This window comes from Cardinium endosymbiont cEper1 of Encarsia pergandiella, assembly GCF_000304455.1.
GTDB lineage: Bacteria > Bacteroidota > Bacteroidia > Cytophagales > Amoebophilaceae > Cardinium.
In genome coordinates, this window is record NC_018605.1 from 57672 (window position 1) to 115342 (window position 57671).

Consider the following 57671-nt stretch of genomic DNA (forward strand, 5'->3'; position numbering starts at 1 on the left):
ATGCCGCCTGAAACAAGGCTTGAAGCTGCATCACATAAATTTCTGGAAAGGTTATGGCCAACCTAGCACCACGATGGCCTAACATTGGATTTACTTCAGAAAGCAGCTCTATACGCTTTTCTACTTCAGAAAGGGGATAGTCTATTTGCAAGGCTAAGTCAGCCAGATCTTTTGGATGGCTAGGTAAAAACTCATGTAAAGGTGGATCTAATAATCTTATGGTAATGGGTAAGCCATCTAGGATTTGAAAAAGCGCCTTAAAATCTCTTTTTTGCATGGGCATCAATTTTGTTAGAAAGTCGATACGGGATGTTTTAGAAGGGGTTAAGATCATTTTTCTAAATAGGCACATCTTATCTGGATGAAAGAACATATGTTCTGTTCTACAAAGACCTATGCCTGCCATACCAAAAGATCGTCCTACGGCTCCATCTTGAACAGTTTCTGCATTGGCCCTTACCTCCATTCTTTTGAGCTTATCTACCAGCTGCATAAGGGTTATAAACTCAGGGAAAGGCTTCTGTCTAATAGTGGCTACTTTACCTTTTATCACTTGCCCGGTGGTACCATTAATGGTCAACCAACTACCCACTGGGATTTTTGTCTGGCCAATAAGCAGCCATTTATTTTGGCGATCTATGGTAATATCATGTGCACCGCATACACAAGGTTTGCCCATACCTCTGGCTACTACAGCAGCATGTGCGGTCATACCCCCTTTGGTGGTTAAAATGCCTGCCGCCATGGCCATACTACCTATATCATCAGGTGTAGTTTCTGACCTAACCAATAAGACACTTTCTGTTTTTGAAATGGCTGCTACTTCTTCTGGTGAAAAGACAATTACGCCAGAGGCAACACCTGGTGCAGCAGGAAGCCCTTGGGTTAATACTTCTATAGTTTGGCTCTCATCTAATGTAGGATGCAACAGCCGCTCTATGTGGTTACAATCTATCCTTTTCAATACTTCTTTTGCATCAATCTTACCTTCTTGCATCATATCAATGGCTATTTTAACAGCAGCTTTAGCACTACGCTTGCCATTTCTAGTCTGCAACAGCCATAGCTTACCTTGTTCAACGGTATATTCAATATCTTGCATCTCCCTAAAATGGTTTTCTAACTCAATCGCTAAGTTGCTGAGCTGACTAAAAATTAGGGGATATTTTTCTTCCAATGCATGGTCGGCTTCTTGAATGGACGGTATGCCTTGTTTAGTGATGGGCCAAGGGGTCGTTAGACCCGAAACCAACTCTTCGCCTTGGGCATTTATTAAATATTCACCAAATAAACTTCGTTCTCCTGTAGATGGATTTCTAGTAAATAAGACACCTGTTAGACTATCTGTACCCCTATTGCCAAATACCATAGCCTGAATGGTAACCGCTGTACCATCTTGATCATCTATATGATTTAACTTTCTATAAGTGACTGCTCTTGCGCCATTCCAAGATGCAAAAATGGCAGCTATAGTCTTTCTAAGCTGTTCAAAGACATCTTGTGGATAAGTAGTACCTGTATGGGTCCAAATTATTTTTTTATAGCTATCAATAACTGTATGCAACGCGTTAAGACTTAATCCTTCCTGATGACGCGGATTGTCTTGTTGTTTTATGCCATCTATTACGGCTGTAAATAGATGGTAGGGCATCCCCATAATGATATGTCCATACATTTCTATAAAACGGCGATAGCTATCATAGGCAAATCTAAAATCTTGGGTAGCATGACCTAATAATTCCACCGTTTCATCGTTTAGACCAAGGTTAAGCAATGTATCCATCATACCTGGCATAGAGATTTTAGCGCCAGAACGTAGCGCCAACAACAATGGAAAAGGACCGCCTCCAAAATGCTTGCCTGTTTCTTTTTCAAGTAGTTGGATCTCAGCTACCACTTGATCCCAAATGGGTTGGGAAATCGTTTGCCCCTTTGCATAATAGTCGCTACAACCATCGGTTATGATGGTAAAACCTGGTGGAATCGGAAAGCCTAAAGAGGACATCTGTGCCAAGCCATACCCTTTATTGCCCAATATAGATGGATGACCATAAGAATAATCTGTATCGTAACCAAAACGGTATACCCATTGTTCAATTTGCTTTTTATGCAACATGCTATATTAGTATTTTATAGATAAATTAGATTGCTATGTACTTCCTTATATAATCGCAGCCTAGCATGCTGTATAAGGCCGGCCTCTATTGATTTTAGACCATACATCCCCAGACTATTACATAAGCTTAAACAGCTGCTTTATTTTAAACAAATAGCTTGCTAAATCAATTATTTATTTACCCGACTGGGTCAGTAGATCTATTGTGTAATTTTCTTCGTTGTGCTTCAATGACCGCATCCTCAATTTTTTCAAATAACAATACAGGCGATGCTACTGGACTTCCTGATTTGACAAGATGGGCTACATCGACATCGTCCCACCCTGTTTCTTGTACCCCCAGCATATGCGCAATTTTTTCACTGGTTTTAGGTAAAAAAGGTTTGATCAACAGGCTTAGGGTAGCAATAAGCTGCAAGGCGACATACAATACAGTAGCCGCTTCCTCTGTATTAGACTTTACCAAATGCCACGGTCTCCTATCCGTTAGATATTTATTACCTAATGTAGCATAACCCATGCATAATTGGAGTGCTTCTTTAAACTTAAACTGCTCTATAGCCTTACCTACTGCTGTAAAAGAAGCCGTTAACGTAGCCAATACAGCGTGATCTGCCTCATTAAGGGCAATGCTAGGTGGCACCAATCCGCCAAAATATTGGTGTACCAGGCTTAAGGTTCTATGTACCAAATTACCGAGGTTGGCCACCAGTTCACGATTGTTTTTATCTTGGAAATCCTGCCAAGTAAAGTCGCTATCTTTGTTTTCTGGTGCAATGGAACAAAGTACATAACGCAATACATCTGCTTTACCGGGGAAATCTTCCAAATAATCATGCAGCCAAACTGCATGGTTGCGGGAAGTAGAAAATTTTTCTCCCTCTAGATTTAAAAATTCATTAGCTGCCACCTGTTGCGGCAAAATAAACCGGCCATGGGTTTTGAGCATAACAGGAAAAATAATACAATGAAATACAATATTATCCTTTCCAAGGAAATGAACCAGCTTCGTATCCGGATCTTTCCAAAAAGGCTCCCAATCGATCTGTTGTGCTTTAGCCCAAGTTTTGGTTGCGCTAATATACCCAATCGGTGCATCGAACCAAACATACAGTACCTTTCCTATGGCTTCGGGAAGTGGAACAGGGATGCCCCAAACTAAATCACGGGTGACGGCACGGGGTTGTAACCCTTGGTCTAGCCAGCTTTTACATTGACCATATACATTGGTTTTAAAATCTTTATGTTCTTCTAAAATCCATTTCTTAAGCCAACTTTCATACCTATGTAGGGGTAGATACCAATGTTTGGTTGATTTTAAAATAGGATTTGCACCACTAATAGCAGAAATAGGATCCACCAACTCTTCTGGACTAAGTGTGCTGCCACATGCTTCACATTGATCTCCATAGGCATTTGCATAATTGCATTTGGGACAACTACCTTTGATATAGCGGTCAGATAGAAATTGCTTACAAACAGGATCATAATATTGTTCCGTTTCATGTATTTCAAATATTCCTTTTTGGTGCAATTCTTTAAAAAAATCAGATGCTGTTGTATAATGGATAGGTGCAGAAGTTCTTCCAAAGACATCAAAGCTAATATGCAGTCCTTGCAATGCTTCCTTAATGAGTATATGGTATTTATCCACTATCTTTTGGGGGGTAGTCCCTTCTTGCTGACCACGAATTACTACAGGCACTCCATGTTCATCAGAACCAGTAACAAATACTACCGTAGCTTTTTTTTGCCTTAAATAACGCACGTAAATATCAGCAGGAAGATAGGCACCTGCCACATGGCCTAAGTGGATGGGCCCGTTTGCATAAGGCAATGCAGCGGTAACCGTATATCTTTTTGGGTTCTGTCGCATCTGTATTTAATTTTGTATAGTTCTGTCTCTTGTCTTCAAATTTGGATATGATGCGGCCATAAGTTTAGCAAAGTTCTCAAAAGTAGATGCTTGTTTTTTAGATCCGATTAATTGTCCTTTTTGAATGATTCTAATATTTTCTATTCCTGTAATGGTAATGTTAGCAGCATGAAAAATCTTAAATCCTAACATAGGTTTGATCCGTTTTTTAATGAATCTATGATCTTGTTCAACTCTATTATTCAAGTATTTATTTTGAAATATTTGAATCTTCTGATCTTGATCTATTGCTGTATTTAATGCATCAAGTGCAGATTTATTACTACCGCTTTTGTCAACTACCACTTTGTATGGAGTGTTATTATATCTGATAGCCTTACGAAAAAAAGAAATAGCTGCAGACTTGTCTCTACGTTCACTTAGAAGACAATCAACTGTATCTCCATAACGATCTACTGCTCTATATAAATAAATCCACTTACCATTTAGTTTGACGTAAGTTTCATCCATTCTCCAGCTACTACCAACTGGGCGTTTTCTTTTTCTTACTTCTTGATCTATGAGTGGAATGAACTTAATGACCCACCTTTGTAAAGTAGAATGAGCAATCTTTGCGCCTCTCATACGCATCATCTCTTCCAAGTATCTATAGCTTAAAGAAAAACGACATTTCATATACACAAATAGAAGGATTAACTCTGGTGATGAACAAAATCCTTTAAAATAGGGCAATAATCTCAGGGTAATACTAAACATTTTAGTCAATTTTTAACTAAAATTACTAAAATAACCGCTCCCTTAAAACAAACGCGACAGAACCGGGCTCACATCAGTAGATAGGCAGCGCTTTCTGAGGCACGTATGAAATCGGCAAGCCCTGTCTTCAATGGCAGTTCCTCAAAAAGGATGCGGTAGATGAGTCGCGTAATAGGCGCTTCTACACTATAAAGCTGCATAAGTTGGTGGATGACTTTAACCGTTTGTACCCCTTCGGAAACCTCTTTTGCTGTATGCAAAATGGCACTTAGCGTTTCACCTTTTGCCAAACGATAGCCAATTGTATAATTTCTACTAGCCGTACTGCCACAAGTAGCCACAAGATCCCCTAGACCAGCTGGTCCGAATAAAGCAGTTGTACCGATGCCCATACTGGTCATAATATAATGCATTTCTGAAATGGACATGGTAAGGAAAAAGGCATATGTGTTACATTGGTACCCCATGCCTTGTAGCATACCCGCACCGATGGCAAAAATATTTTTAAGCACACTACACATTTCTACACTAAGGAGATCATGGCTTGGATAGACACGAAACCAATTTTGGGTTAAAAGCTGCTTCCCTATAGATAAGACCTTTTCAGCACTACTGGCAATGACTGTAACCGCTGGATCTCTTTTAACTAAATCTCCAGACAAATTGGGGCCAGCCAAACAACCAATCTGTTGAACAGTTGTTTCTTGCATGATGACTTCACTCATAGTAGCCAGATGGCTTCTGGTTAATACACCATCATGTCGGGCCAAATCTAATCCTTTGGTGCCATGTATGCATATGTGGTCTGGTCTAAGGTGTACAGCAATTTCTTGCATTAAGCCACGAAATTTAACCGCGGGCACTATTGGAAAAATAACCGGACAAGCACGCAAAACGGTTACCAAATCATCTGTGACTACAATATTTGCCGCCAATGGTTGCGCTGCCATGGTGCGACTTATTTGTCCAGCAGCAGCACGTGCTGCTTTATGGGTATAAAGCCATACCTGATTTACATTAGCAGCAATTAAGTTTGCAACAGCCGTACCAAATTTCCCAGCCCCTAAAATGGCTACGTGATTACTAAGAGAAAATTGCTTGGAGTCCATAGCCAGTGAGTCTGTTGTGATAATAAAATAATGTTAAAAGGTCTTGAATAAGTAGGTTGCCTTCTTCTGCTACCACTATTGGTGGTAGGCCATGGTAGATGCCTAATCTAGCCAATCCATCTTGGACAATAGCATCCAATGAACCATTCTTTACAATAGGGGTAAAATCTATTTTTTTTTCTGTATAAAGCTGTTGTAACGCTTGATAGGTATGGCCAAATGTTACCATAAAATCGGCATACTGGATTACAATACGGGGCAGATCCATGGCAAACTTTTGGCTTTTTTGAGCCAGTTCATAGGCTACAAAGGCTACTAGATGGCTACTTAGGACGGTATTCATAGCGTAGTAGGTTGCTATGATTTTATCGCGCACCAATTTAACATAGTCATCTGACCGCTTTCTAGCAGCCGTTTTGATGGAAAGATCTAAAAACTGTTGATATAAATCTATTGCTTGGCCTTGATGGTCGTAACTACGTCCCTCTATATCTACCCTATTCCCCATTACATCTAGTGGTGTGCCTATATTAACGAATATTTCTGATCCTTTAAATAATATATTTTTACTGAACAACAGATTGGTACAACAATCATCTTGCGGACGCATAGAGGCACCCTCTTTAATTTGGACCGATTCACGTATCAATTGGCAGGCTTCTAAGACACAGTGGTAATTGAGTACTATAGGAAAAATAAAAACTTTTTTGGCACTTGCTCCTTTATTTTGGAAATTACGTTCCTGTGCCTCGAAAGGGGTGCCTAATAACCCTAATTTTAAATCGGATTCTATTGCACCTAAGCGGCTACGGGTTCCACCCGGATAAAATAGCGTGTGACAGCCCCATTCTAGTATGAGTGATGCATAATCTTTCTGTACTTGTAAGTAGGGTATGGTCTTTTTACGCCGATCTACCTTATAGGTACCTAGTTTATTAAAAATATAACGAAATCCTTTATTATTAAATAAATTCAATCCTGCTCCCCAGGTCAAAGGAGGTAGTCCCAATTGTTTCATAGCCAACCCCATCACCACAGAATCCCAATTGCTGACATGGGTAGGTACTAAAACAATAGTCCCTATTTGGGCCAACGCTCGAATGGTATCCGTTTGCCCCATCAAATGAAATTTCTCTTGCAACCTTTTGTATGGAAAGGTCCACCGTTTTGTTCCAAAGCCAAAAAAATGGGGCTTAAGTAGATAAACAAAGGTATGGTGCACACCTTTGGCTATACACTGATAATGACGGACACTAAAATAGCTACAAATTTCCCTTACATAACGTTCTATAACACTTTTTAAAAGCTTCTTTGCTTCCATTTTGTTTGCAATGGCAGCTGCCATTGCTTCCCAAAAAGAGCGATCATCTTTAGGGTCACAATGCCATGGATCTGATGCTATTCTGACTAACTCTCTAGAGGTTGCTTGCGCCAATATCTGATAAAGTACTACGTCCATTGGATAACGTGCATACAAAGATGTAAGACTTTTATCCACCACTTCCGTTAAAAAAGTTTTTTGATTTTTATGGAGTATGGTAATGGGCCAACGACTGGATTTAGGCTCAATAGCTACAAACTGATCTTGAGTATACATGCTATATCTTTTTAACAGAATAAGTCGTAATTTACCGCCTGATGGGCTGGACTAAAAGTATTACTTGATCGTTCCATGTGGCAAGATAATAAGATCAAAATGAATATTTATTATTTTTCAGAAGAAATTAGTTTTAGATTAAGACAGAAAAGAAAAATTTCTGCTTGGCTCCAAATGGTTATCCAACAAGAAGGCTACACCCTAATCCAGCTTAATTTTATTTTTTGTCCGGATAGCTATTTACATGCTAAAAATATCACTTATCTGGGCCATGATACTTTAACAGATGTGATCACATTCAACTATGCCACTGATGCAAAAACTGTTTTTGGAGATGTGTACATAAGCATTGAACGGGTCAGGGAAAACGCGAAAATGTATAAACGCCAAATGGCAGCCGAGCTGTATATGGTAATGGTCCATGGCCTATTGCACTTATTGTCTTATAATGATCAAAAACCAGAAGAAAAATTGATTATAAGAGAAAAAGAATTTTTTTACCTTGCACAATTATGGCCAAATTTGGCCTTGCAGCCCTCTATGCAAGCCACTATCTAAAGACATGGCATATTTTCTAATTTTTTCATTAAAATTTGAAAATAGCACTTAAAAAAACAAAAAATAATTTGTACATTTAAGTGTTAGATAAAAAAGAATCTATACAGACGAAAAACATTACAAATCCGATACCTATAACATAAGGCTTAGTAATCTTTTTGCCTTAAAATAGGAAAAAAAACCTATAATCTAGTACCTTTAAGTTTATTTTAAAGAGAATATTTGCTTAATATATTTTTATAAAATATTTCAATCTATATATATATGATCGACTATATAAATAAACCTAAAGCAGGTTTTTCATTTTTTCTAAATCAGGTTGTCCTACTATTTAGTATTCTATTTTTTGGTAGTAGTTGTTTTGAAGGTATTATTAAAGATAAAGGCAAAAAACCCTATGAATACAACAAAGCAATAGTTTTCGAGAGCTTAAAAAGCAACAATAATCGTTCCCTCGATCATCTGGATAAAGCAAGAGCCAAACTAGAAGCGAATTATGTTCAAAAACATTATGAAAATCAAAAAGAAAATATACAAAAAGCAGGAAAAGAGTGTATAACAACAGGATTCCAAGAGGCCAAAAGACAAGGAATTGATATGTCTTCTTTAGGTGAAGAAGACGAAGATCTACAAAAAGCGATAGAAGAATCTAAAAGAACAGCAGAACTCGAGGAACAAAAAAGAGACGCCTTATATATAAATAGCGTACTGGAAAGACTAAACGAATTACAACGCAACGGAATAAATATCCAACATATAGAATATATCCTAGAAATATATAGAATCTCATCAAATAAAGAAGACAAAATACATATAAAAAGAATGATAGACGATTATATAGATGTAGTAAAACAAGACGAAGGAATATTACCATCACTTGCTATGTTACAAGTAGTTACGAGAGCTTCAAGACCTTCTGTAATGTCCAAAAAAGAATTAATAAAAAAACTAAAAGAAAGGTTTGGAGATCCTGTTAATATGAGAGAGGATTGTTTAATATGTTGCTCTGATACTCCATCTGATTCAAAAGATCCATCAGATTTTTACACGTTACCTTGTTGCGGTAATAAGATAGTGGTTCACATAGCTTGCATAGCTAGGAGTGCTATAAAGAAGTATTATGATACAGCGGGAGACCCGACATGCAATCCTAAATATGAATGTGCTTTCTGTAGACAGTCCTTACTCTAAAGAATTTACATAACCTGAATTCAGGTTATGATACTTAAAGTAGAGATCAGACCTAAATAGATACTTGCTCACCTCCAGCTCTTCCATTTTATTTGTATCAAACGAAAAAAACTTTCTCCTGCCATGATTAAACCCATTTTAGACTTCCCTCGTACTCTATTGATAAAGGTGATAGGCAACTCTACTATATTGGCCCCATATTGATGGGCTAGAAATTTTATTTCTACTTGAAAACTATATCCTACAGAAGCTATGTTTAAAATCTGTTTGAGTAGGGTCCGCCGATAACAGATAAATCCTGCAGTTGTATCTTTAACAGGTATGCCTGTAATAGAACGAGCGAACCAGTTGGCCATGTAGGAAAATACTCTTCTAATCACTGGCCAATTGACCACACGCCCACCTGTAATGTACCGTGAGCCAATCACCATATCAATGGTAGGGTGAGCGCACATGGTTAAAAGTCGACGCAAATCAGTAGGCGCATGGGAAAAGTCCCCATCCATGCTGCAAATATAGTCATAAGGATAAGCCAGTGCCCAAGCAAATCCGGCCAAATAGGCACGACCTAACCCCTCTTTTTTAGATCGATTTAAAAGATGTAATGCATGCGGGTAATGGGATTGTAGTCCTGTGACAGTTTCAGCTGTACCATCAGGGGAGTGGTCATCTACAACTAGGACATGTAACCCTATGTTTAATCCAAAAATAGCTGCCAATAACTGTTCAATATTTTCTTGTTCATTGTAAGTGGGTATAACTACTACCGCACGAAGTAAGGCTGCCATTTATAAAATATTTGAACTATCTTTAGCTAGATTGGTCTAAAAAATAGTCATGCAATCGTTTCGCTTTTGATGGCCCAATTATGCCAGCTAAGGTCGATAAAGAACTGGATTGAATTGTTTTGGGGCTACCCAATTTTTCTAATAGTGCAGCTAATGTTTTGGGACCAATACCGGGAATAGCCTTCCATGTAGACTGGAATGTGCTTTTGCTACGTTGTTTTCTATGAAAGGTAATGGCAAAACGATGGGCTTCATTTCTAAGCTGCTGGAGCAGTTTCAGTGCAGGAGACTGTTTGTTCAAATATAAGGGAAAGGGATCATTGGGCAAGTAGAGTTCTTCCAATCGTTTGGCAATGCTGATAATGGCTACTTTGCCATATATACCTAATTCCTGTAACGCCAGAATAGCAGCATTAAGCTGCCCTTTTCCACCATCTATGACAATAAGATTGGGCAATACCGATGGCTCTTTTGGTTGATAACGGCGCTTGACGATTTCATACATAGAGGCAAAATCATTGGGCCCTACTACCGTTTTAATATGATAGTGCCGATAGTCTTTTTTAGAAGGTTTCCCATCCTTAAAGCAAACCATAGCCGCTACTGGATGGGCGCCTTGAATATTGGAATTGTCAAAACATTCTATCCAATAAGGTAGCTCTTTTAACTTTAAATCATCTTGTAATTTTACAAGTGTTAGATTGGGTTTTTCTTTAAAATTAGATTTTTGATATAAAAAGTCTTTTTTGCATAACAATGCATTTTGAAGTGCCAAATCTACCAGTTTGCGCTTGTCACCCATTTTCGGCATGCTGATGGCAAAAGGGCCCATGGTTAGATTCAGGGGCAAATTTACTAAAACTTCTGGGGCATTACTATGGCTGCAAGAACGGAGTGTACAGATGACCAAAGGCAATAGATCTTCCATTTCTTCTTCTAATTTTTTTGTTAGCACACGATGTTGGGTAAAAGAAATGGCGCCTTGCTTAATATGTAAGTAACCTACAAAAGCATAGGTATCATCTGAAAGAATAGCCACTACATCTAAGTCGCCCACTAGTGGATTGATCACTAAAGACTTTGCTTGGTATTGATCCAATACCATTAGTTTTTCCTTAAACCGTTGGGCTTGTTTATAATCAAGTAGGTCGGCAGCTGCGCGCATTTGTTCTTTAAACGCCTTCTTCACAGAAGCAAAATTGTTTTTAAGTAAGGCCTCTATTTGCTCTATTCCTTTTTGATAATCGGCTTCATCTTGAAAATTCTGGCAAGGCCCTTTGCAGTGGCCCAAATGGTAATCCAAACAAACTTTAAACTTATTTTTGGTTATATTTGCAAGGTTATAGTTGCAGGTACGAAAAGTAAATAACTTTTTAATGACCTCTAAGGTTTGTTTAATGGTGTAGGAGCTGGTAAAGGGGCCGTAGTATTTTCCCAAAGGAGGGACTGTTTTACGGGTGATCATCAGTTTAGGAAAGCGATCGTTTGTAATACATAAGTAAGGATACGTTTTTCCATCCTTTAGCAAAACATTATACCGTGGTTGTAGCGCTTTGATGAGGTTGTTTTCTAAAAGTAGCGCTTCATACTCGGAATTTAAAGCCGTATAGGCAATAGAGGCAATATGGCCAACCATCCGTTTTGTTTTTAAGTTATGTACCTTGCTAGCGGCAAAATAATCACCCACTCTTTTTTTTATATTTTTTGCTTTGCCTACATAAATAACTTCTTCTTTTTGGTTATAGAATAGATAAATACCCGGCAAGCTGGGTAAATGTTGTATATCATTTGGGGTATAGCGTGGCGTTTCCATACTCTAAAACTACAAAATCTTTTTATGGCTCTACAAAATTTAATTGGTCTATTAAAGCAGTCACACGTGCACCTTGCCCAACTGAATGATCGAGTATAAACTTTAAATGGGGTATTTTATATATTTTACCAGCCATCCTTTTGCCCAATAATCTTTTAATGGTATGCTTATGGTCATTTATCTTTTTTAACAACCTTTCCTGATCCTTATCCTTATTAAGGCAAAAGCTTAGGTAAACTTTTGCCAGACTCAAGTCGCCGCTTACGTTGACCGTTGTAACCGATATAAACACATGACCCAACCACCTCTTGGTTTCTGTTAAAAAGAGCATACCTATCTCTTTTTGCACCATCTTACCGATTTGCTCTACTCTAATTACAGTTTGTACCATCTTTTTGTTCAAGTAATGCAGTAACGATTTTTATAAAATCATCTACTCGTAGAGAAGCGCCCCCGATAAGGCCACCGGCTACATTGGGACAGTTAAATATTGCTTTGGCGTTTTGTGGATTACAGCTGCCACCATATAGAATCGGGACATTTTTACTGCCATATTGGTGCCATAAGATTTCTTTTATAAAGCTGTGCATTGCTTCAATCACTTCTAAACAGGCCACTTCTCCTGTACCAATGGCCCAAACAGGTTCGTATGCAATGGCTACTTTTTCTATTTCCTTAATGCCATCTAAACTTTCCTGTATCTGTTGTTGCACCACTGCTTTATGTCTGCGATTTCTACGCTCCTCCAAACTTTCTCCACAGCAAAGAAATGGTTGCATACCCTTTTCCAACACCCTTTTAACTTTTTTAGCCAAAAGTAGATGATCTTCTTTTTGGTAAATTCTTCGTTCACTATGGCCAATCAGCACGCCACCTACCCCTATATCCGCCAACATAGCCGCAGATACTTCTCCGGTAAAAGCACCTTCTGGTTCGTGGTGACAATTTTGGGCTGCTAACTGCATACAGGTTGAACCATTTAGCAACGCCCCTATAGCCGGTAAGTGCACAAAAGCAGGTGCAATAAATAAGGCCAATGAACCGCTATCTATGGCTTCTAATTGAGGCAACAAATATTCCATAAAAAAAGTAGCTTCTTGTATGGTTTTGTACATTTTCCAATTGCCTATAAGATATTTTTTATCCATTAGGTTAAATATAAAACTTGCTTTAGCGCCGCCACTGTTTTGGCTACATTGGGTAAAATTGCCTCTATTAATGTAGGCGCATAGGGCAATGGTACATCCAGACTATTTACTTTTTGAATGGGTGCATCTAGATAGTCAAAAGCATGCTTTTGTACCTGGTAAGCTATTTCAGAGGCAATAGAGGCCAGTGGCCAGGCTTCTTCTAAAACTACCAAGCGGTTGGTTTTTTTTACGGACTGAATAATAGTAGATAAGTCCAATGGGCGGATGGTACGTAAATCAATGAATTCTACCGATATACCTTGCCTTTTCATCACAGCTGTCGCTTCATGGGCTACTTTTATCATTTTACCAAAAGAGACCAAAGTTACATCGTTTCCCATTTCTATCAGATGGGCTTTACCGATTGGGAGCAAATAGGTTTCTGTAGGCAACGCTCCTAAGTCACCATACATTAACTCTGATTCCATGAATATAACCGGATCATCATCTCTAATGGCACTTTTAAGCAACCCTTTTGCATCATAAGGATTAGAAGGCACTACCACTTTTAGCCCTGGACAATTTGCATACCAATTTTCAAAATTTTGAGAATGTTGGACACTTAACATGCCAGCATTACCGGTTGGTCCTCTAAATACAATAGGCACATGGTATTGACCACCAGACATCGCATACATCTTAGCAGCCCCGTTGACAATCTGATCTATGGCTACTAAGGAAAAATTAAAAGTCATAAATTCTATAATGGGACGCAAGCCATTCATAGCTGCACCAATACCTAGTCCTGTAAAACCTAGTTCGCTAATAGGCGTATCTACAACCCTTGTGGGACCAAAATGTTCCAACATACCTTGGCTGACTTTATAGGCTCCATTATAGGAGGCTACTTCTTCACCCATTAAAAAAACCATTTCATCTCTTTGCATTTCTTCTATCATTGCTTCTCGCAATGCTTCTCTAAATTGTATGGTCCGCATCTCCTAGTATTTTATAAATCAAATCATTTTTATCAAAGATAGGACGTGTCTAGTAAAAAACAGTACATCTTTCATCTGTATCAAGGATTTCAATCTTTACTGATATAATCTTTTAGCCTACTTCTAATTTCTTGAGCAGATAGGTTATTTTCCATTGTGCCCTTTCTAGCTATGGATATTTGACCCGATTCTTCTGAAACGATTAAAACTAGCGCGTCTGTGATTTCACTAAGTCCAATAGCTGCTTTATGGCGCAATCCAAAACAAGCAGCGATATTTCCATTTTCAGTCACGGGTAAAATGCACCTTGCTGCTACGATCTTATTGCTATGAATAATAACCGCACCATCATGCAATGGACTTTCTTTGTTGAAAATCGCAATCAGTAATCGAGCAGAAACTACAGCGTTAATCAAATCTCCAGACTCTTCATAGTATCTAAGATCTCCATCTTTTGTAAAAACAATTAGCGCACCTGTGTTGCTTCCACCTAATGTTTGAACCGCTTTTACCACTGGTGTTACATCTACTTCCATCTTTTTATCCCTCCACCACGGAATCATTTGTGTGATCATGGCTTTGCTACCCAAAAGACTTTTTCCCATACTAAATAAAAAATGGCGAATCTCTCTTTGAAATAAAATAATCGGAACAATAGGGTTTGTAAATATGCTTAAAATAGATGCCAACAGTTTAATATGTAGCGTTTCAGCCATCCGGTAAAGGAGATGTACCATACATAAACCTAACATACTCTTTTCCGATACACTATCTTTAAAAAATGTATATACCCAGTAAATGAAGCAACCCACTAGTACTATTTCTATCATAAGGGTAAAACGGATTTCCCTGATTTCAAAATATAATGGGTTAAATAGCATGGGTTAAATATTTTTTGGATTCAAAGTAATTTACATAGAATAGATCTATAGAAATATACAAGCCAGTATGATGCGTAAGTTTTTTTTAATGAACTTTATGCTAAAAAGTAATTTTTTACTTTAAACACAAACTTAAAATATATAAAAAATATATAAAAAATATATTAATGATAAATTATTCGCCTAGCTTCCGGAAGCCTTTGAGGCCTCGTACATAGGTAGAAGTTTGGTTCTGTTACTTTTGTTTTACTGGATTGGTGACCGCTATTGGTTTCTAGCATCCAATCCCCAATACAACTTTTCACGCAATACATCAAAAATAGTTGTCTTGCTAAACTGAACCAGTTTTAATAAAAAGGGGGCTTTTTTAACCACAAGTTGTTCTTGCATAGTTATTGGGATAGTCCTTCCATCTATGGCTACCAGCATATCTTTATTATGGCGCCTCACTACGAAACTTAATAGGGCGGTATCAGGCACAACCAATGGCCGTAGGGCCAAATTATGCGGACTGATAGGCGTAATTACTAAGCTATTTGAACTAGTCAATACAATAGGGCCTGAGCAACTCAACGAATAGGCCGTAGAACCTGTAGGGGTAGCAATAATCAACCCATCTGCCCGATAAGTAGTAATAAATTGTCCATCTATATAGCCATCAATGGTTAGTAAATTGACCTTATCTCGTTTCACTAGTGCTACTTCATTTAATGCAAAAGCAATGGGCTCATTTGAGCGATATAAGGCCAAAAGTATCCGCTCTTCTAGGGTATAATCGCCTTGAAAGAAGGCTACTAATCCAGCAATGGCCTCTGCTTGCGTAGCCTTAGTTAAGAACCCCAAATTACCTGTATGGATACCCAATAAAGGAATGGCATGGTCTTTAAGATAATGGGTAGTTTCTAGAAAAGTGCCATCTCCCCCTAAACTTATGATTAATTCTAAATCTAATTGTAGATTTAACTGCTTTAAATCGAAAAGGGGTAGTTGGCTTACCGAAACCATAGATGTATGTAATAATTCACCTAAAGTGCTAGAAATCATTACCCGTTTTTGGTATATTTCTGCTAAAGTGACCAGTTGCTTTAAAAAATCTAGGCCAACTGGACAAATTTTTCTGCTATGTATGGCAATTGACATGAAGCTATTATACAAGATTTAACTGTTATCCAGAACAGCTAAAAATTTTAGCTATTCTTTTTCTCATCCCTATGCTGGTATAATAACGTATAAATCTTCTTTCTCGCGCTTCATATAATATTTTTCACGAGCAAGCTGCTCTAAAAAATCAGGATTAGAGGCAAGCTCTTTTTTGTCTTTTTTAATCTTTTGAATCTGGAAAGTGTAGTCAATCGCATCTGTTTGTAATTTATTCCAACGTTTGTACAAACTATATTGTACAAATATATTTTGATAATCAAAAAAAAACATCCATACTGTAAAAAATAGGATCGAAATAAAATAAAAATTTAACCATACTTTTTTAGTAGGGCGCATTGTATTTTGATAATTCATATTAACTACTACGGTTTAGACCAATGGTCCCATTATTTTTTAGTTTTCTTTGGCCCTATCTATAAGTTTTTGATCTAATACTTTAGTAGCGCGTGCACCTAATTGTTTCATTTTCTCTGCTCTAGATACCAAACTTCCCTTTCCATCATATAGTTTTTTAGTTGCTTCTAGGAAGTTTTTTTGTGTTAAATCCAATTGTCGACCTATATTTTTTATATCCTCTATAAAGGCAACAAATTTATCATATAAGGCACCACCTTGGGTGGCAATTTCTAAAGCATTTTGATTTTGATAGGCTTGCCTCCATAAGTTTGCAATGGTACGCAGCGTGGCTATTAAATTCGATGGTGATACAATAACAATATTGCGTTCATAGGCTTCATTAAATAGCATGACTTCTTCTTGAACCGCTAGTGCAAATGCTGGCTCAATGGGTATAAACATTAAAACAAAGTCTAACCCTTGAAGGTTGTAAAGTGATTGATAGCGCTTCTCGCTTAGTGTTTTAATATGGCGCCTAATAGAGTGAATGTGTTGTTTAAGATGAAAAGCTTGCTCTGAGCGATGCGCATTGTTAAAAAACTGTTCATAATGGTTTAAAGATACTTTTGCATCAATGACAATATTGCGACCTTCTGGTAGATTAATGATTACATCTGGCTGCAATCTTTGTCCATCTTCTGTAGTAATAGACGGTTGTATTACATATTCTCTATTTTTAACCAACCCAGATTGGGCAAGAATATTTTCCAAAATAAACTCACCCCATCCTCCTTGTAATTTTGTATTTCCTTTTAGTGCCTTGGTGAGTCCTTCTGCTTCTTGTGTGATTTTTAGATTCAGGTCATGGAGTTGTTTTAGCTCTGTCCGTAAAGCTACATTTCTTTCCAAACTTTCTTGGTTGTACTGCGTTACCTGTTGGGAAAAGCCTTTAATTTTTTCGCTAAGTGGTGTTAATAACTGTTCCATTTGGCGTTGACTATGCTCTGAAAATTTTTTACTTTTTTCTTCTAATAGTTCATGTGCTAAGTTTTTAAAATGGATGGTCAGCTGCCTTTGAAGTTGTTCTACAGATTGCCCTTGTTCGGCTATTTTTTCCTCTAAATAGTGGGTATGGGCGTGTGAAGCTCCTAATTCTTTAGTAATTTTCAGGTGTTTTTCTTGTAGTGTGTTAGATTGATATTGGCATTCTTCTAAATGCTTTTCCAGATTGGCAATTGTATTTTGTAAAGTTGAAATGGTTGCTTTGCTCAGAATCTTTGCTACCCACCATCCAATGGTTAAACCAATAAGCGCTGTGGTAATAAAGTAGATTAAGAACGGCATAGCGATCAAAAAATAGAAAAAAATAAAAGCATACTATAAAAAGTTGCAAAAAGCCCATTCTTAAAATTGACCAATAGTACCTAATCTAGAACTTTAGTGATTTGGGAATGGCTTTTTAACAAAACTTTTTCTAAAGTAGATTTTACTTTTGTAGCTTTTTTATATAAAAGTTATCGTTGTTTTATAACAGCTTTAAACTTTAATTTCAACCTCTACACCACTAGGTAGCTCCAGCTTGGTCAATGCATCTACTGCTTTTGAACTACTAGAGTAAATATCTATCAATCTTTTATGGGTACAAAGTTGAAATTGTTCACGCGACTTTTTATTGACATGTGGCGAACGCAATACCGTATACACTTCTTTTTTACCTGGAAGTGGAATAGGACCATTTACTACTGTTTTAGTAGCTTTCACAGCTTTAACGATGCTATCTGCTGATTTATCTAAGAGCACAGCATCGAATGATTTAAGTTTGATTCGAATTTTTTGATTCATATAATTGGTGCTTATGATGCTATACCGTTATGCCTTTTGCTTTATTAATAATGGATTCTGCTAAATTTTTAGGAACAGGTTCATAATGCGAAAAAGTTAATGAAGCGGATGCCCTACCTGAAGTAATGGTTCTCAGATCTGTAACATAACCAAATAGCTCTGCCAATGGTACGTCTGCTTTAACAATTTGTGTACCTCCTTTACTATCCATTCCTTTCATAATACCCCTTCTTCTATTAAGATCTCCGGTTACAGAACCTGTAAACTCATTAGGCGTAGCTACTTCTACAGACATGATAGGTTCTAAAATTACAGGAGAAGCTTTTTGTGCAGCGGCCCTAAATCCAGCTCTAGCGGCTAATTCAAAAGATAGCGCATCTGAATCTACATCATGATAAGAACCATGAAAAATTTTAACCCGCATAGATTCTACCGGATAGTTTGCCAATGGACCATTTTCCATAGCTGCTGCAAACCCTTTTTGAATAGCTGGAATAAATTCTTTAGGAATAACCCCCCCAATAATTTTATTTACAAATTCCAATCCAGGCGTAATGGAGGCTCCCTCAACTACCTCCCTAGGTCCTATCTCAAAAACGATATCTGCAAATTTACCTCTACCACCTGTTTGCTTTTTATAAACTTCTTTGTGCTCTACCGTAGCAGTAAGTGCTTCTTTGTAGGCCACTTGTGGGGCACCTTGGTTGATTTCAAGTTTAAATTCACGTTTAAGCCGATCAATAATAATTTCCAAGTGCAACTCACCCATCCCTTTCAAAATGGTTTGGCCTGTTTCACGATTGGTTTCCATCCGTAAAGTTGGATCCTCCTCCATTAGCTTGGCAATAGATAAGGTCAATTTATCCTGGTCTGCCTGTTTTTTAGGTTCAATAGAATAACCAATTACCGGCTCTGGAAAGGTGATCGCTTCCAATATAGCTTTATCTTTTTCATTTGTCAGGGTATCTCCTGTTTTAATTTCTTTAAAGCCTACTACTGCACAAATATCTCCTGCTTGTACCCCATTGATGGGATTTTGTTTATTGGCATGCATCTGCATCAGACGCGCAATCCGTTCTTTTTTGCCTGTTCTATTGTTTTGAACATAAGATCCTGCATCTAGGGTACCAGAATAGACCCGTAAAAAAGCAAGCCTACCTACAAAAGGATCCGTTGCGATTTTAAAAGCTAATGCCGTAAATGGCTCACTATTTTCTGGCTTTCTAAGCATTACTGCTTCTGTATCTGGATGGGTGCAGGCTACTGGTGGCAAATTTAGTGGAGAGGGAAGATAGGCACATGCTGCATCCAATAGTGCCTGAACCCCCTTATTTTTAAAGGCAGAACCACAGAGTACAGGGGAAAACGACAGATCAATAACGGCTTTTCGAATGGCTGCCTTTATTTCATCTGCTGTAATGGCATCTGGATGGTCAAAGAATTTTTCCATTAATTGCTCATCATAACTGGCTACACTTTCAATCAGCTTTTGACGCCATTCCTCAGCAGTCTCTATCAAATCATTAGGAATAGGTATAACCTGATAAGTCATACCCAAATCATGTTCATTCCAAACGATTGCTTCATTGGTAATCAAATCTACTACCCCTTTAAATGACGCTTCACTGCCAATCGGAATTTGCAAAGGAACAGGATTGGCGCCTAATTTTTCCTTAATTTCATTCAAAGCGTTAAAAAAGTTTGCACCGGCTCTATCCATTTTGTTTATAAAACAGATACGGGGTACCTTATATTTATCTGCTTGATGCCAAACCGTTTCAGACTGGGGCTCTACACCAGATACCGCACAAAATAAAGCAACAGCACCATCTAAAACACGCAAAGAACGCTCTACTTCTACTGTAAAATCTACGTGGCCAGGTGTGTCGATGATGTTTACCTTGTAAGTTTGGGTTTTATCAGTTGCTTTGCCCTGTATCGTAGGATATTTCCAAAATGTAGTCGTAGCAGCAGAGGTAATGGTAATGCCACGCTCTTGCTCCTGGGCCATCCAATCCATCACAGCCCCTCCATCATGTACTTCACCTATTTTATGGGTTAGTCCTGTGTAATATAAAATACGTTCTGTGGTAGTCGTCTTACCCGCATCAATATGGGCCATGATGCCTATGTTTCTTAAAAAAGTTAGCTCGCTTGCCATTTATCTCAGGTTAAAGTGTGAGTAGGCTCTACTGGAACTTGCCATTTTATGGGTATCTACCTTACGCTTGAAAGCAGCACCTTCTTCCTTAGCAGCTGCAATGATTTCATTGGTGAGTTTTTCTTTCATAGTCTTTTCTCCACGGGATCTTGCATAAGCAATCAACCATTTCATACCTAAAAACACTCTTCTATCTGGCCTTATTTCAACGGGAACTTGAAGCGTAGCCCCACCAACACGTCGACGTTTAACTTCTAAAGTGGGGGTTACATTTTGGAGCGCTTTGCGCCAAATTTCTAATCCTTCTTCTTTTGTTTTTTGAGAGACTGCATCAATGGTATCATAAAAAATACTAAAAGCAAGACTTTTTTTACCTCGTTCCATTAATCCGTTTACAAACCTAGTCACAAGCGGATCACCATACTTATAGTCGGGTGCTAATACTCTTTTCGTAGCTTGTTTTCTTCTCATATTATTTCTTTCACTGAAATTAATCTTTTTCTGGAGCTATTTAAATGTCACCCTGTTACTTTTTTTTTGGTTTTTTAGCGCCATACACAGATCTGCCTTGACACCTTCCACTTACACCTGAAGTATCCAACACACCACGAATAATAGAGTAGCTGACACCTGATAAATCTTTTACGCCCCCTCCTCTGATCAACACAATAGAGTGTTCTTGCAAGTTATGACCTTCCCCAGGAATGTACGTGTTCACTTCCTTACCCGTTGTGAGACGTACTCTAGCTACTTTTTTCATAGAAGAGTTAGGTTTTCTTGGCTTCATAGTATACACTTTGATACACACACCCCTGCGCTGCGGACATGATGCAAGTGCTGGGGACTTGAATGTAGAAGACGGTTTTTTTCTCCCTTTTTTTACGAGCTGTTGTATGGTTAACATGTACTATTTATAATTTTTGTTTTAAACCTAAAGGTGTGCAAATTTAAGAAAATTATAGGCCTATATCAAAATCTTAAACAGGCTAACAAATTGCCTATCAAAACTGACCAGCTGAATATACGTATTAATATTTACTATTGCTAATAAAAATAGAATACTTAATGCTCAGGCTGCTTGTATGGGTAAAATGTTTTGCCCTGCTGCATGCAGGGCAAATGATACTTCAGTAGGGGCTAAGAAAGGTCTGTCATACCTTACATGGCAAGGCAATGCTTTTTGAAAACCATTTATCTTTTAGTCGTAGGTTAAAATATACAATAAGTTTTTGTAAATTCAGTAGGCCAACTAAAATGTATTGATCTGTTCATAAGCCTTAGCATGGTATGATTAGTAAATCTACTATAGAAAAGCCCAGTAGACGCAGTAAGTAGTTTGCAGTGTTTAGGACAGTATTTGATTCTCGTAATTTTTGTTAATTTCTGGTATTTATGGATATGGTTTACCTCTATTTGCGCAATCAATTTAAAGCGTCTAGGAATGGGTTGAGGCAACTTATTTTAATACATATTTTAAGTTTTCTATTGCTTTTTTTGTTTGATACTGGCTGTTATATCTGCGGTTGTAAAGATTATTTTTTGTGGTTTTATAAACAATTAACCTTTCCTTCTCTCTATCCATTGTTGCTACAACGGCCATGGACCATTATTACCTACTCTTTTATCCATAAAGGTTTTATAGATTTGTTTTGGGATGTTTTTATACTATATATCTTTGCGCAAAGAATACCGGTCATTACACGTTCAAAACATATGTTCCGTCTTTATGGTTTGGGACAAATAGTAGGTGCGGTTGTGTTCGCTATATTATACCACTTTGCGCCACCTTTTAAGGGCATCGCTACTGATCTTATTGGTCCTTCAGCGGCCATTTATGCTATTATGGCTGCTGTTTGCGCATGCATGCCTAATTTAAGGTTGTATTGCTTCTTTTTCTCGTTGCCATTAAGATATATTGCATTTGCTTTACTGTTGATTGCGCTTTGTCATGTTCGCACGCAATATGCAGGTGCTTACTTAGCCCAGTTGGCTGGCGCGCTGGTAGGATATGTCTATGGGAAGCTTTGTAAAAATGATATGGATATGAACCAGTCCTTTTTTAATACACATACACATAGTGTACATAGAACCTATATGTCTGTTAAGGTTACCAAGCAGTAGCATAGCTCTCATAAGCATAGGAACCCCACTCAACCAAAGTTGACTTTTATATGTACCTCACTTTACCAGAATGTTTTTTAAAATTGTAAAAATAGTAAGTAAGCTATTTGGAATGGCTTGTATGGTGGAATTAGTAAGAGAAAAATTGGCCCTATTAATCTATACATTCCAGGATATCCTGAAAAAAAAGGCCAAGAAAGTAGGCTGGATCTTGTTGATTTTTTCCACAGCTTTTGTCTTATTTGGTTTAGGATTGCGTTTTTTATTACTTGGACTAGCCTGCTGGTTGAATCAAATCTTCGCGAGTAACTATCTTGGTTTCTTCATGGTGGCATTTTTTTGCTTTTTAATGGTGCTAGCTGTCTTGCTTATGTTGCGCAGCCATATTAATGACCAATCAGCTGATCAGGAAAAAATTACGGATCGGTAATGGATAGGCTATAGGTCTTATTTTGGTTTAATAATGGCCTATTGATTTTAATCGGGTCCGTATCGCTCCATTTATGTCGCATTTTTCTGTGATAGAAACGATAGGCTATGCATATGGAAAGTATCTCAGGATTGTTGCCGCTTTATTGTGTATTTTTGTTTGTATTCATATGATTTGCCGTCAGATCAGTATGATCTGCTTTATCATGGACATATGTATAGCATCAATAGACCCTAGGAAGACTGCTATCTGGGTAGCTTTCATGGTTATGGTTTATTTTGCTTTGGGGGGTGTTCGTTCTGTTACGAATACCGATGTGCTGCAAGGTATAACCTGTATCGCTATTATTTTTTTTATTGTTAAGCTTATGTTTTTAAAAACAGATCAATCTATTCTAGAAATAGTATCCTGTTTGTATAAAAAAAGTTTACATTGAATATTCTATTCCATTCTGCTATTAAGCGGTGGGAATTTTTGCTGTACCTTCCAGCTTGTGCTTTTTGGACTTATGAACCTGTATTTATTCAGAGAATGTATATGTGTTCTGGTCCTTTTCAAGTCAAAAAAGTTTTTTTATACAGTAGTTTAATTGGTTTTTTTATAGTACTTTTTTTGTCCTTGATTGGATTATGCGTTTTTGTAGCAAATCCAAACTTACCGGTAACAGAAGTTTGGCAGTATATAGTAACTAGTATGCCATCTTATTTATCTGGATTAGTTGTCATTGGTGTATTAGGTATGGCTATGTCTACAGCTGATTCTTATTTACATCTTTGTGCTGTAGTAGTTGGGCATGATTTGATGGAAAGTATGCCAAAGACAAAGCCTATTTCTGATAGGCTTAAGATTAGGGTGGCTAAATCTACGATAATAATGGTCAGTCTATTGGTTATGGTATTAACTGAGTATAGTAATCATATGTGTATCTGTTTTGGTTATTTTTGGGATAAAATGTATGGCCATATTCTGCTTTTTTGTCAGTTCTCAGTATGCCCCCTTTTTCTCTTAGCGGTTTTTGGTTTTCGTGGTAGTTCCCATACTGCTTTTGTAGGTATAGTTATATTTTTATTGTTTTATTTGATGGGGGTAAACTTGGGCTTTGTGGCAAGAACGGTTATTGTGCTAACGAGTTCAATAGCTAGTGTCTTAAGAGGGTGGGTTGGGCTAAATGCGCAACAGAAACGACTGGTAGCGCTTACTGGCCTATTTAGGAAGTTTAAAAAAAAGGTTCATATAGAATAGTCTGTACCTATAATCGACTAAAAAGTTAGAACAAAATTTTTATCATGAAATATGATTTTTAGCATAGTTGATCAAATGAAAGATCCATACAAAATCAATTATAAACAATAGACAAGACAGGATCTATGTAAAAAAATGAAATAGAACCAGATTTTATTGCTATATAGTAATTAATATATAGATATAGTTTAGTAGATTTGTGTCTATTAAATGTTATCATCTAACAAAATAGATAAACATTAGCACAATGAACGATTGGTGTAATATACCTTTAATGCCATTCCTATCGTTTTATACCATTGGCCATTTACTATGAAAAATTATATGACGTATCTACCTTTTAGGTATAAATTTAGTGGTCTGTTTCTATTGATTTTTACTTATTTAGGAAATAATTTTTACTTGTTTGCTACTGATCAAGCGCATAAACCCCAATCTTTAATTGAGCAAAAAAAAGAAGCAATAGTTCGGCTTTATGAACGGAAGCGTTATGCTAAAGCCAATGCGCAGATCGAATTGCTTTTACCTATGTTAAAAAGTAGAAGAGACCGTGCAAAATTTGAATGGTATCAAGCTTATGGTAATTTTTATACAAAGAAATATTTGATTGGTTCCAATCAGTTTCATTTGTTTGTAAAGCAGTATCCTACTTTGCCACAGGTAGAAGAAGCGCTTTTTATGAAAGGATATAGCTTGGCTTGTGAAGATGTAGACATACGTCTGGACCAAACTGTTACTTATGATGCGATAGCTTCATTGGAGCAATATTTAGCGGTTTATCCAACTGGCCTCTATCGAAGCAAAGCTTTGGATGTATTGCAAACTTTGCATGCCCGTCTTATGAAAAAGAGTTTCCAAGCTGCTGCGCTATATGTTCAGTTGGGCTACTATAATGCAGCTATTGTAGCGCTTAAAAACTTTCAAAAGGTCTATTCAGATGCTTCTTGTAAAGAGCAAGTAGTTCGGCTCCTAATAAAGTGTTATAAACAATTAGGTATGCAACAACCATGTAACCCAGAAAAAAAGTAACCAATTAGAGCTAGTTATCCTTTTGTGCAGGCGCCTATCTGAATGATTAAAAAAGATAATGCAGCAAGTAGCATTTTAATGAATAAAGAACTTGTTTTTAACCAATCATATTTACCACTATGAGCTTAAATAAAAAAGTATATGTAACCCCTAAGGACATCCATAAGTTAATTGCCCCTACTGGCAATATTTATGAAAGTACTGTTATCATTACCAAGCGTGCCAAACAGATTGCTATGAATAGGAAGAGTGAATTAGATCTTAAATTAGAAGAGTTTATGTCTATTTCAGAGGAAAAAGATAGCATAGATGCCCAGCGACAATATGAGATTACCCAGCATTATGAAAAGCTTCCTAAGCCTGTGATAGAGGCCACTTCAGAATTTTTAGAAGGTGATATTGCTTTTCACTATATTCATGTATAACTAGCGTACCATTTTGGTCACGTTTTATGGCCCATATTGACCCAATCAATGATAGCGGGTGGTTTATGGCCCGATTATATACTAAAAAGTGTCTACACTCCACTTTTGTCCATATTCTCTTGGCTATATTCTATTTGTTTGCTGGGTGTCGCATGGAACAACAATTCAGTGTGCAATCCCTTGATTCATCCAATTTATTTCCTACTTTTCCTCCTTACTTTTCTATACAGGCTGTTTTGCATTTTATCCATCTACACCATTCCTTTCGTGGACGTATGGTTTGCTGTGTAGCCTATGATCGAGAAATTTATTTTATTGTAAAGGGTCCCTTGGGCATAGATATTATGCGTGGCCTTATCAATAAAAAAGGTGTGATTGTTGTAGATCGCTTGCGTCATCTAGTCTACCAATGGGATTATAACAACCAGTCTGATCATTTCTATTGTAATTATTCATTTATTCAGTCATTGCTTTTGGGTACACTTGGTCGATCTATTGATGACAATATATCTATACCAAACCTATTGCCTGCTCCTTTAGCCTATATTTACGATGAATGTACCAATAGGGTTATAGGCACTGAATTAATTGATAGACAAGAGAAGTATTGGTTCAAAGTTTTATACCAACATAAAATAATTGAGAATAGGACTTTTTTTTCTGGGATTAAAATATTTTTTTCATTAAAAAATAGGCAACAGCCTAATAAAGATAGGGTAACTTTACGCAAACTGCATTTTAAACGGCTTAAAAAACCTAGTATTCGTTTAAAGATACCTCGTAATTATCGTAAAATAGTAGTCTGTCCGCAGAGCTGGTAAATGTTCATTTCTTTCTTTTTAAGTGCGTAAATATTTTTTAAGTCACTTACTGCTGTATCGACTAATCTAACACAATAAAATAGGCTTAAAAGTAATTTGAATATATTTTAATATGATGATTTTCAGTGTAAAAAATTTTATAATTCTTTGTATACGTTAGGCATGCCTATACGTTATGTTAAAAAAACATTAGATTTGCTTATGGGGTAGAGAAAATATGGTCTAAACATGCTGATGCTATTTAGTCAAAATATCATTTATACCAAAAATTTCCTTTATTTTTTAGTACCCAATAACAGGTCCCCCATAAAATTTAAAAAATCCGTTTTATGCTATTAGATTTCGAAAAACCAATTGTTAAACTTGAAGAAAAGCTTGTCAAGATGCAAGAAGCAGCTAAAGCGCAAAATGCACCAGCGCTTATGGCCTCAATTGCTAAATTGGCCAATGATATCAAGGCATTACAAAAGAAAACTTTTCAAAATCTCACCAGATGGCAACGGGTTCAGTTGGCCCGTCATCCAGATAGACCTTATACACTTGATTACATCCAGCAGATTACAGAAAAATTTTTTGAACTACATGGAGATCGTTTTGTAGGAGATGATAAGGCAATCGTTGGTGGCTTTGGTACGATAAATGGGCAAACCATGATGTTCATTGGCCACCAAAAGGGAAGAACTACTAAGGAGCGACAATCCCGTAATTTTGGCATGGCCAATCCAGAAGGATACCGCAAAGCACTGCGTTTGATGCGTTTGGCAGAAAAATTTAAGAAACCTATTATTACCTTTATAGATACACCAGGTGCCTATCCCGGAGTGGAAGCAGAAGAACGTGGGCAAGCAGAAGCGATTGCTAGCAATATTCAAGCTATGTTTGGGTTACGTGTGCCTATTATATCGATTGTCATTGGGGAAGGTGCATCAGGTGGTGCCTTAGGCATTGCAATAGGTGACTATGTACTTATGTTAGAACATGCCTGGTATTCTGTGATTACACCTGAATCTTGTTCCTCTATTCTTTGGAAAAGTTGGGATTATAAAGAACAAGCTGCAGAAATGTTACAAGTAACGGCCAACGATATGTCTAATTTTCGTTTGATAGATGGACTGATTAAAGAACCAATAGGAGGCGCCCATAGAGATTTACCAACTGCAGCAGCGCTGATTAAAGAAAGTATTCTAGATCATTTAGAAAAACTGTCCAGTAAGTCTATTGAAAAATTAGTTCAAGAACGAACGGAGAAGTTTTGTGGAATGGGAAGAATAGGCTGAGCAACCCTCTTAAATCTTGCTTTCTAGAAGCTAGAAGTTGTATATAAAAAGTAATGGATATAAATCATATTTCCATGAATGATCTATTTAACCCATTGAGTAGTGCTATTCAGACTGATGCTCTATTTGATAGGGCATCATTTTATTACGAAAGTTGTGCTTCTACCAACGACCTCGCCCAAACATATCTACTACATGCAGCAGAAGGAACCGTTTTTATTGCAGATTATCAATATCAAGGCAGAGGACAACGTGGCAGTAAATGGACTTCAGAATCAGGTAAAAATATTCTTTTTTCTTTTATTATATATCCGGAATGGTTAACAATAGACGGGGTATTTGCCTTGAATGTTATTACTAGTTTAGCAATTTATGATGCACTAGTAGACCACTTGCCAAAGGGGATGGCTATAAAATGGCCCAATGATCTCTATTACTTAGATAAAAAATTAGGTGGTATATTAATTGAAACCAATATAGGAGATGGTCATAAAATAAAGGCAGCGGTCATTGGTATTGGATTAAACGTTAACCAACTGCATTTTGAGTCTGCTAACTTCACGTCCTTGGCTATACATAAAGGAAACAGCTTTGATAGAGCGCTATTGTTAACCCATATTATGGATGCTTTTGGTAGTTATTATGCTCATTTACAAAATGGAATAAATAATTTACTTTGGGAAAAGTATGTCAACAGACTCTACCGTAAAACAGGATTTCATATCTTTGCAACCAGAAATGGATGGATAGAAAGGTGTATATTATCTGTCAATAGGGCAGGGGAGTTGGTTGTAGCAGGACGCGACGGTACCCAATATTGTTATAAACCTAAAGAAATAGCTTTTATTTAGCTTCTATAGCTTGTAGAAGCTGTATCTTCCAACTTTAGTCCGCAATATATAAATAATATGCATAAACTGCAAAATGACCTTTCTGAGGCTATTTTTATGGTTCATAAGCCTTTGGGGTGGACTTCCTTTGATGTTGTAAAAAAAATTCGTTGTGCATTAAAAATAAAAAAAATAGGTCATGCGGGTACCTTAGATCCCCTAGCTACAGGGTTACTTTTGTTATGTAGTGGCAGGCAAACTAAAACAATTAGCACCCTTCAAGGGCTAGATAAGGTTTATACTGGTCAAATGGTGCTTGGTAAGACGACACCATCTATGGATTTAGAAACACCCTTTAATAGCTTGTCTAGTTATGATCATATCACTGAAGAGATGGTACACGCTGCTGCTGCTACTTTTGTTGGGGCCATAACACAAATACCTCCTATCTATTCAGCGATTAAAATAGGTGGCAAAAGAGCCTATAAAATGGCTAGACAAGGAGAAGCAGCGCTCTTGCTCCCCCGTTCTATTACCATCCATGCTTTCTTGTTGACAGCCTTTAATCTACCATTTGTCGATTTCAAATTGGTTTGCAGTAAAGGGACCTATGTACGAAGCCTTATCCATGATTTGGGACAAAAATTAGGCGTTGGAGCTTATCTCCATGCGTTATGCCGAACCCAAATAGGCAACTATTGCTTAGAGCAAGCCTATAGCCTAGAAGAATTGTTACAACCCGACTCTCTTTCTGTTTAGCGCATAGGACTTATATAAAACAATAGAGCGCCAAGATAATAGGTTTTGTTGCGGCTTATGCAGGAAGCCATTGGCTTAGCAGAATGCTCGAATAGATAACTGTTTTTTAGGTTGTAGTAGTTGAGATTTAATCTGACAGTCAGTAAAAATTTAGAATGTATTCATGTCAGTTAAGTTTAGGTTGTCAGGTATTCTTTTAAGATACGCGATTTGATTATTTTTTTCAAGTACTAATTTTTTACTATCCTGCCAAGTTTGCATCGGAGTTTTTCCGTAACAATATTTTCCAGAATGAGGTCGCTCATGATTGTAGTGATGCAACCAGTAATCTAAATCTTCTTGCAAATCATCTAGATTGCTATAGATTTTTTTACGCATGGCTGTATCAAAAAATTCCTGTTTCATAGTTTTATTAAAACGCTCACAAAATCCATTGGTTTGCGGTGAATAGGCTTTAGTAACCGTATGCTCTATACCTTCAATGCTTAAAAATAACTCAAAAGCATGATGCTCTATTTTGCCTTTATACTCAGTGCCACGATCTGTTAGAATGCGCAAGAGGGGTATGCTTTGTTCTTGATACCAAGGCAGTACTCTATCATTTAACATATCAGCAGCTGTCAAAGCTGTTTTATCAGTATAGAGTTTTGCATTAGCTACTCGAGAATAGCTATCTATAAATACCTGGGTATAAACCTTACCTATCCCTTTAAAGTTACCAACATAATAAGTATCTTGACAGCCTAAATAACCAGGGTGTTCTGTATCTATTTCTCCAAATGCTTCTTGTTCATTCTTACGTTTTTCTAATGCGGCTAGCTGGGATTCAGTTAAAACAAGACCATCTTGAGCCATTTTGGCTTCTAATGCTTTAAGACGTTTTTTTATATTATTTAAATCATTACGTAACCAGATAGACCTGACACCGCCTGGAGAGACCAGTATACCTTGCTGATTTAACTCATTGGATACCCTAAGTTGACCATAGGCTGGATAATCTATCGCCATATCTACTACTGCTTTTTCTATACTAGGATCTACTCTATTAGCCATGATCGGCTTCCTGCGGCTTATCTCATGTAACGCCTCTTGACCGCCTGTTTCATACAAGGATTTAAAGCGGTAATAGCTATCTCTACTATAACCCATGCTTTTACACGCTGATGAGATATTACCCAACGTTTTGGCTAGATCTAATAAACCTAGTTTAGGTTTAATTATTTTTTGATGTAACTTCATAATAATAGTCGATATTTATATCATCACAATTTAACAATTGTCAGAGTATATCTCAACTACTACAATTAATACAGTATTTCCAAAAACCAAAATCCAGTTATGCATTGTTCATCTTATTCGTAATTCCTTACGTTATGTATCCTATAAGGATATGAAGTCCGTCGCATCGGATCTTAAACTTATTTATCGGGCTATTTCTATTGATCAAGAGGAAGAAGAGCTTCTTATTTTTAGTGAAAAATGGGATAAAAAGTATCCAGCCATTAGTCGTTCATGGCATAAAAATTGGAGTAATATTATAACTATTTTCGACTATCCTGATGAAATACGAAAAATTATTTATACCACTAATGCGATAGAATCACTTAATAGTGTGATTAGAAAATCGATCAATAATCGTAAATTTTTTCCTAATGACCAATCTGCATTAAAAGTGGTATATTTAGCTATACAAAAAGCATCACAAAAGTGGACTATGGCTCTACATGATTGGAGAGCCGCTATCAATCGATTCGCTATAGAATTTGAAGGAAGAGTTTCTTAAAAAATGGCACTTACACAAAATCGTTTACAGGCTCAGCTTACGATTCGGATGTGCGGTTATAAACTGAGACCAGCTTTTGGGCTTAGTAGTAGAAGATAGACGTTGTTGGCTATGGCATAAAGCTACTGCCAGTGCATCTGAAGCATCTAAAGAAGTAGACGGAATAGATAGATTAAGAAGATAGCCCACCATAGCAGCCACTTGTTCCTTAGACGCATTGCCGTTTCCTGTAACCGCCTGTTTCACCTTACGTGGCGCATATTCTGTAATAGGCATTTCACAAGCTAAGGCTGCTGCAATTGCTACCCCTTGTGCCCTTCCTAACTTAAGCATAGATTGTACATTTGATCCATAAAAAATCGATTCAATCGCTACTGTATCTGGCGTATGTTTTTGCAACAATGCTACCATATGTAAATAGATATGACGCATCCGTAACATATGTCCTTTGTACTTTTGTAATTCTAAAATACCATAGTCTATTAGTTTTATAGCGCTACCTATTGCTGATTCTTGAATAATACCAAAGCCCATAATCACACTTCCAGGATCTAGTCCTATAATAATTCTTCCACCCATAGGTTATTTATTTCAAGTATATATAGAAAAACTTAGCTTGATAACTGCAGGCGCTCTACGATATTTTTCTAAAATTTTTATGGCAGAGCGCAAAACAACGTTTTATCTATACAAATAACAGGATTACTTCTGATGTAGCAGTCAATACTTGATTGTATAGACAGTAAAAATCATATCCTATACTTGTCGTTTAAGTTTAGTGTGTAGGATACACTTTTAATGTACGCAATTTACATTATTTATTTCTAAACCAGAACACAACCTGTTAAGGGATTCAGGGAGTAAGTCCTGTATCTACTCGATAACCCTGAAATCTACTCGATAACCCAATTTAGTCTACTATAGATCAGAAGAGTCAGAGGAATCAGAGGAATCAGATAAAGTACTATCATTATCAGCACAAGAATCATACTTATTTATGTTATTACCTGCTTCAGTAGCATTTATAAGAGCATTACAAGCATAAATAGAGGAATCCATAATAGTATGATCGTCAGGATTAAGAAAAGAAGCATAACTAATAGCAGAAGCAACAGCAAGAGCCAAAGAAATAACATTAGAAATAGCAGCCTTAGCAGCATCAGAAGCAGAACGAACGTTACAAAGAAGACTAGAATTCGCAGAAATATCTAAACTAGAACAAGGAGGATTATCTAGCAAAGACTTAAAATTAAAGATAGAAGTATGAGCACTAGTAAAATGTAGATTAAGCTTTTCAAGAACAGTAATAGCAACATTAATGGAATCTTCACTAGTATTAGACATTATATTAGAAAGATTCAAATCATGTGGATTGATATAAGACTATAGTGGACCGAAAAAATCGGACAGAAAATTAGATACTTTGTTTCGTATTGTACTAGTTTTATTGTTTCACAAACGAGTTTATAAAATGGGAAGAAAAAAGGTTAGAAAGTTTAGTTCAGTAGAGAAGACTAAAATAGTCTTAGATTTATTAAAAGAAGAATTGACGTTAGTAGAGTTATCGTCCAAGTATGGAGTAACTAGCAAAACACTTCAAAATTGGAAACATCAGTTTATGGAGCATGCTTATTTAGCTTTTGATCCATCCAAAGTTGTTAGTGCATACAAAGATGAAATAGCTCATTTAAAGGATGAAAATGATTCCTTAGCCAAGACATTAAGTAAAACTACAGTTGAGCGGGACTGGGCAGTGGGAAAGCTAAAGAGCTTGGACTTATTAAGTAAAAAAGGTCTTGTCGAATCCAAGCTTACTCATTTACTTAAGGCAAGACAATGTAAATTATTATCGATTAATCGTTCTTTTTTATATTATAAATCTAGTATAGAAGATAGTTTTAATAAGGAGCTTATCAATAAAATAGCTGATATTTATATCGATCATCCAGAATACGGATACCGTTATATATATAACCAGTTATTAGAAGATGGTTTGTCTATAGGAAAAAATCGTGTGCTACATTATATGCGTAGAATGGGCTTATGTGCTGTTTATCCGCGTAAAAAAGTTTTTACTTCTTTTAAGTCTTCTAAATATAAAGCACATGGTTATTTACTAGATAAGTATTGGTTTTCCTCTGGTCAGACCAGGCGTCTTTATGTACCTAAATCAAATCAGGTTTGGAGCGGGGATATAACTTATATTAAAACTAATAATGGATTTATCTATTTTGCAGCTATAATAGACTGGCATAGTAAGGCTATATTGAGCTATAAAGTATCTAACAGTATGGATACAACACTTGTAACAGATATTTTAGAAGAAGCTCTTAGCAAATATCCTGCTCCAGAGTACTTTAATAGCGATCATGGAAGTCAATATACCAGTCATGGTCACATACAATTGTTAAAAAAGTATGGTATTAAAATATCAATGAATGGGCAAGGTAGAAGTATTGATAATGTAGTTATAGAGCGTTTTTTTAGAACAATAAAATATAACTGCTTGTTTATAAATGACTTTAAAAATATTAAAGAGATTAAACAGGGCATTAACGATTACATGCATAAATATAATTACAACAGATTTCATTCTAGTATTAAATATCAAAAACCTATGAACGTCTATCTTACACATGTAAAAAATCAATACGCTAAAGCAGAAATAACACGGAAACAAAATTTATAAAACTTTGTCCGATTTTTTCGGTCCACTATATTATAATATAAAACTTTATTGGGTTACATTAATTGTTTTCATAGTTTTTTATTATCACTTAAAATAAGAAGTTATAATTTTTTTTTAAAACTAATAAATCGTATAAAATACTAAAAATCAGAAAAAAAACAATTTTATAAAAATATTCTTTGCTTCAGAATATTAGCCTAGCGTGTATTTGCGCATGATTTTGCCTAGTACCCTAACAAGACCATAGGTTTATCAAAAAACGGCTCAAACCTATGTTAGGATTTAAGAGTTTTCATGCTGCTAACATTACCATTACAGGAATAGAAAATATTAGAATCATTCAAAAAGGACAATTAATCGGATCTAAAAAACAGGTATCTACTTTTGAGAACTTTGCTAAACTTATGGCCGCATAATATCCAAAATTCAAGACAAGGGAGACAACTATACAAAATTAAATACAGATGCGACAGAACCGACAAACGCGACAGAACCTTAAATTAACTTTTCTTCCCACTGTAATTTTACAGCATTCCATATCCATATTTTAGGTAGTTCTAGGGTTGTGTCGTATGCTACATTGGCTTTGTATCGATCTTGTGCAACAGATAAATAGCTTTTTTCTAATATGGGCTCATTTGCATGGTTGATATAGTCAACTGTAAAATATTTTTGTTTTATCCAGGTAGGGATTCCCGTTATTAGTTCGTCTAATCGATAAATAGGTTCTCCATTTACAGCTACCAACTTCAAAGTATAAACTTTAATTTTTTCAAAGGAACTATGAAATATTTCTTTAAAAATGGTATTAGGTTGTGCGAAACAAAAAGTCAATGTTTTAGGGAGAACACCACCAAGACGACTAGAAAAATCATCTGTTTCAAAGAAAACAGTTCCCCCAAACTGGACCATTCTGTTTACGCGATGATCCTCTAAATTATAAAGGGGGATGGTTATATCCTGGAAGCAACCTTTTCTACATATGGTCAATAGAATATGGTCTCTAGTAGATTTATTTTGCTCCATATCAAAGTCTACTAAACTTGGACCTACCCTGTTTACCATCAATTGCCCAAATAATGTCACCAATTTTAAGTTTCCCTTCTGCAGGAGAGCCCTTTAGTATACAGCTTACTACTAGTATATTGTTTTTTGCCTTTTGAAATTTCTTGACGTATTCTTTTTGCCATTTTGATAGGAAACAGTCATATTTAACTGCATTATCCAATGAATAACTTTCAAGAAGAGAGCCTATATGTTTTCTAATAGGCGTCTTGTGCTCCCGCAAAAATGATAAAACATAGCGCAAGTAAGTTGGATGCAATCCCAACTTATGAGTATCTGAGGCATAACAGCTTAACGCAATCCCCTCTCCCTTTTCGTTAAATACTAGAGATCCAACTCCGCCATCATTGGTATACATGCTGATGGAAATAAGATGCTCTGGCATTCTTAACATTGTTATAAAGTTTGTATCTGATACCCTACCCCTTGAGATAGTCCTTTGTGTCTTTTTTTCTTTAGGAATTGCAACTGTAAAAACAGCTTCTCCTTCTCTAGGTTCTTGATCACTTATTTTCGCAGCAATGATTTCATTTGGAATAATTGCTGGATCTAGTTTTAGAATAGCAAAGTTTAACCAGGGATCAGAATAGCAAAGTTTTGCTTCAGCTTTTATACCATTAAAAAAACTAATGGTATATTCTGGTATTGCGGGTTCACCGATCATACCACTAGTTAAGACATAACCTTCCTGTTTATCAACTACTACACCATTTACTCCTCCCTCTAAAGGAATAGAATAGGCGGTTAAGACCGGCTTATAATCAATATAAACTACCGATTGCTTAGCCTGCTTTACAACAGCGGAATCTCTATTCGCTAATGCAATGAGTGGCTGGACACCTAAAACCAATAGGCTACATAAAAATATTCTCCATTTTTTCATTATAGTCTTAATTTAACGTTTCTATTTACGTGAACTTTGGATTAGAATTATTTTTTAATTTGATAATGAATTATAAAATATAGTTATGTTTATACCTTATATAATATAACACTGTAAAAGAATGATTTATATAAATAACTTTGATTACCAACTATTTAGGCTCTGTCGCATCTGTAGTAATTTTGTATAGTTGTATCCCTTGTCTTGAAATTTGGATATTATGCGGACATAAATTTAGCAAAGTTCTCAAAAGTAGATACCTGTTTTTTAGCTCCTATTAATTGTCCTTTTTGAATTATTCTGATATTTTCTATCCCTGTAATGGTAATGTTGGCCGAATGGAAATCTTAAACCCTAGCATGGGTTTTATCCGTTTTTTGATAAACCTATGGTCTTGTTCGACTCTATTATTTAAGTATTTATTTTGAAATATTTGAATTTTGTGATCTTCATCTAGTTCTGTATTTAATGCATCAAGTGCAGACTTGTTACTACCGATTTTGTCAACTACTACTTTGGATGGAGTGTTATTATATCTGATAGCCTTACGAAAAAAAGAAAGAGCTGAAGACTTGTCTCGCATTTGTCGCATCTGTTAAGATTTAGGCTAAAAAATAAATTTTTTGGCCTAAATTATATTTTGAATATTATAATTTTTTATACTGATAGTCAATTAAATAATTTTTTATTAAAAATTTACATCAAAAATAGATTTTTAAGATCTCTTGACGTATTTTACAAACGCGACAGAACCGAACAAAATGCTTTAAAATAAGGCAGTAATCTACGGGTAATAGTAAACATTTTAGGCAATTTTTGACTAAAATTAATAAAATAATTTACTCCTTAAAACAGACGAGACAGAACCCAGTTTATTGAACACTTCCGGTTTTTTCAGTCCACTATAGTATAATTTTTATGGATGGTTAAAGTAACCTTTCAATAATTCATAGCATTTTATATGTCCATTCTGTAATGCCAAATAAGCAGGTGTGCGATCAAATTTATTTTTCTTTGATAAAGCCCCTGCGCTTATTAGTTCTTGCACTACTTTAGTATGGCCATTTTGAGCAGCAAGGTGTAATGGTGTATTTTTATACCGATCCAATACATTAATGTCTGCCTTTGCTCCTATGATAGCCCTTACACAAACTGCACAACCATTTTGAGCAGCAATATGTAAAAGCGTTTTCCCTCCTTTTACTTTAATATTTACCCTTGCACCATGACGTATAAGCAATAAAACACAATCTATATGTTCATTTTTAACTGCAGCATATAAAGGGGTTTCATTAAACCGATTCGCTACATCTAGTTTAGCCTTGTTTTTAACAACTTTATTCAAAAGTGGTTGCTCCTGAAAATTTTTTTTGATCTTTTTAGTAATAACGTCCTGATTCTGATCGGCTTCAATCAATGCCTCTAGACAATCCAAATGACCATTAGCAGCTGCTAAATACAATGGACTTTCTTTAGCCTGATTGTAGACCCGAACCTTTCCACCTGCTTGTAGCAATTCTTTTAAACAAGCCAGATGTCCTCTTCTTGCAACTACATGCATAGGTGTAGCGCCTGATTTTTTTGGAGTATTTACTTTAGATTTTGCTTTGATAAGTGCTTGCAAAGTAATCAAGTCTCCTTCACTGGCAGCAATATGTAGCGGTATAATTCCCCACTCATTGGGAATGTTTACGGGTGCACCCGATTTTATGAGTTCTAAACTAGCATCTATATTTTGAAATGCCACAGATACATGCAAGGGTGTATTTTTAAATCTATCGACAGCAGAGCGCTTAGCACCCGCTTCTAAGAGTATTTTTAAACATTTTATATTGCTACTTTTAGTGGCCATATGTAATGGTGTAAAGCCTATATGGGTAGTAGCATGGGGATTTGCACCAGCTTTTAAGAACGTAGTCAAACATGCATCATGTCCATAGAAAGCACTTAGATGTAGAGGCGTTTTATTATGGAAATCTCCTACATTTATAGCTGCCCCTGCTTCAATAAGCTGATCGACACAAGTAATATGACCCAATCGAGCCGCCCAATGTAAAGGCGTTCGCTGCTTTTCACCTATTAACTGTACATATCTTTCATTAACAGCTATCAATGCTTGTAAACAATCACTTTTACCATAATAAGCTGCCAAATGTAAAGGCGTATTTCGTTCTTTATTACGAGCAGATGCATTGCCTCCTTCCTTTAATAATAGATTCAAACAATCTAAATGACCATTTAAAGCGGCAGCATGTAAGGGTGTATTGAGACCTTCTACTGCGTGGATATTTACTACTTTATAACACAATAGTTCTTTTAATACGGCAAGGTTGCCATGTTGCGCCGCGCAATAAAGGGGGGTAAGACCATCTCGGCTAATAGCATTTAAGTTGGCATGATTATGCACTAATAACCGAATCGCTTCTACACTACCACTTTGTGCAGCAGCATGTAAAGGCGTAAACTTACCTTGCTTAGTAAATACTTCTACCTTTGCACCTGCACGTATTAGGGCTTGAATAGATAAAGATGAACCTGATAAAGCAGCACAATGTAAAGGCGTAAGCTGGTCTTTATCAAATCCATTTACATATGCACCTTTTTGAATTAAGTAGTGTATACATTGGGATTTTCCCCCTTCTGCAGCAAGATGAAGTGGGGTTCTACCTCGGTAATCGGCAGACCGAATAGTGGCACCAACTGCAACCAACTCACGAATAATGGCCAAATGACCATTCTGAGCAGCAAAATAGAGTGGTGTCCTTCCTAGAGAATCTACTACATTGATGTTAGCACCGACATTAATAAGCTCTTGTACACAAAGCAAATGACCTTTGGCTGCAGCAATATGCAATGGAGTAATTTTATTTTTGTCCAACACTTGTATATTTTTACCATCAGCAATTAAAGAACGAAGACGGACTACATCTCCTTTAGCAGCTGCTAGATGCACCGCTATAGGCGCAACATGGCTTTGTATAGGTGGTGATTTAACAATATTTATTGTGTGATCAAGTGGTGGTATAACCACTTGCTGGTTGTGGGCATACATGGGATATGTGGAGTGAATATATAACCCAATAGAAATTAGCAATAGGAAGACTCTTTTATTAACCATATGATTTTTTCGTAAATAGCCAATTTATAGCTACAGTGTAAACTTTTAAGGAGGAAAAATTTGATAGAAAACTCAAGTAAAAAAATATCTATCATTTTATATCTTAACGCAACATAAAGCTTTTGTTTAGCCTTCAATAAAACAAACATTAGCCCTATCCATTTACCTATTACCTCATAGTTACGCTATGCATTAAGTGCCTCTAAACTAGGTAATTTTCTATCTGCTGCAATATAAGCTAGCAAAGCTCCTCCTCCTGTAGAAATATAAGAAACATGATTTTCATATCCTATTTGTTTAATAGCAGCAGCTGTGTCTCCACCACCTACTATGCTATAGGCACCCTGTTGCGTAGCTTTTGCAATCGCCTGAGCAATAGCTACTGTACCAGCCGCACATTTATCCCATTCAAATATCCCTATAGGACCAGCCCATAATATGGTCTTAGCTTGTAGGATCAATCCAGCAAAATGTGCTTGTGTAGATGGCCCAATATCTAATACATAGGTGCCATAGGGTATATCAGTAAGCGATAAGGTAGATACCATAGCTTTTACATCTATTTCAGGAGCAGTTATGGCATCGGTTGGCAACCACAGTTGACAGTGGCTATTCTGCATCAATAGATCAAACAACCTACTGGCAATCACCTCTGCTTGTCCATCGATACGGGAAAGATGTAGCGCCTGTTTTGCACGGAAAAAAGGGAGTGTAAGGCCTCCAGCAATCAATATATGGTCTACATAAGGTATTAAGCCTTCAATAGGCTGTGCTTTATCTACCAATTTATTCCCCCCCATAATGGCCATAACAGGAGATGATTCTTTTGAAAAAAGTTTATCAATAGTGGCTATTTCCTTTTGCAATAAATAGCCCGCATATCGTTCTTTAAAATAAGTAGGTAGTAAACTAGTAGAAACATGATTTCTATGGATGGTTCCAAAAGCGTCATTAATATAGACATCTGCCAATCCAGCCAATTCTTGGGCAAAATGTTTATCATTTAATATTTCTTCTGAATGAAAACGTACATTCTCAAGTAATAAAACGCTTCCTGGTTCTAGTGCTTCTATCCGGGTTTTTACCGCTTCGCCTACACAATAAGGTACAAAAGCAATGGGTACTTGCAATAAACTAGATAGTGTAGGTAAAAGCTTACTTAATGAATAACGTACATCATATCCATTTTTAGGTCTACCAAAATGGGTAAGTAAAATAGCTATTCCACCATCCTTTATTACTTTTTGAATGGTTGGTAAACTACTCCGAATACGTCGTTCATCCGTAATGATACCCTGATCCCTTATAGGTACATTAAAATCAACCCGTATAAGTACTTTTTTATTTTTAAAAGAAATGCATTGCATACCAACCATAAAAATATATAATGACCTGCGTAAAGATAATAGCACACAGCTAAATAAGAGTATGTTAAATACATATTACATACTATTCTGCGCCAATATATCATAGTCAAACCCACCGTTCCATTTGAATAGTCTACTTCCTACCTACCCCACCCTGCTCGATCTAAGCTACGATACTGAATGGCCTCTGCCAAATGTACCTCTGATATATTTGCACTACCGGCTAAATCGGCAATCGTTCTGGCTACTTTTAAAATCCTTTCGTATGCCCTTGCTGAAAGGCCCAGCTTTTCCATAGCCGCTTGTAACAGCTTTTGCCCAGCTACTGAAATAGGACAAAATAGCTTAGTCAGCTTAGCAGACATCCGTGCATTGGTATAGAGTTGTATATGATCTTGAAAACGCTTTTGTTGTATTTGTCTCGCCTGCACAACACGTTCGCGAATCAGATGACTTGCTTCATTTTTTTTTGAAGCAGTCAATGTTTCAAATAGTATAGGTACAACCTCTACATGAAGATCTATCCTATCCAACAGTGGTCCACTAACCTTATTGAGGTAACGTTGCACATGAACCGCACTACACATGCATGCTTTTTCAGGATGATTATAATAACCACAGGGACAAGGATTCATACTAGCAATAAGCATAAAGTTAGCTGGAAATTCAATGGAAAACTTAGCTCTTGAAATGACTACTTTACCATCTTCTAAAGGTTGACGCATAACTTCCAGTACGCTTCGCTTAAACTCTGGCAATTCATCTAAAAAGAGGACCCCATGATGGGCCAAAGAAATCTCGCCAGGTTGTGGGAAAGTACCTCCTCCTACCAATGATACATCACTAATTGTATGGTGTGGTGCCCGAAAGGGCCTTGTAGAGAGTAGTCCACTACTACTATCCATACGGCCTACTATCGAATAGACTTTAGTCGTCTCTAGTGTCTCAGCCAAGGTAAAAGGGGGTAAAATAGAGGGCAATCGTTTGGCCAACATGGTTTTACCTGCACCAGGAGGTCCGATCATAATAACATTATGTCCGCCAGCTGCTGCAATTTCAAAGGCCCTTTTAATGTTTTCCTGTCCTTGTACATCGGCAAAATCTACTGCATATGCATCTGATTGGGCTGCAAAGAGTTTACGTGTATCTACCTCTATAGGATGAATGGCACGTTCTCCAGACAAAAAGGCGATCGCTTCTGTAATATGGTTGACAGCAATGACCTCTATTTTACGTACAACAGCCGCTTCTGACCCATTCTTTTCTGGAACAATCATACCTTTAAATGCATGTTTATGAGCCTCAATGGCAATAGGCAATACCCCCTTGACGGGTCTAAGCGCTCCGTCTAAAGCCAATTCGCCCATAATAATATAAGCAGACAAACGAGATAAATTATATTGTTCTGAAGCATGTAAAATAGATAAAGCAATGGGTAGGTCATAAGAAGCGCCCTCCTTGCGTATATCCGCGGGAGCAAGGTTTACAATGACACGTTGCCGAGGCATCGTACATTTAATCTGCTTTAATACCGACTCTATCCGGTGTTGACTTTCCTTAATAGCACTATCTGGAAGCCCTACCATAAATAGGCTTGTACCATTCACAATGCTTACCTCTATGGATACAATAAAAGCGTTTACACCATATACTGCACTGCTGAAAGATCTAGTGATCATCTTAAAAAAAATTACTCAACAACAATAATAAGGTAGTAATTTTTTTTACCTTTTTGCACCAATAGATAACGATTATGCAACAAGATAAAATCGGGTTTTTGGTAAGGATCGGTTATCAATACTTTATTTACCTTTATTCCACCTGATTCGATCACGCGTCTTGCTTCTGATTTAGAGTCCATAATAAAATTTTCTGTAGCCACGGACAATAAAGAGACTATAGAGTCTATTGCACTTAATGCAATGCGTGTAATATGCACCTTAGGTATGGTTGTACAGACACGCAATATATCTTCTTCGCTTAAGGCATAGAGTGCATCTATTGAAGCGGTATGGTTAAAAAGAATATTACTACAAATTATGGCTTGCCTACAATCTGATTCTGAATGGACCATAGTGGTGACAATTTTAGCCAATGTTTGCTGTAAGAGCCTTGCTTCGGGTTTGGATTGATGTGTTAAAATAAGTGCTTCTACTTCTTCTTTTTTACCAAAAGAAAAAATTTTAATTAATTTTTCTACTTCATGATCTCCACTATTCAACAAAAATTGATATAGCTCATAAGGAGATGTTTGGGCTGGATCTAACCATATATTGGTGCCAGCATCTGTTTTGCCAAACTTAGTTCCATCCGAACGGGTAAGCAAAGGAGCCGTTATTGCAAAGGCATGACATTGAGATTTTTTACGAATAAGCTCAACGCCTGTAGTTAAATTACCCCATTGATCAGATCCACCCATTTGTAAGGTTACATTTTTATGTAGATGGAGATGGTAGAAATCATACCCTTGTAACAATTGATAAGCAAATTCGGTATAAGAAATACCGGTCTCTATGCGTTTTTTTACACTATCTTTAGCCATCATATAGCCAACAGGTATATGTTTTCCTATGTCACGTAGAAATCCTAGGAAAGAAAAGTCTTTAAACCAATCAAAATTATTTAACAAAATAGCTTTGTTGGGACCACTAGAAAAATCTAAAAATTTTTCTAATTGTTTGGCAATAGATGCCTCGTTGTGGCGCAATACTTCTTCTGTTAAAAACACGCGCTCTTGGCTACGCCCAGAAGGATCGCCAATCATACCGGTAGCACCGCCTACTAATGCAATAGGCTTATGTCCCGCTTCTTGAAAGTGCTTTAACAACATAATAGGAACCAAATTACCCAAATGTAAAGAAGGCGCAGAAGGATCGAACCCAACGTATCCTGTAGCCATACCTTCGTTGAGATGTGCTGCTGTACCTGGAACCATATCATGAATCATACCACGCCAGTATAAGCTGACAATAAAATCTTTCATAGCATCAAAAAATAAAAGAGCAAAATAGGTAATATTATAAAGAATGACAATAAAATAGCAGTGCCATCAGATCGTACACTACACCGTACAAAGCATGAGTCAAATAGAATCATAGAGACACATTTATAGAAGATGTTTATTTTTAAATGATAGATCAGATAAACAAAGGAAAATATATATAAATAATATATATAAATTGGGTTGTATCGTGAAATTTTATTTTTAGGTTGATAATTTTGCATAAGCTAACAAAAATTAACTTATTGGTATATGGTTAAATACATAAAATCCATTTCCTATGATCTGTAATAATCTTATAACAATTTTTGTCCGTTTTTCGATAGTTTCTATTTTATGGACCTGCTTATATGCTGGATCTTGTAAAAACAAAACGGCTGCTAACCACACTGACTGTATAGTCAATAAGCATGAACAAAAAGCCCACAGGACTTCTAATGGCTTAACAACAAATCCAAAACAGGATGGAGCTACCTCGGAAAGCAAGGTGGATACACCACCAGGGTTTACCCTAAAAGATATTACCATAAAAGCTGGAACGGAGCAATCTATACTACTAGGCGTAACTGGAGACACAGAAGGCTATACCATTAAATCTGTTTCAGTAAGACAAAATAGATCCTATTATACAGATAAATTTGGCGTCAAATCACTTAAAGACCAGTCTATACCGCCTACTGGTTTATCGATTACCTTAACTACTGACCCAAACTTAAAAACGGGGGCTTATAGATTCAGAATAAAAATAGGGGAAATAGGAAAAGGAAGCAGAACAACAGAACAATGGGTAGAATGTACGATTCATGTTATTGAAGATAACGTAAAGAATGAACCACAAAATGGATCATGTAGTGGCGGACCAGCGGTACAACTATCGAATAATGAAACACTACTAAAAAATACTTCTAAAAACCATTCAACGCAAACGGATACCCCATCTACTCAACTCAGTTTTACTCAAAAAAATATAGTTATACAAACTGGAAACAAAGAACCTATAGTGTTACAAGTAAATGGTAATACAGAAGGACATATTATTGATTCTATTTCAATCAAAAAAAATATAAATAAAAATAAGCAGTATATACAGAAACCTATAGCAAGCTCTGGTTCGATTAATATAGGGACGCTATCTTTCTTAAATCCTGATGTGCATGTATTAAAGATGACCATAAGCGGAGGGGCAAAAAACAGTGACAAACAATCGATCAAATGCACTGTTGATGTTAAACCTTGACTGTATGAGCCTGAAAATTTTATTTTACAGTTTTATGGTAATAACCGCTAGGGTCTCATATGCTTGTTTTTTTATTTAAAGGCATGTGGCTGCAACGCTTTTTTAATAAGTTCTTCGAGGCTAAGTGGGGTCAGTGTCTCTGCCCGTACCGTTGCAATGGCCTTTTCTGCAACTTTTTGGGTAAGCCCTAATTTAGTTAAAGCCATTATGGCATCTTGATCTACTTTGCTTTCGATTGGTTGTGGTACCAAGGTATCTTGGATATCATGCAACTTTTGGGCTTTATCCGAGAGTTCTAGTATCAATCGTTGCGCAGCTTTTGCGCCAACGCCTTTAATGGAGATAAGCAAACGTTCATCTTTACGTAAAATAGCTTTATGTAAAGCAGCTGGATTGAGCGAAGATAAGATGGTCAGGGCAATCCTAGGACCAATGCTACCAACAGAGATAAGCTGTAACCACCATGATTTTTCTTCTAATGTATAAAAACCATATAAGGTAGCCGCTTCATTTTTTACTTGCATAACCGTCAACAAGCTACAATTATCTAAAGTCTTTATTTGATCAAAAGTATATAAAGAAATATGCAAGCCATACCCTACTCCCCCTACATTTAAAATGACATAAGTGGGCTCCTTATATAATAATTGTCCTATAAGTTGTGCAATCATAGATGTAAGACTAGAAGATTACTTCGACCTAGCACTTAATTATGTCTTAGTAGTACAAAAAAATCATAGATCGATGCAATACCATTACGACCTATTTTTTTTCTTATTATTGGCTTCAATAGCCGAAGCAATCCTAGACTGAAAAGAAAGTTTAGCACCTTGCTTTGCATTTTGTTGTCTACCCATCAATTTTTCTTTGATACCATCTGTATCCACCCAGTGATTTATAAGTTTTTGCTGTAACAAGTTCATCACATTAAAGATGCAATAGTAAAAACTTAATCCAGCAGGACATGTATTTAGGATAACCATAAAAACAAAAGGCATTGTATAGGATAGTACCTTCATAGGTCCCTCTTTTGGACCACTTTGGTTGCTAAAAATGCTTGATAGCGCCATTAATAATGTAAACAAACTCACATGATTGCCATAGAATGGTATGGTAAAAGGAAGCGTCATAATGCTATCATAAGTTGATAAATCATTTGCCCACCAAAAAGAGGCTTGCCGCAGCGAAATGGCATGAGGGAAAAAATTAAACATAGCCACCAGAATAGGCATTTGAAGCAGAGCAGGTATACAACCACTTAAAGGATTAATACCTAATTCCCTACAAAAAGCAGCTTGCTGAATCCGTTCTTGTTGTAGATCATGTTTATATTTTTCTTTTATCTTATCTAATTCCGGCTTTAGAAGTTTCATTTTAGCCATAGAGATAAAAGAACTATAAGCAAGAGGGGCCAATAACAACTTAATGATAAAAACCAATAAGAAAATAATTAATCCATAATTGGAAAAATATTTTTCCAGGAAAGAAAAGAGTGGAATAATCAGCCCTTTATTGACCCATTTGACAATAGCCCACCCCAAAGGTATATTTTGCTCAAATCCTTTTGTAACCTTTTTCAGAATTTTATAATCATTGGGTCCAAAGAAGAACACGAATTGGCCACGCGCTTTATCTTTGTCTGACAAGGACAGAGATAAAGCAACAGACTTCGTAACATTTGAAGAGACCGATGGTTGCATACAAAGGTCTCCTAGCTTAAAAGCATCACCAGCCACAATGGCAGATGAGAAAAAACGTTGCTTCACACTCACCCATTTGATGGGTACTCCTATATGCTTTTTTTCAACTTCTGTTGACGATTCTTTGAGCTTATCAAAAGTCTGATCCTGTAAATAATACTGCACGGTACTTCTAGCAGTATCTGCTTTTGCATCCGTTTCTAAACTTTTCATAACTATATCCCAACAAAAATTAGCCTGCGTATTTGCATTAAGTTCCATGCCCACAGCATGCCAATCATAGTTGATTTGATAGCTGGCACCAGAAAAAGTAAACGATTGTTCCAAATATTGAGAGGAATTTAATACCAATCGAAAAACTATTGTAGCTTGTTCAGCTTCTTTAAGCTTATAAACAGGGCTGGACTGGGTTTGAAAATATAAATCTTTAGTATCTACACGTAGATTTTGATAGGGAAAAGAAATGCCCATATGACTGCTCTGTTCATCCAATAAGACCAACTTTTTGCCACTTGTATCCTTATACTGCTTTAGTACAACCCTTTTTATAGTACCACCTTTTGTGCTCAATACTACTTTAAGCAACTCATTTTCAACTGTGATATCTTTTTCTTCTCCCTGAAGTGCCACCGCAAAAGGAGTAGAAGCCAGCTGACTAACTCCATTTGTTCTATTCAACGGAAGCATTGTCTGATCTGTAGCAGCAGCAGCAGGAGATGCAACGGGGCGCATTTCCGATTTAGGGTTAAAGAAATAAAAATAAATCAGTAAACCTGTTGACATCAACAACAATCGAACAATTTTATTTCTATCTAGCACCATATACAACAAATAAAGCAAAGAAAAATCTATATGCATCATCAGCCATAAATATACAGCTGACCTCATGATACTTTTTAAAAAAGTAGAAAGACAAATATAGTTATTATTAACCAAAATATTGCTACAGTGGGTATAGATAATACCTGTATTGTTACAGTAAACATAGATAATAAGCGTTCTTTACCCCTATCATGATCAAATCAGACCACTTCCATCCCTTATCATATAGAGGAAACAAAAAATACAAAGGAAGGAAAAAATAACGCCACATTAGGTATGTTTTTTGAAAAAATACAATATAATTAGGACATTATGATGGAGGTATATTATAATTTTGGCCATACCTTATAGATTAAATCTAGTTTTATTTTTGATATTAGTTAGTTAAACATACTACTATCTATTGATTGTTAGCGTTTTTATATAAAAGTTAATTTTTATAAAATTAAATATTGACTTGATTTAATATTTTTTATAGTGATCATGAAGCGCCTTTTAGAGAAAGAATTGGCAAAATTTACCAGTGCATGCTTTCCTACTTGGCAAAAGCACAACTAATATGACGTTACCAATTATTTATTTTAATTTTAATTTGAAAGAGCATGAATATAGAAAAGATCTCATTAGGAGAAGATTTCCCAAATGATTTGCATGTCATCATTGAAATTCCAATGCATCATGATCCTGTAAAGTATGAAATGGATAAGTCTTCGGGTGCTTTATTTGTAGATAGATTTATGGCAACGCCAATGTATTATCCTTGTAACTATGGCTTTGTACCCCATACCGCTTCCGGAGATGGGGATCCCATTGATGTGCTCGTAGCAGCCAACTATCCGATTATATCCGGAGCAGTCATTAAAGCCAGACCTATTGGTGTATTATTGATGGAAGATGAATCTGGTTTAGATGAAAAAATTATTGCATTACCCATCAAAAAAATAGCTCCTGAATTTGCGCATGTTGACCACATTGGACAGTTAAACACCCTCTTAAAAGGGCGTATGATACACTTTTTTAGCCATTATAAGGACTTAGATACGGGAAAATGGGTGAAGGTCAAGGGATTCGAAGGAAGGGAAAAAGCGATAGAACTTCTAATAGAAGCTGCGCAAAGGATTAAAGCCTAATCCATTGGGTAATATCTTTCTTTTTGAAAATTATGAACCAAATAGGTGATGTGCCAAATGGCTCGAATGGTACAGCGTACAAAGCGATAGTATCTTCCAAAGGGTCTATGGAGCAAATGTATGAGGAATGGTTTTTAGACTATGCTTCTTATGTGATTCTGGAACGTGCGGTGCCCGCCATAGAAGATGGCCTTAAGCCTGTACAGCGTAGGATTCTACACGCCATGCAACTTATTGATGATGGCCGTTACAATAAAGTAGCCAATATTGTAGGACAAACCATGCAATACCATCCCCATGGTGATGCTTCCATTACAGAAGCCATTGTAGCAATAGGTCAAAAAGAATTATTGATAGATACACAAGGGAATTGGGGCGACCCTCGGACAGGAGATAGTGCTGCAGCTGCCCGCTATATAGAAGCCCGTCTTGCGCCATTCGGAAAGGACATTTTGTATAGTCCAGAGATTACAATCTGGCAACTCGCTTACGATGGTAGAAAAAAAGAGCCCCGTACTTTACCTGTTAAATTTCCTTTATTGCTTGCGCAAGGTGTAGAGGGCATTGCGGTAGGATTGGCTACTAAAATTTTACCCCATAATTTTATAGAGCTGATAGAGGCTTCTATAGATCTGCTGCAAGGTAAACCCATTTGCTTATTTCCAGATTTTCCAACAGGTGGGTTGGTAGATTGTACAGATTACAATGGGGGTAAAAAAGGAGGGAAAGTTCGCATACGTGCCACTGTTGTAGTCCGAGATCAGAAAACATTGGCCATCAGCCAAATCGCTTACGGTACTACTACGACTAGTGTAATTGATTCCATTCTAAAAGCATATGAAAAAGGTAAAATAAAAATTAAAAATGTGGTTGACAATACCGCAGACCATATTGAAATTCTAATTCATCTATTACCTGGTCAACAGGCAGCAACGGTTATAGATGCACTCTATCTTTTTACAGATTGTGAGGTAAGTTATGCGCCTAATGCTTGTGTCATTCAAGACGAAAAACCTGTTTTTGTAACCGTGTCTGATCTTTTGGCCTATACTGTAGCCCGTACAACGCATTTGTTGGAACAAGAATTACTTTTAGAAGCGCAATCATTAAGCGAAAAATTGTTTTTTGCCAGTTTAGAAAAAATCTTTATAGAAAACCGTATCTATAGAAAGATAGAGGGATGTGCAACCTGGGAGGCCATACTTACCACTATAGCAGGCCAGCTTAAACCTTATGAATTGAATCGGCCGATTGTAGAAAAAGATTTGGTCCGTTTAACAGAGATTAAAATCAAACGCATCTCACAATATGATAGTCTTCGTGCACAGGAAAGCTTAACCCAACTTCAAACCCAGTTAGCTACCACCATGGCCCACTTACAAAACTTAAAGGATTACACCATAACCTGGTATAGCCACTTACTTCAAAAATATGGAAAAGGCCGAGCGCGCAAAACCATTTTAACCAGCTTTGACTCTATTGCACCCCATGAGGTAGTAGTAAAGGATTACAAACTGTATGTAAATCGCAAAGAAGGTTTTATAGGTTATGGGCTTAAAGGAGAAGAATTTGTAGAAGCTTGTTCTGATATAGATGATGTGATTGTAATATGTAAAAATGGTCAATATGTGATCACTAAGGTAACAGATAAGCTATTTATAGGCAAAAATATTATACATGTATCCATTTATGAAAAAAAAGATACAAAACGTTGTTACAATTTAATTTATATAGATGGTGCAACGGGTATTGCTTTTGCCAAACGATTTCAAGTATTGGCCATCACACGTGACAAAACCTACAATGTAACTTTAGGCACAGCCGGTTCTAGAGTAGTCTATGTAAGTGATGATCCCAATGGAGCAGCAGAAACCGTTACCATTATCCTTTCTCCTATAAGTAGAACCACTAAAAAGAAATTTGAATTTAATTTTTCCGATTTAGCGATAAAGGGACGTACCGCAAAAGGGAATATCTTGACCAAACATACGATTTATAAGGTACAACGCAAAGGACAAATTCGCTCTACACTAGCCAAAGTAGCACTTTGGTACGATGGCGCTACAGGTCAGATAGCGCCTAATGGCAGCGGAAAATTACTGGGTATGTTGGGACCAACGGATAAAATACTTTTGGTTTTTAAATCAGGTGACTATATGGTTACTACTTATCCAATTTCCTTTCAACTAGCTCCTGATCAGGTGCTCCTTATAGAGCCTTTAAGGGATGGCCATTTGCTATCAGTGGTCTATTATAATACGATACAGAAAAATTATTTTGTGAAACGGTTTGTAATAGATAAGCGGGTTTTAGATAAAAAATATAATATATTTGTTTCAGAATTAGATATTTGTATTTTAAAACAGGTTACTTCTGCGGCAGCCCCTAAATTGCAATTGCATTATTGTGTAGACGCTACTGGTCATGAAAAGCGCTCGATCATGTACGATTTGGAAAAAGTTGCCGTTAAAAGCCCAAAATCAAAAGGAATATTGCTCTCTAAATATACGATTACACAAGTAGATGTATGGCATGAATAGTTTTTAATTTTCACTCAAATGCAGTAAATTTATATTGCTCCAATTTAGATGTAGATACCGGTATAATCGTTTAGTAGTTTCGGCATAAACTAATTTTATCTAAAATATTTTTAGAAACTATTTAAAGGATGTGATTTGCCTATTTTTAAGATATACATTGGAGTAGTTTTAAACTTTAAATAGCAATACAATGAAAAAGACGATACAAAAGATTACAAAACTGGTTGGATTATCCATAATATATTTGGCCACTCATGGCCCTGCTTTTGCTGCCCCCCTTCAAGCTAATGAAACACAGCAAGGTGGATTTTTCGATTTAAATGAAGAATTTCCACTACATTTTGGTGTAAAATTCTGGGGGAAAGCCGCCATAAAGCACATTAAAAAACGTTTTTGTTGGGGTTCTGAAAATGCAATTGGTCCTTTTATAGAGTGGAAGCCGTTGAATGGAATAGGCGTTCAAACAGGGGTGATGTACGCTCACAATCGTTTGGGCACAATAGGTATATGGGGGAAAAATTTAGTAAACGGTTGGTCTGGTAAGACTACGCCAATAAAAGACGCTCCCACCTGGAGGGTCATCGATTATGATGCCGTTAAATTCCATGCAATTAGTATTCCATTGTCTATTCGGTTTTATCCAGGAAGTGACCGACAATTTGTATTACATATAGGACCTCGTTTGATTATCCCTTTTAAGGCTAAGCAACTTTATTATGACAATTTTCGTATTTCTGATAGTGAATCAGATTTAAAAGGTAAATTGGACAAAATATTCGAAGCGCTTAAGTCAGATGAGCAAACAGCCAATGACCTTAAAATTGGCATCCATTACACTTGGGATTTCGGCTTTGCCTACAATACAAAGTCTGGATTTATAATAGGAATGAATGGACTAGGACTTATGTTGGGTTTTGATGGCACCAAGTTGTTATCTAACTAAGGAGATAGTATCATTTTTAGATAAATAAAAAATAGATATAGCCCATTGAGTCTTTTTAAAAAAAGACTCAATGGGCTATATGATCAAGACGATCTAACTCATAAAATCACTCAAGTAGTTGATAAATCGTCTTAAGAAATATTTATATGGTCCTTATGCTACCAAATAGAGTTGTCTAAGTTAAATAGTAGCACGTTGCTTTCACCTTATTTTTTTAGTGCAAATTTTCTAGGTCTTTTTACTAAATTACTTAGACAAATTTTTGACCTATAGTCTTGCTTTAATAATTAGATAGATTTAATCGAGCCATAATTCACTAGATATAAATAAGTTTCAGTAGGAATAGAAAGCATATATATCAAATGATTAAGGCAAAAAAAGTACAAGCCTTTGGGCGACTTGTTGCGTGGTGGATAGGATGGGTAAGCCACCATCTAACTTTTGCTACAACCCCTCATGCAAATCTAGGCCAGAAAAATGATTTTTTGGACAAAAACCAGTCATCCATTTTTCATATTGGTATAGTAACTTGGGCCAAGTGTACTAAAAAAGTCATTCAAGCACATTGGGCAGTTGGCAGCGAAATAGCGATTGGTCCTGTTGTAGAATGGAATCCCCTAAATGGAATAGGCCTTCAAACCGGATTGTTTTATAGCTACAATTCTTTTTATACAGTAGATTTTTTACTGGATCGTAAACAGGAATGCAATCCAGATATATTTGCTTTTGGGCACCGTTGTATCAAAGTATTATCGGCTGCCTTATCGCGTCCATATCAAGGCTATACACTGCACATTGCTTGCGGTAATATAGAATTTCACGCAATAAGTATACCTCTGTTTTTACGATTGTATCCAGAAAAAAGTCGCAGATGGATATGCTACGGAGGACCTCGTTTAATATGTATGCTTCCTATTATAAAAAAAGCAGAATATTGTCCTATTCATGTTGATACTTCTCAGATCAAGGATATATTGTATAACAGATTAGAACAATGTCCTGGTTTAGGTGAAGAAGATAATCTACTCTATTCTATAGAAGAGATAATTCAGGATGTGTTATCGCAGTTACATGCTTCTATTCTTACCATTCATCCCAATAACGCAGGCCCTCAACCAATTAGGAATCAGCAGGTTAATTGGAATTTAGTCTGGGATTTTGGCATTGAATTTAGAGGAAAATCTGGGTTGATACTAGGTATCAATGGCCTAGGCGTTGTGTTGGGTTACGAATTTTTAAAGTAATCGGTTCTAATTTTTTTATATAAACTTTTTCAATTTGTTTACCTATATAAAAAACAGTTTTGAAAATAAAAAAAAATATATATTTGTAGTCTACTCATACCCATTAGATAAGTTATGCCATTAGAAGCACCATACCTTTCAGGCCTGTTACTATTTAAGCCTGATGTATTTTACGATGAAAGGGGCTATTTTTTTGAATCTTACCATCAAGAAAAATACAAAGCAATAGGCTTAGAGGCTGCTTTTGTACAAGAGAATCAATCTTTATCTAAAAAAGGAACCGTTCGTGGCCTCCATTATCAATTGGCGCCTTATGGACAAGCCAAATTGGTACGGGTGGTAGAGGGTGTTATATGGGATGTAGTAGTAGACTTACGTAAAAAAATGGATACTTTTGGCAAATGGCAAGGTTTTTTACTTTCTTCAGAAAACAACCATCAGCTTTTTGTACCGGTAGGTTGTGCGCATGGCTTTATAGCTTTAAGCAATAAGGCTATAGTAGCTTATAAGTGCGATGGCTATTATTGCCCAAATGCAGAAAAAGGCATTCATTTTAATGATCCCACATTAAATATTCCTTGGGAAGATTATGGGAAACCGGAAATTATTTCAGCAAAAGATGCCGCTTTACCCCTATTCCAAGAAGCAACCTATACCTTTTAGCAAACTATTGGCCTACATAGACTATGTAATCTGGGTTAAATCTGGATATAAATTAGTACCATTAGTACATGAACCTTGAGATAGATTTGGCTCATTTGTATGATCGAATGCTTTCTTTTCTTGCTTTTTTTGCTTTTTTTGAATGACTTTTTTCAAATATTTTATTTCATATTCTCGTATTGCAATGCTTATAGAAATAATTTTAATTACGCTTTCTGTATCAAAAAGAAAGGTTTGATCTAAAGATATTGCATGCTTTGTTTGCTCTAAAATGGCTTTTTTATGTTCTGATTTTTTTAGCTTTTCTTCAAGAAAATCTAACTGTTTTCCATTTATTTTCAACAAAAATATTTTTTTTGGTTTTAGACACCTAAGTTCTGCTAAACAAAGTGTGAGATATTGATACTTACATGTTGGATGCTTTAATGCATCTTTTAAATCATTTGGATTGCATATAGGTTTTAAACCTATATTAGCATTAGATGAAGTACCAAAAGTTGGGACATTACCAAACTGATGACTCTCGTATGGAGGAGGCGGCGAATCAGGAGCAAAAGTAGTTGAGGAAAAGTTATATGAATCAGGCTGTTGACTATACTCAGAAGTAAAGCACTGATTATTAGATGAATAGATTTCTTCATCCCACCATTGACAAGGAGCGCTTGGATTTTGACTTCCTTCGTTTACTTCTTGTCGTAAAAGATTTATTTCTGCTTCTAGCACTTGTTCTGCTTCTACTAACTCTTGTATATTGTCCTCCTCTTCTTCCTCTTCTTCTTCCTTTTTTTCTTCTTGGCTAAGTGAACCTGAAAGACCTTTAACAGATGGCAGCGCATTAGATGTAGTTTCACCTGCTGTTACTTTTTCAGCCTGTAGGGCTGTGGGTTCTGTTACTATATTGATATTGGTTAGATTAGAGGGGTGGCGTTTACACCCAGTGGCTACAACTGTTATATAAAACATAACAGATAAATAGCATATGATAACTTTCTGTAATAAAATGTGCTGCATGATCATAACTTTGTAAAGTAATGGTAAAAAATATATACTTATTTTTATCTTTATTTTTAGTAGTATTGTATTAATGTTGAATAAACATATGCACCTTTATGCTGAATTAAGTTATTTGTTGTTTACAATAACAACGCCTTAAAAATAGAACTTTGCTATATAAGGCACATACATCAATAAAACCGTAGAAAATATTTGAAAAGCGTCGAGAACGCTTTTGGCATGCTGCTGTTTTTTTCAAAAATATATTTGTTTGTGTTATGTGATGTAATATGATGGCTATAATAAAATAACCAACGTAATTAATATAAAAAAAATATAAAAAATATGCTAAAGGAAAAATAAACGTAGTGCTGCTTGAATATACTATTGCTTTTAGGTATTTTTTATCATATAAAATAAATAATCAAATAACCCATACAAATGACTATATAAATTGATTATCAATACTAAATAATAATATGAATTTTAAACAAACTTTTTGGGACTAGGGACGTTTGATTAGCGATTTTGGTAGTATAAGATAAAGCAAGTAGAAGAAACAATAATGGCTGCTCCTAAGAAAGCACTTAAGGTGGGCCACTCTTGAAAAAAAAGATAGCCGAGTAAGATAGAAAGGACCCATTCTGTATACTTCATAGGTGCTAAGGAAGCTACTTTTGATTGCTGAAAAGCTTTTAATAAAAAATAAAGAATTAAATTACTACCAATGCCCAGTATACTTAAAAAACATAGTTCAAATAAGGTAGGTACTTTCCAATAGTAGCAAGCTACTGGTAACATACAACAAGAGGCGATCAAATTAGAGAAAAAAAGCATGGAAAGGATAGGCTCATATGCAATATATTTTTTATTTATAATGTCTAATGAGGCAAAAACAACAGTTGCGAGGATGCACGATAAAGCAGCACTATTATAGGTAGTAGGACGCAATATTAAGGCCATCCCTACACATGTGCATAAGGTAGCCATCCATATGGGCCAATCCACGACCTCTTTAAGAAAGATTCTTGCTAAGATAAGCACAAAAATAGGATTGGTAAATCCTATTACCGTTGCGCTACTGATGGTCATTTTGGTTAGGCTATAGGCATATAGCCCCATTCCAATCGATAAAAATAGACCACGAAAAATATGTAGGGGCAAGCGTTGTGTCTTGAAAGCGTCTTTCCCCTTATAGTACATAATAGGTAGTAATACCAAGCTACCCAATATAAACCGAAAGAAGCAAACTTGACAAGAAGATAGCTCTGTAATGAGCAATTTGGTTACCAAATCATTCAAACAACTTGCAAATATACTAAGCAACAACCAAAATAATGATTGTACGTAAGTGTTTTTCGAAAGGAACATTAATTGATTTCTTTTAAAAAATCTTCACTTGTTTCCTTTAGAAAACGTTCCGCATCTAGTGCAGCCATACAACCGGTTCCAGCAGCTGTGACAGCTTGTCTATAATAAGGGTCTTGAATATCTCCAGCCGCAAAAACGCCAGGAATATTGGTTTGCGTAGTGCCTGGTTTTGTTTGAATGTAACCTTGCTTATCTACCTCTATACAAGGTACAAAGGGCAAAGTATTGGGTTGATGGCCTATCGCAACAAATAAACCAGTAGCCTCTATAAGGATAATGGTCCTAGATAGGGTGTGCATAGTTTCTACTGCTTCTATAGATTCTTGGCCTATTATATCTTTAACTTCTGTATGAAATGAAACTTGAATATTGGATCTTTTAAAAATACGTTCTTGCATAATTTTACTAGCACGCATGTGGCCTTTACGCACTAATAAATGTACTTTTTGGCAAAGGTTCGCTAAATAAAGGGATTCTTCTGCAGCGGTATCTCCTCCACCAACTACTACAACCGTTTTACCTTTAAAAAAGAAACCGTCACAAATGGCACAGGCAGAGACACCTCTGCCATATAGCCGCTTTTCTGCAGGTAAACCCAACCATTTTGCAGATGCACCCGCAGCAATAATAACAGATTGAGCCAACACACTTGCACCGCTATCTAGTGTCAAACGGCGTGGATAGGTAGCAAAATCTACTTGGGTAATGGTACCCGTTTTAACTACAGTGCCAAATCGTTCTGCTTGGGCTTGAAAATCTTCCATCATAGCAGGACCGGCTATACCATTTCTATAGCCAGGATAATTCTCTACCTCTCCTGTGATCGTTAATTGACCACCTGGATTAGGGCCTTGATATAGAACCGGATGTAGGCCCGCCCGAGCAGCATAGATGGCAGCTGTATAACCCGCTGGACCGCCTCCAATAATAACCAGTTGTATAGGAGACATTTGTTGTGTATATGATATAGATTAAACAATATTTACGCCATCATCCTAGGTAGCACTTGAGTGTTTCACTACTAACTGCAGCCTTTAGCTTTTTAATACCTTTTTCTTTTACTTGGCGTACACGCTCTCGGGTTAGGCCAAAGCGAGCGCCTATTTCTTCTAGGGTCAGTATTTCTGTATTGTTTAGACCAAAATAATAGCAGAGTACATCACGTTCTCTAGGCGTAAGTACAGCCAATGAACGTTGGATTTCTTTACACAAAGAATCATTGATTAATTCACTATCTGGCTTTTTTTCTACATCGCTTTCCAATACATCTAATAAGCTGTTTTCTTCACCCTGTAGAAAGGGGGCATCTACAGAAATATGCCTTCCTGCAACTTTTAAAGCACCACGGACTTCTTCTGGATCAATTTCTAAAAATTCAGCCAATTCCTCAACCGTTGGTTCTCTTTCATACTTTTGCTCCAATCGAGAAAAAGTTCTAGAAATTTTACTAAGTGAGCTAATCCGATTCAATGGCAAACGTACAATTCTAGCCTGTTCAGCTAGTGCTTGCAATATAGATTGTCTAATCCACCAAACGGCATAAGAGATAAACTTAAATCCTCTCTTTTCGTCAAAACGCTGAGCAGATTTAATTAAACCAAGATTACCTTCATTAATCAAATCACTCAAAGATAATCCTTGATTTTGATACTGCTTAGCGACAGAAACTACAAATCGAAGATTGGCCTTAGTCAGTCTTTCAAAAGCTTCCCTATCCCCCATTCTAATTTTCTTGGAAAGCTCAACCTCTTCATCAGCACTAAGTAATGGAACCCTACCAATTTCCTGAAGGTATTTATCTAAGGACTGGCTTTCACGATTTGTAATTTGCTTACTTATCTTTAGTTGTCTCATAGTTTACTAAATTAAATAAAT

General features: G+C 36.4%; 52 protein-coding genes and 3 pseudogenes (1 of these 55 only partly in view). 21 read left to right on the forward strand and 34 right to left on the reverse strand.

Going from position 1 to position 57671, the window contains the following annotated elements:
• The 5 genes from ppdK to AL022_RS00265 form a co-directional block, all read right to left on the reverse strand.
• Nucleotides 1-2116, reverse strand: partial view of a pyruvate, phosphate dikinase gene (gene ppdK, locus AL022_RS00245; RefSeq protein WP_014934208.1) — the 5' portion only. It extends 527 nt beyond the left edge of the window; only the first 2116 of its 2643 coding nucleotides appear in the window; the start codon lies at nucleotides 2114-2116; its stop codon lies off the left edge, out of view.
• Nucleotides 2117-2294: 178 nt separating this feature from the next.
• Entirely contained in the window at nucleotides 2295-3992 is a 1698-nt protein-coding gene (gene metG, locus AL022_RS00250) for a methionine--tRNA ligase (RefSeq protein WP_014934209.1), read from the reverse strand.
• 6 nt (nucleotides 3993-3998) lie between these two features.
• Nucleotides 3999-4748, reverse strand: a complete 750-nt coding sequence (locus AL022_RS00255) for an IS6 family transposase (RefSeq protein WP_014934210.1) — start codon at nucleotides 4746-4748, stop codon at nucleotides 3999-4001.
• A gap of 68 nt (nucleotides 4749-4816) precedes the next feature.
• On the reverse strand, nucleotides 4817-5857 hold the full coding sequence (locus AL022_RS00260) for an NAD(P)H-dependent glycerol-3-phosphate dehydrogenase (protein WP_014934211.1): 1041 nt from the start codon (nucleotides 5855-5857) through the stop codon (nucleotides 4817-4819).
• Nucleotides 5832-7454 (reverse strand): 1-acyl-sn-glycerol-3-phosphate acyltransferase, encoded by a 1623-nt coding sequence (locus AL022_RS00265; RefSeq protein WP_014934212.1) that lies wholly within the window; start codon nucleotides 7452-7454, stop codon nucleotides 5832-5834. Before AL022_RS00265 ends, AL022_RS00260 begins: the two co-directional genes overlap by 26 nt.
• 99 nt (nucleotides 7455-7553) lie before the next feature.
• On the opposite strand from AL022_RS00265, the gene ybeY reads away from it, so the two are divergent.
• Both ybeY and AL022_RS00275 read left to right on the forward strand, forming a co-directional pair.
• Nucleotides 7554-8012 carry an rRNA maturation RNase YbeY gene (ybeY, locus tag AL022_RS00270; protein ID WP_242388182.1) on the forward strand — a complete coding sequence of 153 codons (459 nt, stop codon included), beginning with the start codon at nucleotides 7554-7556 and terminating at the stop codon, nucleotides 8010-8012.
• Between the two features lie 264 nt (nucleotides 8013-8276).
• Nucleotides 8277-9203, forward strand: a complete 927-nt coding sequence (locus AL022_RS00275; RefSeq protein ID WP_014934214.1) for a hypothetical protein — start codon at nucleotides 8277-8279, stop codon at nucleotides 9201-9203.
• Nucleotides 9204-9271: 68 nt separating this feature from the next.
• Here AL022_RS00275 and AL022_RS00280 read toward each other — a convergent pair whose 3' ends face one another.
• The 13 genes from AL022_RS00280 to rpsL all read right to left on the reverse strand — a co-directional run bounded on the left by AL022_RS00280 (nucleotide 9272) and on the right by rpsL (nucleotide 21217).
• On the reverse strand, nucleotides 9272-9991 hold the full coding sequence (locus tag AL022_RS00280; RefSeq protein ID WP_014934215.1) for a polyprenol monophosphomannose synthase: 720 nt from the start codon (nucleotides 9989-9991) through the stop codon (nucleotides 9272-9274).
• Nucleotides 9992-10013: 22 nt separating this feature from the next.
• Nucleotides 10014-11804, reverse strand: a complete 1791-nt coding sequence (gene uvrC, locus AL022_RS00285) for an excinuclease ABC subunit UvrC (RefSeq protein ID WP_014934216.1) — start codon at nucleotides 11802-11804, stop codon at nucleotides 10014-10016.
• A 22-nt stretch (nucleotides 11805-11826) separates the two neighbouring features.
• A complete protein-coding gene (gene rbfA / locus AL022_RS00290; RefSeq protein ID WP_014934217.1) occupies nucleotides 11827-12195 on the reverse strand; it encodes a 30S ribosome-binding factor RbfA in 369 nt (122 codons plus the stop codon).
• A complete protein-coding gene (gene tpiA / locus AL022_RS00295; protein ID WP_014934218.1) occupies nucleotides 12176-12952 on the reverse strand; it encodes a triose-phosphate isomerase in 777 nt (258 codons plus the stop codon). Before tpiA ends, rbfA begins: the two co-directional genes overlap by 20 nt.
• The gene (locus AL022_RS00300) at nucleotides 12952-13932 is read right to left on the reverse strand and encodes a pyruvate dehydrogenase complex E1 component subunit beta (RefSeq protein WP_014934219.1); all 981 of its coding nucleotides are present in this window, start codon (nucleotides 13930-13932) and stop codon (nucleotides 12952-12954) included. Before AL022_RS00300 ends, tpiA begins: the two co-directional genes overlap by 1 nt.
• Before the next feature lie 89 nt (nucleotides 13933-14021).
• Nucleotides 14022-14813, reverse strand: a complete 792-nt coding sequence (locus AL022_RS00305) for a diadenylate cyclase (RefSeq protein ID WP_014934220.1) — start codon at nucleotides 14811-14813, stop codon at nucleotides 14022-14024.
• A 264-nt stretch (nucleotides 14814-15077) separates the two neighbouring features.
• Nucleotides 15078-15953, reverse strand: coding sequence for an NAD(+)/NADH kinase (locus AL022_RS00310; protein WP_014934221.1), 876 nt, complete (start codon nucleotides 15951-15953; stop codon nucleotides 15078-15080).
• A gap of 69 nt (nucleotides 15954-16022) precedes the next feature.
• Nucleotides 16023-16328 (reverse strand): septum formation initiator family protein, encoded by a 306-nt coding sequence (locus AL022_RS00315; protein WP_014934222.1) that lies wholly within the window; start codon nucleotides 16326-16328, stop codon nucleotides 16023-16025.
• Between the two features lie 39 nt (nucleotides 16329-16367).
• Nucleotides 16368-17654 carry a DNA recombination protein RmuC gene (locus AL022_RS00320; RefSeq protein ID WP_014934223.1) on the reverse strand — a complete coding sequence of 429 codons (1287 nt, stop codon included), beginning with the start codon at nucleotides 17652-17654 and terminating at the stop codon, nucleotides 16368-16370.
• Nucleotides 17655-17846: 192 nt separating this feature from the next.
• Nucleotides 17847-18152, reverse strand: a complete 306-nt coding sequence (gene rpsJ, locus AL022_RS00325; RefSeq protein ID WP_014934224.1) for a 30S ribosomal protein S10 — start codon at nucleotides 18150-18152, stop codon at nucleotides 17847-17849.
• Nucleotides 18153-18171: 19 nt separating this feature from the next.
• Nucleotides 18172-20313, reverse strand: coding sequence for an elongation factor G (fusA, locus tag AL022_RS00330; RefSeq protein ID WP_041546029.1), 2142 nt, complete (start codon nucleotides 20311-20313; stop codon nucleotides 18172-18174).
• The gene (gene rpsG / locus AL022_RS00335; RefSeq protein ID WP_014934226.1) at nucleotides 20314-20784 is read right to left on the reverse strand and encodes a 30S ribosomal protein S7; all 471 of its coding nucleotides are present in this window, start codon (nucleotides 20782-20784) and stop codon (nucleotides 20314-20316) included.
• Nucleotides 20785-20839: 55 nt separating this feature from the next.
• Complete coding sequence (gene rpsL, locus AL022_RS00340; protein ID WP_014934227.1) at nucleotides 20840-21217, reverse strand: 30S ribosomal protein S12; 378 nt, start codon at nucleotides 21215-21217, stop codon at nucleotides 20840-20842.
• 488 nt (nucleotides 21218-21705) lie between these two features.
• Here rpsL and AL022_RS00345 point away from each other — a divergent pair, with 488 nt between their 5' ends.
• From AL022_RS00345 to truB, 10 genes are all read left to right on the forward strand, one after another.
• On the forward strand, nucleotides 21706-22434 hold the full coding sequence (locus AL022_RS00345; RefSeq protein ID WP_014934229.1) for a rhomboid family intramembrane serine protease: 729 nt from the start codon (nucleotides 21706-21708) through the stop codon (nucleotides 22432-22434).
• A gap of 121 nt (nucleotides 22435-22555) precedes the next feature.
• Nucleotides 22556-22864 carry a phage holin family protein gene (locus AL022_RS00350; protein WP_148269017.1) on the forward strand — a complete coding sequence of 103 codons (309 nt, stop codon included), beginning with the start codon at nucleotides 22556-22558 and terminating at the stop codon, nucleotides 22862-22864.
• A gap of 73 nt (nucleotides 22865-22937) precedes the next feature.
• Complete coding sequence (locus AL022_RS00355; protein ID WP_014934232.1) at nucleotides 22938-23300, forward strand: membrane protein; 363 nt, start codon at nucleotides 22938-22940, stop codon at nucleotides 23298-23300.
• 257 nt (nucleotides 23301-23557) lie between these two features.
• Nucleotides 23558-24106: an SLC5/6 family protein gene (locus tag AL022_RS00360; protein WP_148269019.1), complete on the forward strand. Its 549-nt coding sequence runs from the start codon at nucleotides 23558-23560 to the stop codon at nucleotides 24104-24106.
• Nucleotides 24107-24418: 312 nt separating this feature from the next.
• Nucleotides 24419-25135 (forward strand): outer membrane protein assembly factor BamD, encoded by a 717-nt coding sequence (locus AL022_RS00365; protein ID WP_014934234.1) that lies wholly within the window; start codon nucleotides 24419-24421, stop codon nucleotides 25133-25135.
• Between the two features lie 119 nt (nucleotides 25136-25254).
• Nucleotides 25255-25560 (forward strand): DNA-directed RNA polymerase subunit omega, encoded by a 306-nt coding sequence (locus AL022_RS00370; protein ID WP_014934235.1) that lies wholly within the window; start codon nucleotides 25255-25257, stop codon nucleotides 25558-25560.
• Between the two features lie 152 nt (nucleotides 25561-25712).
• Nucleotides 25713-26381, forward strand: coding sequence for a DUF4292 domain-containing protein (locus AL022_RS00375; protein ID WP_148269021.1), 669 nt, complete (start codon nucleotides 25713-25715; stop codon nucleotides 26379-26381).
• A 329-nt stretch (nucleotides 26382-26710) separates the two neighbouring features.
• Nucleotides 26711-27658, forward strand: a complete 948-nt coding sequence (locus tag AL022_RS00380) for an acetyl-CoA carboxylase carboxyltransferase subunit alpha (RefSeq protein WP_014934238.1) — start codon at nucleotides 26711-26713, stop codon at nucleotides 27656-27658.
• 53 nt (nucleotides 27659-27711) lie between these two features.
• Nucleotides 27712-28509, forward strand: a complete 798-nt coding sequence (locus AL022_RS00385) for a biotin--[acetyl-CoA-carboxylase] ligase (RefSeq protein ID WP_014934239.1) — start codon at nucleotides 27712-27714, stop codon at nucleotides 28507-28509.
• Nucleotides 28510-28566: 57 nt separating this feature from the next.
• On the forward strand, nucleotides 28567-29247 hold the full coding sequence (gene truB / locus AL022_RS00390; RefSeq protein WP_014934240.1) for a tRNA pseudouridine(55) synthase TruB: 681 nt from the start codon (nucleotides 28567-28569) through the stop codon (nucleotides 29245-29247).
• Nucleotides 29248-29397: 150 nt separating this feature from the next.
• Here truB and AL022_RS00395 read toward each other — a convergent pair whose 3' ends face one another.
• Nucleotides 29398-30486, reverse strand: a complete 1089-nt coding sequence (locus tag AL022_RS00395; protein ID WP_014934241.1) for an IS481 family transposase — start codon at nucleotides 30484-30486, stop codon at nucleotides 29398-29400.
• Between the two features lie 64 nt (nucleotides 30487-30550).
• Here AL022_RS00395 and AL022_RS00400 point away from each other — a divergent pair.
• Nucleotides 30551-31030, forward strand: a pseudogene (locus tag AL022_RS00400) (IS256 family transposase); the annotation flags it as partial.
• A gap of 24 nt (nucleotides 31031-31054) precedes the next feature.
• Here AL022_RS00400 and ruvC read toward each other — a convergent pair.
• A complete protein-coding gene (ruvC, locus tag AL022_RS00405) occupies nucleotides 31055-31609 on the reverse strand; it encodes a crossover junction endodeoxyribonuclease RuvC (protein ID WP_014934243.1) in 555 nt (184 codons plus the stop codon).
• 339 nt (nucleotides 31610-31948) lie between these two features.
• Nucleotides 31949-32374 carry a hypothetical protein gene (locus tag AL022_RS04480; protein WP_014934244.1) on the reverse strand — a complete coding sequence of 142 codons (426 nt, stop codon included), beginning with the start codon at nucleotides 32372-32374 and terminating at the stop codon, nucleotides 31949-31951.
• 127 nt (nucleotides 32375-32501) lie between these two features.
• Between AL022_RS04480 and AL022_RS00415 the strand changes: the two genes are divergently transcribed.
• Nucleotides 32502-33719, forward strand: coding sequence for an IS3 family transposase (locus tag AL022_RS00415; protein ID WP_014934245.1), 1218 nt, complete (start codon nucleotides 32502-32504; stop codon nucleotides 33717-33719).
• 236 nt (nucleotides 33720-33955) lie between these two features.
• Nucleotides 33956-34135 (forward strand): annotated as a pseudogene (locus AL022_RS04370) (DDE-type integrase/transposase/recombinase); the annotation flags it as partial.
• Nucleotides 34136-34214: 79 nt separating this feature from the next.
• Here AL022_RS04370 and AL022_RS00425 read toward each other — a convergent pair.
• The 7 genes and pseudogenes from AL022_RS00425 to tyrS all read right to left on the reverse strand — a co-directional run bounded on the left by AL022_RS00425 (nucleotide 34215) and on the right by tyrS (nucleotide 43135).
• Nucleotides 34215-34745 carry a hypothetical protein gene (locus AL022_RS00425; protein ID WP_041546035.1) on the reverse strand — a complete coding sequence of 177 codons (531 nt, stop codon included), beginning with the start codon at nucleotides 34743-34745 and terminating at the stop codon, nucleotides 34215-34217.
• A 1-nt stretch (nucleotide 34746) separates the two neighbouring features.
• Nucleotides 34747-35667, reverse strand: coding sequence for a S1 family peptidase (locus AL022_RS00430; RefSeq protein ID WP_014934248.1), 921 nt, complete (start codon nucleotides 35665-35667; stop codon nucleotides 34747-34749).
• A gap of 218 nt (nucleotides 35668-35885) precedes the next feature.
• Nucleotides 35886-36259: pseudogene (locus tag AL022_RS00435) on the reverse strand (DDE-type integrase/transposase/recombinase); the annotation flags it as partial.
• 324 nt (nucleotides 36260-36583) lie between these two features.
• The gene (locus AL022_RS00440; RefSeq protein ID WP_014934251.1) at nucleotides 36584-38719 is read right to left on the reverse strand and encodes an ankyrin repeat domain-containing protein; all 2136 of its coding nucleotides are present in this window, start codon (nucleotides 38717-38719) and stop codon (nucleotides 36584-36586) included.
• A gap of 251 nt (nucleotides 38720-38970) precedes the next feature.
• A complete protein-coding gene (locus AL022_RS00445) occupies nucleotides 38971-40152 on the reverse strand; it encodes a phosphoglycerate kinase (protein ID WP_158309899.1) in 1182 nt (393 codons plus the stop codon).
• Between the two features lie 140 nt (nucleotides 40153-40292).
• The gene (locus tag AL022_RS00450; RefSeq protein WP_014934254.1) at nucleotides 40293-41831 is read right to left on the reverse strand and encodes a YifB family Mg chelatase-like AAA ATPase; all 1539 of its coding nucleotides are present in this window, start codon (nucleotides 41829-41831) and stop codon (nucleotides 40293-40295) included.
• Between the two features lie 11 nt (nucleotides 41832-41842).
• Nucleotides 41843-43135: a tyrosine--tRNA ligase gene (gene tyrS, locus AL022_RS00455; protein ID WP_014934255.1), complete on the reverse strand. Its 1293-nt coding sequence runs from the start codon at nucleotides 43133-43135 to the stop codon at nucleotides 41843-41845.
• 298 nt (nucleotides 43136-43433) lie between these two features.
• Here tyrS and AL022_RS00460 point away from each other — a divergent pair, with 298 nt between their 5' ends.
• On the forward strand, nucleotides 43434-44390 hold the full coding sequence (locus AL022_RS00460; protein ID WP_014934256.1) for a hypothetical protein: 957 nt from the start codon (nucleotides 43434-43436) through the stop codon (nucleotides 44388-44390).
• A 71-nt stretch (nucleotides 44391-44461) separates the two neighbouring features.
• On the opposite strand, the gene ruvA is transcribed toward AL022_RS00460, so the two are convergent.
• Nucleotides 44462-45061 carry a Holliday junction branch migration protein RuvA gene (gene ruvA / locus AL022_RS00465; protein WP_014934257.1) on the reverse strand — a complete coding sequence of 200 codons (600 nt, stop codon included), beginning with the start codon at nucleotides 45059-45061 and terminating at the stop codon, nucleotides 44462-44464.
• Between the two features lie 84 nt (nucleotides 45062-45145).
• The gene (yidC, locus tag AL022_RS00470) at nucleotides 45146-46978 is read right to left on the reverse strand and encodes a membrane protein insertase YidC (RefSeq protein WP_014934258.1); all 1833 of its coding nucleotides are present in this window, start codon (nucleotides 46976-46978) and stop codon (nucleotides 45146-45148) included.
• 536 nt (nucleotides 46979-47514) lie between these two features.
• Here yidC and ppa point away from each other — a divergent pair.
• From ppa to rfbC, 5 genes are all read left to right on the forward strand, one after another.
• Nucleotides 47515-48042 (forward strand): inorganic diphosphatase, encoded by a 528-nt coding sequence (ppa, locus tag AL022_RS00475; protein WP_014934259.1) that lies wholly within the window; start codon nucleotides 47515-47517, stop codon nucleotides 48040-48042.
• 32 nt (nucleotides 48043-48074) lie between these two features.
• Nucleotides 48075-50582 (forward strand): DNA gyrase/topoisomerase IV subunit A, encoded by a 2508-nt coding sequence (locus AL022_RS00480; protein ID WP_014934260.1) that lies wholly within the window; start codon nucleotides 48075-48077, stop codon nucleotides 50580-50582.
• Nucleotides 50583-50772: 190 nt separating this feature from the next.
• Nucleotides 50773-51525 carry a hypothetical protein gene (locus tag AL022_RS00485; RefSeq protein ID WP_014934261.1) on the forward strand — a complete coding sequence of 251 codons (753 nt, stop codon included), beginning with the start codon at nucleotides 50773-50775 and terminating at the stop codon, nucleotides 51523-51525.
• Between the two features lie 362 nt (nucleotides 51526-51887).
• Nucleotides 51888-52769: a hypothetical protein gene (locus tag AL022_RS00490; RefSeq protein ID WP_014934262.1), complete on the forward strand. Its 882-nt coding sequence runs from the start codon at nucleotides 51888-51890 to the stop codon at nucleotides 52767-52769.
• 114 nt (nucleotides 52770-52883) lie between these two features.
• A complete protein-coding gene (gene rfbC, locus AL022_RS00495; protein WP_014934263.1) occupies nucleotides 52884-53432 on the forward strand; it encodes a dTDP-4-dehydrorhamnose 3,5-epimerase in 549 nt (182 codons plus the stop codon).
• 21 nt (nucleotides 53433-53453) lie between these two features.
• On the opposite strand, the gene AL022_RS00500 is transcribed toward rfbC, so the two are convergent.
• The 4 genes from AL022_RS00500 to AL022_RS00515 form a co-directional block, all read right to left on the reverse strand.
• A complete protein-coding gene (locus AL022_RS00500) occupies nucleotides 53454-54395 on the reverse strand; it encodes a hypothetical protein (protein ID WP_148269023.1) in 942 nt (313 codons plus the stop codon).
• A 549-nt stretch (nucleotides 54396-54944) separates the two neighbouring features.
• The gene (locus AL022_RS00505) at nucleotides 54945-55796 is read right to left on the reverse strand and encodes a DMT family transporter (RefSeq protein ID WP_014934265.1); all 852 of its coding nucleotides are present in this window, start codon (nucleotides 55794-55796) and stop codon (nucleotides 54945-54947) included.
• A complete protein-coding gene (gene trxB, locus AL022_RS00510; RefSeq protein ID WP_014934266.1) occupies nucleotides 55796-56746 on the reverse strand; it encodes a thioredoxin-disulfide reductase in 951 nt (316 codons plus the stop codon). The genes AL022_RS00505 and trxB overlap by 1 nt, the downstream gene beginning before the upstream one ends.
• Nucleotides 56747-56786: 40 nt before the next feature.
• Complete coding sequence (locus AL022_RS00515) at nucleotides 56787-57650, reverse strand: sigma-70 family RNA polymerase sigma factor (RefSeq protein ID WP_014934267.1); 864 nt, start codon at nucleotides 57648-57650, stop codon at nucleotides 56787-56789.
• Nucleotides 57651-57671 lie beyond the last annotated feature (21 nt).

Excerpts from the sequence above, each read along its gene's own strand:
- metG (WP_014934209.1), bottom strand. The coding sequence starts at position 3,992 with ATGCGACAGAACCCAAAAAGATATACGGTTACCGCTGCATTGCCTTAT.
- AL022_RS00255 (WP_014934210.1), bottom strand. The coding sequence starts at position 4,748 with ATGTTTAGTATTACCCTGAGATTATTGCCCTATTTTAAAGGATTTTGT.
- AL022_RS00260 (WP_014934211.1), bottom strand. The coding sequence starts at position 5,857 with ATGGACTCCAAGCAATTTTCTCTTAGTAATCACGTAGCCATTTTAGGG.
- AL022_RS00265 (WP_014934212.1), bottom strand. The coding sequence starts at position 7,454 with ATGTATACTCAAGATCAGTTTGTAGCTATTGAGCCTAAATCCAGTCGT.
- ybeY (WP_242388182.1), top strand. The coding sequence starts at position 7,554 with ATGAATATTTATTATTTTTCAGAAGAAATTAGTTTTAGATTAAGACAG.
- AL022_RS00275 (WP_014934214.1), top strand. The coding sequence starts at position 8,277 with ATGATCGACTATATAAATAAACCTAAAGCAGGTTTTTCATTTTTTCTA.
- AL022_RS00280 (WP_014934215.1), bottom strand. The coding sequence starts at position 9,991 with ATGGCAGCCTTACTTCGTGCGGTAGTAGTTATACCCACTTACAATGAA.
- uvrC (WP_014934216.1), bottom strand. The coding sequence starts at position 11,804 with ATGGAAACGCCACGCTATACCCCAAATGATATACAACATTTACCCAGC.
- rbfA (WP_014934217.1), bottom strand. The coding sequence starts at position 12,195 with ATGGTACAAACTGTAATTAGAGTAGAGCAAATCGGTAAGATGGTGCAA.
- tpiA (WP_014934218.1), bottom strand. The coding sequence starts at position 12,952 with ATGGATAAAAAATATCTTATAGGCAATTGGAAAATGTACAAAACCATA.
- AL022_RS00300 (WP_014934219.1), bottom strand. The coding sequence starts at position 13,932 with ATGCGGACCATACAATTTAGAGAAGCATTGCGAGAAGCAATGATAGAA.
- AL022_RS00305 (WP_014934220.1), bottom strand. The coding sequence starts at position 14,813 with ATGCTATTTAACCCATTATATTTTGAAATCAGGGAAATCCGTTTTACC.
- AL022_RS00310 (WP_014934221.1), bottom strand. The coding sequence starts at position 15,953 with ATGTCAATTGCCATACATAGCAGAAAAATTTGTCCAGTTGGCCTAGAT.
- AL022_RS00315 (WP_014934222.1), bottom strand. The coding sequence starts at position 16,328 with ATGAATTATCAAAATACAATGCGCCCTACTAAAAAAGTATGGTTAAAT.
- AL022_RS00320 (WP_014934223.1), bottom strand. The coding sequence starts at position 17,654 with ATGCCGTTCTTAATCTACTTTATTACCACAGCGCTTATTGGTTTAACC.
- rpsJ (WP_014934224.1), bottom strand. The coding sequence starts at position 18,152 with ATGAATCAAAAAATTCGAATCAAACTTAAATCATTCGATGCTGTGCTC.
- fusA (WP_041546029.1), bottom strand. The coding sequence starts at position 20,313 with ATGGCAAGCGAGCTAACTTTTTTAAGAAACATAGGCATCATGGCCCAT.
- rpsG (WP_014934226.1), bottom strand. The coding sequence starts at position 20,784 with ATGAGAAGAAAACAAGCTACGAAAAGAGTATTAGCACCCGACTATAAG.
- rpsL (WP_014934227.1), bottom strand. The coding sequence starts at position 21,217 with ATGTTAACCATACAACAGCTCGTAAAAAAAGGGAGAAAAAAACCGTCT.
- AL022_RS00345 (WP_014934229.1), top strand. The coding sequence starts at position 21,706 with ATGGATATGGTTTACCTCTATTTGCGCAATCAATTTAAAGCGTCTAGG.
- AL022_RS00350 (WP_148269017.1), top strand. The coding sequence starts at position 22,556 with ATGGTGGAATTAGTAAGAGAAAAATTGGCCCTATTAATCTATACATTC.
- AL022_RS00355 (WP_014934232.1), top strand. The coding sequence starts at position 22,938 with ATGTCGCATTTTTCTGTGATAGAAACGATAGGCTATGCATATGGAAAG.
- AL022_RS00360 (WP_148269019.1), top strand. The coding sequence starts at position 23,558 with ATGCCATCTTATTTATCTGGATTAGTTGTCATTGGTGTATTAGGTATG.
- AL022_RS00365 (WP_014934234.1), top strand. The coding sequence starts at position 24,419 with ATGAAAAATTATATGACGTATCTACCTTTTAGGTATAAATTTAGTGGT.
- AL022_RS00370 (WP_014934235.1), top strand. The coding sequence starts at position 25,255 with ATGAGCTTAAATAAAAAAGTATATGTAACCCCTAAGGACATCCATAAG.
- AL022_RS00375 (WP_148269021.1), top strand. The coding sequence starts at position 25,713 with ATGGAACAACAATTCAGTGTGCAATCCCTTGATTCATCCAATTTATTT.
- AL022_RS00380 (WP_014934238.1), top strand. The coding sequence starts at position 26,711 with ATGCTATTAGATTTCGAAAAACCAATTGTTAAACTTGAAGAAAAGCTT.
- AL022_RS00385 (WP_014934239.1), top strand. The coding sequence starts at position 27,712 with ATGGATATAAATCATATTTCCATGAATGATCTATTTAACCCATTGAGT.
- truB (WP_014934240.1), top strand. The coding sequence starts at position 28,567 with ATGCATAAACTGCAAAATGACCTTTCTGAGGCTATTTTTATGGTTCAT.
- AL022_RS00395 (WP_014934241.1), bottom strand. The coding sequence starts at position 30,486 with ATGAAGTTACATCAAAAAATAATTAAACCTAAACTAGGTTTATTAGAT.
- ruvC (WP_014934243.1), bottom strand. The coding sequence starts at position 31,609 with ATGGGTGGAAGAATTATTATAGGACTAGATCCTGGAAGTGTGATTATG.
- AL022_RS04480 (WP_014934244.1), bottom strand. The coding sequence starts at position 32,374 with ATGTCTAATACTAGTGAAGATTCCATTAATGTTGCTATTACTGTTCTT.
- AL022_RS00415 (WP_014934245.1), top strand. The coding sequence starts at position 32,502 with ATGGGAAGAAAAAAGGTTAGAAAGTTTAGTTCAGTAGAGAAGACTAAA.
- AL022_RS00425 (WP_041546035.1), bottom strand. The coding sequence starts at position 34,745 with ATGGAGCAAAATAAATCTACTAGAGACCATATTCTATTGACCATATGT.
- AL022_RS00430 (WP_014934248.1), bottom strand. The coding sequence starts at position 35,667 with ATGAAAAAATGGAGAATATTTTTATGTAGCCTATTGGTTTTAGGTGTC.
- AL022_RS00440 (WP_014934251.1), bottom strand. The coding sequence starts at position 38,719 with ATGTATGCCCACAACCAGCAAGTGGTTATACCACCACTTGATCACACA.
- AL022_RS00445 (WP_158309899.1), bottom strand. The coding sequence starts at position 40,152 with ATGCAATGCATTTCTTTTAAAAATAAAAAAGTACTTATACGGGTTGAT.
- AL022_RS00450 (WP_014934254.1), bottom strand. The coding sequence starts at position 41,831 with ATGATCACTAGATCTTTCAGCAGTGCAGTATATGGTGTAAACGCTTTT.
- tyrS (WP_014934255.1), bottom strand. The coding sequence starts at position 43,135 with ATGAAAGATTTTATTGTCAGCTTATACTGGCGTGGTATGATTCATGAT.
- AL022_RS00460 (WP_014934256.1), top strand. The coding sequence starts at position 43,434 with ATGATCTGTAATAATCTTATAACAATTTTTGTCCGTTTTTCGATAGTT.
- ruvA (WP_014934257.1), bottom strand. The coding sequence starts at position 45,061 with ATGATTGCACAACTTATAGGACAATTATTATATAAGGAGCCCACTTAT.
- yidC (WP_014934258.1), bottom strand. The coding sequence starts at position 46,978 with ATGAGGTCAGCTGTATATTTATGGCTGATGATGCATATAGATTTTTCT.
- ppa (WP_014934259.1), top strand. The coding sequence starts at position 47,515 with ATGAATATAGAAAAGATCTCATTAGGAGAAGATTTCCCAAATGATTTG.
- AL022_RS00480 (WP_014934260.1), top strand. The coding sequence starts at position 48,075 with ATGAACCAAATAGGTGATGTGCCAAATGGCTCGAATGGTACAGCGTAC.
- AL022_RS00485 (WP_014934261.1), top strand. The coding sequence starts at position 50,773 with ATGAAAAAGACGATACAAAAGATTACAAAACTGGTTGGATTATCCATA.
- AL022_RS00490 (WP_014934262.1), top strand. The coding sequence starts at position 51,888 with ATGATTAAGGCAAAAAAAGTACAAGCCTTTGGGCGACTTGTTGCGTGG.
- rfbC (WP_014934263.1), top strand. The coding sequence starts at position 52,884 with ATGCCATTAGAAGCACCATACCTTTCAGGCCTGTTACTATTTAAGCCT.
- AL022_RS00500 (WP_148269023.1), bottom strand. The coding sequence starts at position 54,395 with ATGTTTTATATAACAGTTGTAGCCACTGGGTGTAAACGCCACCCCTCT.
- AL022_RS00505 (WP_014934265.1), bottom strand. The coding sequence starts at position 55,796 with ATGTTCCTTTCGAAAAACACTTACGTACAATCATTATTTTGGTTGTTG.
- trxB (WP_014934266.1), bottom strand. The coding sequence starts at position 56,746 with ATGTCTCCTATACAACTGGTTATTATTGGAGGCGGTCCAGCGGGTTAT.
- AL022_RS00515 (WP_014934267.1), bottom strand. The coding sequence starts at position 57,650 with ATGAGACAACTAAAGATAAGTAAGCAAATTACAAATCGTGAAAGCCAG.